The organism is Kitasatospora cystarginea (assembly GCF_039533515.1).
Lineage (GTDB): Bacteria > Actinomycetota > Actinomycetes > Streptomycetales > Streptomycetaceae > Kitasatospora > Kitasatospora cystarginea.
The window spans coordinates 192417-249859 of record NZ_BAAATR010000003.1 but is presented as its reverse complement, the minus strand read 5'-3'; the positions used below and the strand labels follow the sequence as shown (position 1 = coordinate 249859).

Annotated in this window: 50 protein-coding genes and 1 pseudogene (1 of these 51 only partly in view); 27 read left to right on the top strand and 24 right to left on the bottom strand. The window is 72.5% G+C overall.

Annotated elements, in window-relative coordinates; translation table 11 throughout:
- Together ABD369_RS05025 and ABD369_RS05020 are read right to left on the bottom strand one after the other, a co-directional pair.
- Positions 1-1480, bottom strand: the 5' portion of a protein-coding gene (locus ABD369_RS05025; protein WP_425557534.1) for an immune inhibitor A domain-containing protein. The gene continues 881 nt to the left of window position 1, outside the view; only the first 1480 of its 2361 coding nucleotides appear in the window; it begins with the start codon at positions 1478-1480; its stop codon lies beyond the left edge, outside the window.
- Positions 1481-1853: 373 nt separating this feature from the next.
- Positions 1854-4370 carry an ATP-dependent Clp protease ATP-binding subunit gene (locus tag ABD369_RS05020; RefSeq protein WP_344634960.1) on the bottom strand — a complete coding sequence of 839 codons (2517 nt, stop codon included), beginning with the start codon at positions 4368-4370 and terminating at the stop codon, positions 1854-1856.
- A gap of 467 nt (positions 4371-4837) precedes the next feature.
- Here ABD369_RS05020 and ABD369_RS05015 point away from each other — a divergent pair, with 467 nt between their 5' ends.
- Positions 4838-5275 carry a hypothetical protein gene (locus ABD369_RS05015; RefSeq protein WP_344634959.1) on the top strand — a complete coding sequence of 146 codons (438 nt, stop codon included), beginning with the start codon at positions 4838-4840 and terminating at the stop codon, positions 5273-5275.
- Between the two features lie 86 nt (positions 5276-5361).
- On the opposite strand, the gene ABD369_RS05010 is transcribed toward ABD369_RS05015, so the two are convergent.
- The 15 genes and pseudogenes from ABD369_RS05010 to ABD369_RS04940 form a co-directional block, all read right to left on the bottom strand.
- Complete coding sequence (locus tag ABD369_RS05010; protein WP_344634958.1) at positions 5362-5715, bottom strand: histone-like nucleoid-structuring protein Lsr2; 354 nt, start codon at positions 5713-5715, stop codon at positions 5362-5364.
- Positions 5716-5829: 114 nt separating this feature from the next.
- A complete protein-coding gene (locus tag ABD369_RS05005; protein WP_344634957.1) occupies positions 5830-6366 on the bottom strand; it encodes an amino-acid N-acetyltransferase in 537 nt (178 codons plus the stop codon).
- Between the two features lie 9 nt (positions 6367-6375).
- A complete protein-coding gene (locus ABD369_RS05000) occupies positions 6376-6816 on the bottom strand; it encodes a BlaI/MecI/CopY family transcriptional regulator (protein WP_344634956.1) in 441 nt (146 codons plus the stop codon).
- Positions 6817-6917: 101 nt separating this feature from the next.
- Entirely contained in the window at positions 6918-7094 is a 177-nt protein-coding gene (locus ABD369_RS04995) for a hypothetical protein (RefSeq protein WP_344634955.1), read from the bottom strand.
- A gap of 5 nt (positions 7095-7099) precedes the next feature.
- A pseudogene (gene lysX / locus ABD369_RS04990) lies at positions 7100-8665 on the bottom strand (bifunctional lysylphosphatidylglycerol synthetase/lysine--tRNA ligase LysX); the annotation flags it as partial.
- 99 nt (positions 8666-8764) lie between these two features.
- A complete protein-coding gene (locus ABD369_RS04985; RefSeq protein WP_344634953.1) occupies positions 8765-10195 on the bottom strand; it encodes a hypothetical protein in 1431 nt (476 codons plus the stop codon).
- A 217-nt stretch (positions 10196-10412) separates the two neighbouring features.
- The gene (locus tag ABD369_RS04980; protein ID WP_344634952.1) at positions 10413-11198 is read right to left on the bottom strand and encodes a hypothetical protein; all 786 of its coding nucleotides are present in this window, start codon (positions 11196-11198) and stop codon (positions 10413-10415) included.
- 177 nt (positions 11199-11375) lie between these two features.
- Complete coding sequence (locus ABD369_RS04975) at positions 11376-12164, bottom strand: type III pantothenate kinase (protein ID WP_344634951.1); 789 nt, start codon at positions 12162-12164, stop codon at positions 11376-11378.
- Between the two features lie 27 nt (positions 12165-12191).
- Positions 12192-13160, bottom strand: a complete 969-nt coding sequence (gene nadC, locus ABD369_RS04970) for a carboxylating nicotinate-nucleotide diphosphorylase (RefSeq protein ID WP_344634950.1) — start codon at positions 13158-13160, stop codon at positions 12192-12194.
- A gap of 126 nt (positions 13161-13286) precedes the next feature.
- Positions 13287-14963, bottom strand: coding sequence for an L-aspartate oxidase (locus ABD369_RS04965; protein ID WP_344634949.1), 1677 nt, complete (start codon positions 14961-14963; stop codon positions 13287-13289).
- Positions 14964-14980: 17 nt separating this feature from the next.
- On the bottom strand, positions 14981-15454 hold the full coding sequence (panD, locus tag ABD369_RS04960; protein WP_344634948.1) for an aspartate 1-decarboxylase: 474 nt from the start codon (positions 15452-15454) through the stop codon (positions 14981-14983).
- A 94-nt stretch (positions 15455-15548) separates the two neighbouring features.
- A complete protein-coding gene (gene panC / locus ABD369_RS04955) occupies positions 15549-16457 on the bottom strand; it encodes a pantoate--beta-alanine ligase (RefSeq protein ID WP_344634947.1) in 909 nt (302 codons plus the stop codon).
- Positions 16457-17371, bottom strand: coding sequence for a Rossmann-like and DUF2520 domain-containing protein (locus ABD369_RS04950; RefSeq protein WP_344635101.1), 915 nt, complete (start codon positions 17369-17371; stop codon positions 16457-16459). The genes panC and ABD369_RS04950 overlap by 1 nt, the downstream gene beginning before the upstream one ends.
- Before the next feature lie 157 nt (positions 17372-17528).
- On the bottom strand, positions 17529-18218 hold the full coding sequence (locus tag ABD369_RS04945) for a response regulator transcription factor (protein WP_344634946.1): 690 nt from the start codon (positions 18216-18218) through the stop codon (positions 17529-17531).
- 61 nt (positions 18219-18279) lie between these two features.
- Positions 18280-19467, bottom strand: a complete 1188-nt coding sequence (locus tag ABD369_RS04940; protein WP_344634945.1) for a sensor histidine kinase — start codon at positions 19465-19467, stop codon at positions 18280-18282.
- Between the two features lie 105 nt (positions 19468-19572).
- Here ABD369_RS04940 and ABD369_RS04935 point away from each other — a divergent pair, with 105 nt between their 5' ends.
- Positions 19573-20580 (top strand): SAM-dependent methyltransferase, encoded by a 1008-nt coding sequence (locus tag ABD369_RS04935; protein WP_344634944.1) that lies wholly within the window; start codon positions 19573-19575, stop codon positions 20578-20580.
- A gap of 10 nt (positions 20581-20590) precedes the next feature.
- Positions 20591-21754, top strand: coding sequence for an NADH-quinone oxidoreductase subunit D (locus ABD369_RS04930; RefSeq protein ID WP_344634943.1), 1164 nt, complete (start codon positions 20591-20593; stop codon positions 21752-21754).
- Between the two features lie 134 nt (positions 21755-21888).
- Here the strand turns inward: ABD369_RS04930 and ABD369_RS04925 are convergent, their stop codons facing one another.
- Entirely contained in the window at positions 21889-22815 is a 927-nt protein-coding gene (locus ABD369_RS04925) for a DUF3109 family protein (RefSeq protein ID WP_425557533.1), read from the bottom strand.
- A gap of 187 nt (positions 22816-23002) precedes the next feature.
- Here ABD369_RS04925 and ABD369_RS04920 point away from each other — a divergent pair, with 187 nt between their 5' ends.
- The 9 genes from ABD369_RS04920 (at position 23003) to ABD369_RS04880 (ending at position 34990) form a co-directional block, all read left to right on the top strand.
- A complete protein-coding gene (locus ABD369_RS04920) occupies positions 23003-23362 on the top strand; it encodes a WXG100 family type VII secretion target (protein WP_344634942.1) in 360 nt (119 codons plus the stop codon).
- A gap of 146 nt (positions 23363-23508) precedes the next feature.
- A complete protein-coding gene (locus ABD369_RS04915) occupies positions 23509-26598 on the top strand; it encodes a toxin glutamine deamidase domain-containing protein (protein WP_344634941.1) in 3090 nt (1029 codons plus the stop codon).
- Positions 26595-27908 (top strand): SUKH-4 family immunity protein, encoded by a 1314-nt coding sequence (locus ABD369_RS04910; protein WP_344634940.1) that lies wholly within the window; start codon positions 26595-26597, stop codon positions 27906-27908. The genes ABD369_RS04915 and ABD369_RS04910 overlap by 4 nt, the downstream gene beginning before the upstream one ends.
- 290 nt (positions 27909-28198) lie before the next feature.
- The gene (locus ABD369_RS04905) at positions 28199-29155 is read left to right on the top strand and encodes a Ppx/GppA family phosphatase (RefSeq protein WP_344634939.1); all 957 of its coding nucleotides are present in this window, start codon (positions 28199-28201) and stop codon (positions 29153-29155) included.
- 743 nt (positions 29156-29898) lie between these two features.
- Positions 29899-30702, top strand: coding sequence for a sugar phosphate isomerase/epimerase family protein (locus ABD369_RS04900; RefSeq protein ID WP_344635099.1), 804 nt, complete (start codon positions 29899-29901; stop codon positions 30700-30702).
- A gap of 31 nt (positions 30703-30733) precedes the next feature.
- The gene (locus ABD369_RS04895) at positions 30734-31498 is read left to right on the top strand and encodes a class I SAM-dependent methyltransferase (RefSeq protein ID WP_344634938.1); all 765 of its coding nucleotides are present in this window, start codon (positions 30734-30736) and stop codon (positions 31496-31498) included.
- Positions 31495-32277 carry a class I SAM-dependent methyltransferase gene (locus ABD369_RS04890; RefSeq protein ID WP_344634937.1) on the top strand — a complete coding sequence of 261 codons (783 nt, stop codon included), beginning with the start codon at positions 31495-31497 and terminating at the stop codon, positions 32275-32277. Before ABD369_RS04895 ends, ABD369_RS04890 begins: the two co-directional genes overlap by 4 nt.
- A 144-nt stretch (positions 32278-32421) precedes the next feature.
- Positions 32422-34266: a dihydroxy-acid dehydratase gene (gene ilvD / locus ABD369_RS04885; protein WP_344634936.1), complete on the top strand. Its 1845-nt coding sequence runs from the start codon at positions 32422-32424 to the stop codon at positions 34264-34266.
- 178 nt (positions 34267-34444) lie between these two features.
- Positions 34445-34990, top strand: a complete 546-nt coding sequence (locus ABD369_RS04880) for a hypothetical protein (RefSeq protein WP_344634935.1) — start codon at positions 34445-34447, stop codon at positions 34988-34990.
- 29 nt (positions 34991-35019) lie between these two features.
- Here ABD369_RS04880 and ABD369_RS04875 read toward each other — a convergent pair whose 3' ends face one another.
- A complete protein-coding gene (locus ABD369_RS04875; protein WP_344634934.1) occupies positions 35020-35442 on the bottom strand; it encodes an SCO2583/SCO2584 N-terminal domain-containing protein in 423 nt (140 codons plus the stop codon).
- A gap of 152 nt (positions 35443-35594) precedes the next feature.
- Positions 35595-36044 carry a hypothetical protein gene (locus tag ABD369_RS04870; protein ID WP_344634933.1) on the bottom strand — a complete coding sequence of 150 codons (450 nt, stop codon included), beginning with the start codon at positions 36042-36044 and terminating at the stop codon, positions 35595-35597.
- Between the two features lie 283 nt (positions 36045-36327).
- Between ABD369_RS04870 and ABD369_RS04865 the strand changes: the two genes are divergently transcribed.
- Positions 36328-37662 (top strand): IS110 family RNA-guided transposase, encoded by a 1335-nt coding sequence (locus tag ABD369_RS04865; RefSeq protein ID WP_344634932.1) that lies wholly within the window; start codon positions 36328-36330, stop codon positions 37660-37662.
- Positions 37663-37831: 169 nt separating this feature from the next.
- On the opposite strand, the gene ABD369_RS04860 is transcribed toward ABD369_RS04865, so the two are convergent.
- A complete protein-coding gene (locus tag ABD369_RS04860) occupies positions 37832-38218 on the bottom strand; it encodes a VOC family protein (RefSeq protein WP_344634931.1) in 387 nt (128 codons plus the stop codon).
- Between the two features lie 433 nt (positions 38219-38651).
- On the opposite strand from ABD369_RS04860, the gene proC reads away from it, so the two are divergent.
- The 8 genes from proC (at position 38652) to ABD369_RS04820 (ending at position 46220) form a co-directional block, all read left to right on the top strand.
- The gene (proC, locus tag ABD369_RS04855; RefSeq protein ID WP_344634930.1) at positions 38652-39473 is read left to right on the top strand and encodes a pyrroline-5-carboxylate reductase; all 822 of its coding nucleotides are present in this window, start codon (positions 38652-38654) and stop codon (positions 39471-39473) included.
- Between the two features lie 68 nt (positions 39474-39541).
- Positions 39542-40198 carry an HAD family hydrolase gene (locus ABD369_RS04850; protein ID WP_344634929.1) on the top strand — a complete coding sequence of 219 codons (657 nt, stop codon included), beginning with the start codon at positions 39542-39544 and terminating at the stop codon, positions 40196-40198.
- A 155-nt stretch (positions 40199-40353) separates the two neighbouring features.
- Positions 40354-41574, top strand: coding sequence for an MFS transporter (locus tag ABD369_RS04845; protein ID WP_344634928.1), 1221 nt, complete (start codon positions 40354-40356; stop codon positions 41572-41574).
- 70 nt (positions 41575-41644) lie between these two features.
- A complete protein-coding gene (locus tag ABD369_RS04840; RefSeq protein WP_344634927.1) occupies positions 41645-42844 on the top strand; it encodes an acetoin utilization protein AcuC in 1200 nt (399 codons plus the stop codon).
- A 668-nt stretch (positions 42845-43512) separates the two neighbouring features.
- The gene (locus tag ABD369_RS04835; RefSeq protein WP_344634926.1) at positions 43513-43722 is read left to right on the top strand and encodes a helix-turn-helix domain-containing protein; all 210 of its coding nucleotides are present in this window, start codon (positions 43513-43515) and stop codon (positions 43720-43722) included.
- A gap of 102 nt (positions 43723-43824) precedes the next feature.
- A complete protein-coding gene (locus tag ABD369_RS04830) occupies positions 43825-43941 on the top strand; it encodes a 30S ribosomal protein bS22 (RefSeq protein ID WP_425311139.1) in 117 nt (38 codons plus the stop codon).
- A 202-nt stretch (positions 43942-44143) separates the two neighbouring features.
- Positions 44144-45193 carry an NAD-dependent epimerase/dehydratase family protein gene (locus tag ABD369_RS04825; RefSeq protein WP_344634925.1) on the top strand — a complete coding sequence of 350 codons (1050 nt, stop codon included), beginning with the start codon at positions 44144-44146 and terminating at the stop codon, positions 45191-45193.
- A gap of 7 nt (positions 45194-45200) precedes the next feature.
- A complete protein-coding gene (locus ABD369_RS04820; protein WP_344634924.1) occupies positions 45201-46220 on the top strand; it encodes a lysophospholipid acyltransferase family protein in 1020 nt (339 codons plus the stop codon).
- A gap of 114 nt (positions 46221-46334) precedes the next feature.
- On the opposite strand, the gene ABD369_RS04815 is transcribed toward ABD369_RS04820, so the two are convergent.
- From ABD369_RS04815 to ABD369_RS04805, 3 genes are all read right to left on the bottom strand, one after another.
- The gene (locus ABD369_RS04815) at positions 46335-47588 is read right to left on the bottom strand and encodes a DUF5667 domain-containing protein (RefSeq protein WP_344634923.1); all 1254 of its coding nucleotides are present in this window, start codon (positions 47586-47588) and stop codon (positions 46335-46337) included.
- Positions 47589-47838: 250 nt separating this feature from the next.
- Positions 47839-48603, bottom strand: a complete 765-nt coding sequence (locus ABD369_RS04810) for an ECF subfamily RNA polymerase sigma factor, BldN family (RefSeq protein WP_344635098.1) — start codon at positions 48601-48603, stop codon at positions 47839-47841.
- Between the two features lie 747 nt (positions 48604-49350).
- Positions 49351-50304, bottom strand: coding sequence for an HAD family hydrolase (locus ABD369_RS04805; RefSeq protein WP_344634922.1), 954 nt, complete (start codon positions 50302-50304; stop codon positions 49351-49353).
- A 109-nt stretch (positions 50305-50413) separates the two neighbouring features.
- Between ABD369_RS04805 and ABD369_RS04800 the strand changes: the two genes are divergently transcribed.
- The 6 genes from ABD369_RS04800 (at position 50414) to hemB (ending at position 57315) form a co-directional block, all read left to right on the top strand.
- A complete protein-coding gene (locus ABD369_RS04800) occupies positions 50414-50698 on the top strand; it encodes a glutaredoxin family protein (RefSeq protein WP_344634921.1) in 285 nt (94 codons plus the stop codon).
- A gap of 421 nt (positions 50699-51119) precedes the next feature.
- Positions 51120-52007: a redox-sensing transcriptional repressor Rex gene (locus ABD369_RS04795; protein ID WP_344634920.1), complete on the top strand. Its 888-nt coding sequence runs from the start codon at positions 51120-51122 to the stop codon at positions 52005-52007.
- A gap of 64 nt (positions 52008-52071) precedes the next feature.
- Complete coding sequence (locus ABD369_RS04790) at positions 52072-53574, top strand: glutamyl-tRNA reductase (protein WP_344634919.1); 1503 nt, start codon at positions 52072-52074, stop codon at positions 53572-53574.
- Between the two features lie 40 nt (positions 53575-53614).
- Positions 53615-54610, top strand: coding sequence for a hydroxymethylbilane synthase (gene hemC, locus ABD369_RS04785; RefSeq protein ID WP_344634918.1), 996 nt, complete (start codon positions 53615-53617; stop codon positions 54608-54610).
- On the top strand, positions 54610-56256 hold the full coding sequence (locus ABD369_RS04780) for a bifunctional uroporphyrinogen-III C-methyltransferase/uroporphyrinogen-III synthase (protein ID WP_344634917.1): 1647 nt from the start codon (positions 54610-54612) through the stop codon (positions 56254-56256). Before hemC ends, ABD369_RS04780 begins: the two co-directional genes overlap by 1 nt.
- A gap of 78 nt (positions 56257-56334) precedes the next feature.
- The gene (gene hemB, locus ABD369_RS04775) at positions 56335-57315 is read left to right on the top strand and encodes a porphobilinogen synthase (protein WP_344634916.1); all 981 of its coding nucleotides are present in this window, start codon (positions 56335-56337) and stop codon (positions 57313-57315) included.
- Positions 57316-57443: the final 128 nt, after the last annotated feature.

Below are 57443 nucleotides of genomic sequence, written 5' to 3'. Positions count from 1 at the left end.
GGTCGTACCAGCCCTTGGCACTCAGGCTGGCGGAGGTCTTGCCGGTGAGGTCGAGGTCGCGGGCCAGCGTGACGTTGAGGTTGTCGGCGCTGCCGCTCCACCACTCGCCGTTGCCCGCGTACGGGGTGTTGATCTCGGTGGTGACCGTCTTCTTCGGCAGGTTGACGACCACGGCCTGCGGGCGGGCGGTGTTGAACTCCACCGGGCCGAGCAGGTGGACCGAGTCCTGACCGGCCTTGGCCTTGTCGTACTTCAGCCAGCCGAGCTGGAGCTTGCTCCAGACGTCCAGGTCGTCCGGACGGTCACCGATCTCGTTGCGGCCGGTGCCCAGCCACGAGCCGGAGGACATCAGCGACCAGAAGCCGACCGAGTTGTCGTCTCCGGAGCCGGAGGTGTCGTAGAGGTCCGGCAGGCCGAGGTCGTGGCCGTACTCGTGGGCGAAGACACCGAGCCCGCCGTTCTCCGGCTGCATGGTGTAGTCGCCGATCCAGATGCCGCTGTCGCCGATCTGGACGCCGCCGAGCTTGTTGTTGTCCGGGCCGGCCTGGCCGGTCAGGTTGCCGTACACGTAGGAGCGGTGGGCCCAGAGCGCGTCGGTGCCCTGCTTGCCACCGCCGGCGGACTCGTCCTCACCGGCGTGCACGATCTGGAAGTGGTCGATGTACCCGTCGGGCTGGTTGAAGTTCCCGTCGTGGTGGGAACCGTAGCGGTCCCACTTGTCGTACTCGGCCAGGGTGGCCTTGATCTGGGCGTCCGTCTGGCCCTTGGCCTTCTGGTCCTTGTACCAGATGTCGACGGCGTCGCGGATCAGGTCCTGGGCGTTGGAGCAGATGTGCTGGCCGCAGAAGTTGGAGCCGTACCGGGCCTCGTTCCACGGTACCCGGACCCAGTCGGAGACCACGCCGTCGACCGAGTAGCGGCCGGAGGACTGCCGCTCGTAGTAGGTCTTCAGCGAGGGCTTGTCCTTGCCGAAGTAGAGGTCCTGGTAGTGGGCCTGGTTGTAATCGGCCTGCCAGGCGGTCGAGTTGTTGGTCTTCCGGTCCGGCTGCTCGATCTGGTTGTGCTGCGGGCCGGGGGTGCCGCCGTACTTGACCTTGCCGTCCGGCGTTTTGGTGGTGTTGTCCACCTGGTCACCGAAGTCGACCAGGATGGTGAAGATCTTGTCCGTGCGCTGCCGGGCGAGCTCGACGTACTTGTCGCGGCCCAGCTTGATGCTGGTGCTGCTGCCGTGCTGCTCGATCTTGGCGGTGCCGGCCAGCAGCTGTTCGGTGGCGGCCTTCTGCTCGGCCTTGACCTTCTCGGTGAGCGGGCCCGGCAGGTCGTGGACGACCTTGGCGGCCTGGGACAGGGCGGCGTCGGCCGGGTCCCGGGTGATGGAGACCGGTGCGGCCGCGGCCGTTCCGGGCAGCAGCCCGGCGCCGAGCGCAGCGGTGACCGCCACGGCAGCGGCGGCCGCGGCGGTCCTCGTGGATATCTTCAAGTTGTGACGTCCTCCCCATGCCGGCACAGCTGTTGGCCTGCCGGTGTGCCAATGAAAGACAGGTGGAGGACATTTGACCGAAGGATGGGGTAATAAAGATAGTCCTTGACCATGACATGGTCACGGCGCTATCCTCCGCCGACCCTCAGTCAGCTGACCCTCGGTCAAGTTGGCCGCTGTCCAGGGCGGGAGGGCCTCCATCGCATCCGAACTTGTCTGGGAACCCCCCGAACGGCGGGAATCGCCGTGCGGTATGTCACAGGGTGGGTAAAGGCCGCGGACGTACTTCGGCAACACTGCTTCAACAGACCTTAAACACCAAGGGCCGCGGCCCCCGACCCGAAGGTCGGGGGCCGCGGCCCTTGGTGCGTTGTTACTTCGTCAGGTCCGGACCGGTCGAGGCGACCGCCGCCGGGGTGTCCGCCACCGGGGACTTCTCCTCGCCCCGGAAGGTGAACTTGGCTTCCTTGCCCTCGCCCTCGACGCCGACGACCACGATGTGGCCGGCCCGCAGCTCGCCGAAGAGGATCTTCTCCGAGAGGTGGTCCTCGATGTCGCGCTGGATGGTGCGACGCAGCGGACGGGCACCCAGGATCGGGTCGTAACCGCGCTTCGCCAGCAGCTTCTTGGCCTCGACGCTGAGCTCCAGGCCCATGTCGCGGTCCTTGAGGCGGCCGTCCACCTTGTCGATCATCAGGTCGACGATCTCGATGATGTTGTCCTCGGTCAGCTGGTGGAACACCACGATGTCGTCGACACGGTTGAGGAACTCGGGACGGAAGTGCTGCTTGAGCTCCTCACCGACCTTCGCCTTCATCCGCTCGTACCCGGTCTGGGTGTCACCCGTGGCCGCGAAGCCCAGGTTGAAGCCCTTGGAGATGTCCCGGGTGCCGAGGTTGGTCGTCATGATGATGACGGTGTTCTTGAAGTCGACCACGCGGCCCTGGGAGTCGGTCAGGCGACCGTCCTCCAGGATCTGCAGCAGCGAGTTGAAGATGTCCGGGTGGGCCTTCTCCACCTCGTCGAAGAGCACCACGGAGAACGGCTTGCGGCGCACCTTCTCGGTGAGCTGGCCGCCCTCTTCGTAGCCGACGTAGCCGGGGGGCGAGCCGAACAGCCGGGAGACGGTGTGCTTCTCGCTGAACTCCGACATGTCGAGGGAGATCAGGGCGTCCTCGTCGCCGAACAGGAACTCGGCCAGCGTCTTGGACAGCTCGGTCTTACCGACACCGGACGGGCCGGCGAAGATGAACGAACCGCCCGGGCGCTTCGGGTCCTTGAGGCCCGCACGGGTACGGCGGATCGCCTGGGAGAGCGCCTTGATGGCGTCCTCCTGGCCGATGACGCGCTTGTGCAGCTCGTCCTCCATGCGCAGCAGGCGGGAGGACTCCTCCTCGGTGAGCTTGAAGACCGGGATGCCGGTGGCGGTGGCCAGGACCTCGGCGATGAGCTCCTCGTCCACCTCGGCGACGACGTCCATGTCGCCGGCCTTCCACTCCTTCTCACGCTTCGACTTGGCCTGCAGCAGCTGCTTCTCGTCGTCACGCAGGGACGCGGCCTTCTCGAAGTCCTGCGCGTCGATCGCGCTCTCCTTCTCCCGGCGCACCTCGGCGATCTTCTCGTCGAACTCGCGCAGGTCCGGCGGCGCGGTCATCCGGCGGATGCGCATCCGGGAACCGGCCTCGTCGATCAGGTCGATCGCCTTGTCCGGCAGGAAGCGGTCCGAGATGTACCGGTCGGCCAGGGTGGCGGCGGCCACCAGGGCGGCGTCGGTGATCGAGACGCGGTGGTGCGCCTCGTACCGGTCGCGCAGACCCTTGAGGATCTCGATGGTGTGCGGCAGCGAGGGCTCGGCGACCTGGATCGGCTGGAAGCGGCGCTCCAGCGCGGCGTCCTTCTCCAGGTGCTTGCGGTACTCGTCCAGCGTGGTGGCACCGATGGTCTGCAGCTCGCCACGGGCCAGCATCGGCTTCAGGATCGAAGCGGCGTCGATGGCACCCTCGGCGGCGCCCGCGCCGACCAGGGTGTGCAGCTCGTCGATGAACAGGATGATGTCGCCGCGGGTGCGGATCTCCTTGAGCACCTTCTTCAGGCGCTCCTCGAAGTCACCGCGGTAGCGGGAGCCCGCGACCAGGGCGCCGAGGTCCAGGGTGTAGAGCTGCTTGTCCTTCAGCGTCTCGGGGACCTCGCCCTTGACGATCGCCTGGGCCAGGCCCTCGACCACGGCGGTCTTGCCGACGCCGGGCTCACCGATCAGCACGGGGTTGTTCTTGGTGCGGCGGGACAGCACCTGCATGACCCGCTCGATCTCCTTCTCGCGCCCGATGACCGGGTCGAGCTTGGCCTCGCGGGCGGCCTGGGTGAGGTTGCGGCCGAACTGGTCCAGGACCAGCGAGGTGGACGGGGTGCCCTCGGCGGGGCCGCCGGCCGTGGCCGACTCCTTGCCACCGCCCTGGTAACCCGAGAGCAGCTGGATGACCTGCTGCCGCACCCGGTTGAGATCGGCGCCCAGCTTCACCAGGACCTGGGCGGCGACGCCCTCGCCCTCGCGGATCAGGCCGAGCAGGATGTGCTCGGTGCCGATGTAGTTGTGGCCGAGCTGGAGGGCCTCGCGGAGCGACAGCTCCAGCACCTTCTTCGCCCGGGGGGTGAAGGGGATGTGACCGGACGGGGCCTGCTGGCCCTGGCCGATGATTTCCTCGACCTGCTGGCGGACGGCCTCAAGCGAGATCCCGAGGCTCTCCAGGGCCTTAGCGGCGACACCCTCACCCTCGTGGATCAGGCCCAGGAGGATGTGCTCGGTGCCGATGTAGTTGTGGTTGAGCATCCGGGCTTCTTCCTGAGCCAGGACGACAACCCGCCGCGCGCGGTCGGTGAACCTCTCGAACATCGTTTATCGCTCCTCAGAGCGGTCGGGCAGTTCGGGGACTGTCCCCGCCCTGTCCTTCCGCATGCTAGTCCCGCTCAGCGGCGCGGCTCACGGACTGCTCCTACTTGTGTGGGAGCAACTGCTGCGCGACCAGCCGACACCATTCCCAACCCGATGCTGGGAGACGGTGTTCCCACAGGTGGGCCCATTGCACCGGTTATCGCTACGCCATCGGCGAACAGAGCCTGCCGCGGGCGGAGCAACCGGTCTTGACAGATCGCACGGGCGGCACCACATGGCCCCGTCCACCTGCATTCATACCCGGTGTTCCGGCGAGATTCGCGCAGTTTCCGCATCGGCCGTGTTCGCCTCGCGAGAAGTCTGCCGACGGACGCCTCGCTGGGATCCGCCCGAAGTGACGGTGGATCAGCGGCTGCCGTTCAGGTGGCGCGGCGTGACCGCCCGGTACGTCCAGCGTTGCCCGGTCCATGACCGCCGTGCCGCCCCGGACGCCCCCCGCCGGCACCGGTCCGCACCCGCGCCCCGGCCCGGCCGCGGATCTCGCGACGGCGTTGCCGACCGCGGACCGGATCGAGCCGCGTCGACCGGTGGTGCCGGCCGTGCTGCGGCGCCCAGGCCACCTGCGGTGCCCCTGCGGGTCCGTGGTGGCCGTGGGCCACCCGGCGGCCTTCCCACTCGCCCAGGGGGCCGGCGAGGCCGTCCCCGGACCGCTGCACCGGCCCGGCCGGGGCGTCGAGCCGGATCCGGACCTCACCGTGCACGCCGGCGCCCGTGCGGCCGCCGGCGTGCGGCTGTCATGGCAGCGGGGCGCGGAGGTCTCCCCGCGCCCCGAACGGCGGTCGACCCGGCCGCAGGCCGTCCGGCCGCGACGCGGGCAGCACGGCCCGGGGCCGGGCCCGCGCTAGCCCCATCCGCCGTGCCCGCCGGACTGCCTGGCGGACGCCAGCGCCAATGACCCGCAGGGTCCGGCGCCGGCCCGCTGACGGCCCGGTCAGGAGGCGTTGGCCGCCTCGTACGCCTCTCGGACGTTGCTCGGCACCCGGCCGCGGTCGTTGACCTCGTAGCCGTTCTCCTTGGCCCACGCGCGGATCTTCGCGGTGTCCGGAGCGCCGGCCGCCGCCGGGCGGCCCGCGCCGCGGCCGGTGCCGCGACGGGCGGTGGTGAGGCGGCCGCTCTGCTTGCGACCCTTCTCGACGTACGGAGCCAGCAGACCGCGGAGCTTGTCCGCGTTGGTGCTCTTCAGGTCGATCTCGTAGGCAACGCCGTCGAGAGCGAACGTCACGGTCTCGTCCGCCGAACCGCCTTCGAGATCGTCTTCAAGAATGACCTGCACCCTCTGTGCCACGGGCTTCCCTTTCCGCGTAAACGATCCATTGCCTAAGGAAAGGAAACCGCCTTTTCCCGGAAAACACAAACCCTTGCCGGTCGTGTGCTCCACTCCCGTCGCCACAAGCTCCGTTCAGAGGTGCAGCAGCATGCGTGAGTTGCCCAGGGTGTTGGGCTTCACTCGCTCCAGGTCGAGGAACTCGGCGACGCCTTCGTCGTACGAACGCAGAAGTTCCTCATAGACATCCGTAGCGATGGCCGCCGGGTCTGTCGTACCATCGTCGGTTTCGCCAACCTCACCGATCTCGACGAAACCGTGTTTCGCGAAGAACGGCACCTCGAACGTCAAGCAGAAAATCCGACGTACGCCCAGCCAGCGTGCGGTCTGCAGCAGCTTCTCCAGCAACTGGTGGCCGATACCGTGGCCGGTACAGCTCGGATCCACGGCAAGGGTGCGCACCTCGGCCAGGTCTTCCCACATCACGTGCAGCGCGCCGCAGGCCACCACCGCGCCGTTGTCGTCGCGTTCGGCGACCCAGAACTCCTGCACGGATTCGAACAGCGTCACGGTGGGCTTGTCGAGCAGAATGCCGTCGCGCGAGTAGGCGTCGATGAGCCGTCGTACTGCCCGCACGTCAGTGGTCCGCGCCCGGCGGATGGTGACCTCCATGGCGGGACGTTATCGTGCCGAAGGCCCCGGGGTCCCACCGGTATCGGGATGCGGATCGGGAAGTCGGTCCGGTTCGGGTTCCGGACCCGGGAACAGGGCGGCCACCCGCAGTGCGTCGCGCAGTGCCTCGCGTTGCTCGGGCGACATCAGCCCGAAGAAGTGGACCAGGGCCGCAGCCGGATTGTCGCTGGTCGCCCACGCATCGTTCATCAGGGCGGCGGTGTATGCCTCGCGTGAGGAGACGGGTTCATATCGATACGCCCGCCCCACCTGCTCCCGGCGCAGCCAGCCCTTTCTGTAGAGCTTGTCGAGCACCGTCATGACAGTGGTGTACGCGATATCGCGTTCCGACTGCAGATCCTGCAGAACCTCGCGAACGGTGACCGGGCGGTTCCACTGCCAGACCCTGGTCATGATGTCGTTCTCAAGTTCTCCGAGTTGCCGCACCATAGTCCGGCCAGGATAGGAACTGATTCGGACAAAATTCGCGATTAACCAGCAAACCGGCGCGCCGCCACCCGGTGGGGTGACGGCGCGCCGGTCGTCGGGTCCTATTCGGCAGCGGGGGCGGCCGTGGTGGCGGCGGTGGCACGGCCGGCGAGCAGCTCGGCCGCGGCGTCCTCCTTGCCCTTCATGGCGCCGCCCTGGGTGCGGATGATGGCCCGCACCAGGAAGCCGAAGGCGATCGCCATGACCAGCGGCGGCACGATAGCTGCGACGTAATCCATTCAGATCACTCCTCGGTGTCCGACTCGGTTTCGCTCTCGGTCCCCGCTTCGGCCTTGGCGGTCTTCGCCTCGGGCTTCACCAGCGGGAAGAGCACGGTCTCGCGGATGTTCTTGCCGGTCAGCAGCATGATCAGGCGGTCCACGCCCAGACCCAGGCCACCGGTCGGCGGCATCGCGTACTCCAGGGCGCGCAGGAAGTCCTCGTCCACCTGCATCGCCTCGACGTCACCGCCGGCCGCCAGCAGCGACTGGGCGGTGAGGCGGGCGCGCTGCTCGACCGGGTCGATCAGCTCGGAGTAGGCGGTGCCGATCTCGGTGCCGAAGATCACCAGGTCCCACTTCTCCGCGACGCCCGGGACGGAGCGGTGCTGGCGGGTCAGCGGCGAGACCTCGGTCGGGTAGTCCTTGATGAAGGTCGGCTTGATCGCGTGGTGCTCCAGCAGCCGCTCGACCATCTCCAGGACGATCTGGCCGTGGCCCCACTCCTTCTCGTAGGGGATGCCGGCCCCGTCGGCGAGGCGGCGCAGCTCCTCGACGCCGGTCTCCGGGGTGATTTCGGTGCCCAGGTGCTCGGAGATGCCCGGGTAGACCGAGACCTCCGCCCACGGCTCGGCCAGGTCGATCTCGTGCTCCTCGCCGTCCGGGCCGATGCCCCTGACGACGGTGGTGCCGAGGGCGTCCCGGGCGGCGTTGACGATGGTCGCGCGGATCAGCTCGGCCTGGGTGTCGTAGTCGCCGTACGCCTCGTACGACTCCAGCGAGGTGAACTCGGGGTTGTGGGTCGAGTCCGCGCCCTCGTTGCGGAAGTTGCGGTTGATCTCGAAGACCTTCTCCGCGCCGCCGACCACCAGCCGCTTGAGGTACAGCTCGGGGGCGATCCGCAGGTAGAGGTCGATGTCGTAGGCGTTGATGTGGGTGGTGAACGGGCGGGCGTTGGCGCCGCCGTGCACCGGCTGCAGCATCGGGGTCTCGACCTCGAGGTAGCCGCGCTCCTCGTAGGTGCGGCGGATCGAGCGGACCACCTTGCTGCGCAGCTGCAGGATCTCCCGCGCCTCGGGGTTCACGATCAGGTCGACATACCGCTGACGGACCCGGGCCTCCGGGTCGGTCAGGCCCTTGTGCTTGTCCGGCAGCGGGCGCAGGCACTTGGCGGTGAGCTCCCAGCGGTCCACCATCACGGACAGCTCGCCGCGCCGGGAGGTGATCACCTCGCCCTCGACGCCCACCTGGTCGCCGAGGTCGATGTCGGACTTCCAGGCGGCCAGCCGCTCCTCGCCCAGCTTGTCCAGGGAGAGCATCACCTGGAGGTCGCCGGAGCCGTCGCGCAGGGTGGCGAAGCAGAGCTTGCCGCCGGTGCGGGCCAGGATGACCCGGCCGGTGATGCCGGCGCGCTCGCCGGTCGCGGTGTCCGGCTCCAGGTCGGGGTGCTTGGCACGCAGGTCGGCGATGGTGGAAGTACGGGGGAAGCCGACCGGGTACGGGTCGACGCCGGCCGCCCGAAGCCGGTCCAGCTTCTCGCGCCGGACGCGCATCTGCTCAGGAAGGTCGTCGGTCGCGGGAATGGCGGGGATCTGATCGCTCACCCCACCAGAGTAGCCACCGCTCACACCTTCCCCGCGCCCGGCTGGTCGGCTCCGGGCGGGCGCGGGGAAGGCGGGCGGCCCCGGGTGCTACGAGCCGATGGTGACCGTGGTCAGGTTGTCGCGCGGGTTCGGGTCGAAGGGCTTGACGGCGAAGGGCTTCTTCTCGATGTAGCTCCCCTGGTCCTGGAGCGAGACCGGAACCGGGACCTTGCCGGTGCCCGGGTCGAGTGCCAGCCCGAAGTCGAAGAGGTGCCTGCTCCCGGAGGCCAGCCACAGGCCGGTGCCGCAGCTGTAGTGGTTCGATGCCTTGACCAGCTGCTGGCAGCCTGCCGGGACCTTGGTGACGGTGACGCCCTTGGGCAGGGCCACGTCCACGAAGGTCTCGCCCTCGCCACCGCTGCGGAAGTCATTGAAGGAGGCGGGCCCGCGGTTGGACAGGCCGACCTGGAGGGTGCCGGCCTTCTTGGTGGCATCGGCCTTCCAGTGGGCCACCGCCTGGAAGTCGGCGGTGTTGGCGGTGTGGGCGTCCAGGCTCACGTAGGCGTCGGAGGGGTTGACGTCGGTGACCGGCCCGGCGGCGGGAGCGGGGTGCCCGGGCCCGCCTTCGACGGTGAGCAGCGGCCCCTTCCCCCGGACCAGCCGGTAGTCCTGGCGGATGCGCTTCACCGCGTCGCTCTCGCCGGGGGCGACCTGGATGTCCATGGAGTCCGCCAGCGCGGTGCGCCCGGCAGTGAAGGTGACGGGGTCAAGGTGCGCGCTCTGGCCGGGGGCGAGCGCGGTGTCGACGGTGCAGACCGCGGCGTGGAAGGTGGCCGGACCGCGGTCGGCCTCGATCCGGTCGCCGTACTCGCAGTTGCCGTACTTCGGGAACAGCAGACCGGTGGTCGCGGTGAAGACCACCACCAGGCGGGGTGCGGTGAGCTGGCCCTGGTTGGCGACCCGCAGGTCGCGGGTGAAGGTCCCGTTGACCTTCAGGTCGGGCTGCCCCTCGACCGGCTGGAGCTTCAGGTCGGTGCCGCCGATGACGACACGGGTGAGGGCCGCGGAACTGGTGCCGTCCGCGGTGGTCTCGGTGACCGCGAGCGAGCCCGAGGTTCCGATGGGGGCGCCCTTGGCGGTGGTGAGGTTCACGGTGAGGCCGAGCCCGCCGCCGGGACCCCACCAGGGGAGGCTTTCGACGTCGCAGGTGAAGACCCGGCCGGTGGCGGTGCAGGACGACGGTCCGGCGTCGAGCGAGGCGAAGTCGGCGACGCCGGCCAGCTGGGTCGTGTCGATGGTCAGCCGGGTCCGGTCGGGAGCGGCGGCGCCGGTCCTGGTGAGGGTGAGCTGCAGTCGCACCTGGGGCGCGGAGTCGTCGTCCGCCGCCACCGGGCGGAGCGCCAGCGAGGAGGGTGCGCCGAGCTTCAGCGTCGGCGTCGGCGTGGTCGCCGCGCCGGCCGGCCCGGCCGAGGTGGTGAGCGCGGCGATCGCCGCCGCCGTGGCCAGAGTTCCCGAGCGCAGTACACGAGTGGTCCGCACGATGGCCCTTCGATGGTCCGGGTGTCGAGATTTCGTGCAGAACATAGGGCGGTGCCGGAGGCGGTGCCGGGAAATCAATCGGACAGTTCGGGACAGGTGCGTCGGTTATGGCGACGGAATTTGCCAAGACTTGATCAGGTGTTCCTGATTCACCATCAGGGAGTCGACAAGTCGATGGGGGAGGCCGACCGGAGCGGCCTCCCCCCTGGCGGACGGATCAACCGGTGCCGGTGGCGAGTTCGACGTCCTCGTCGGCGGGGAGCGGGGGCTGCGGCTGGGTCTGCGGCCGGGGCCGGCGGCCGAACAGCTCGGCGGGGGTGGGCATCCGGCGATCCTGGTGGGCCTGCGTCTTCTGTGTTTTCTGCGCTTTCTGCGGCTGGTGGGCCTTCTGTGGCTGGTGGGCGCGGTCGGTGGCGGGGGAGGCCTTCGGGGTGGGGGCACCGGCGGCGTTGCTCATCGGGATCCGTCCTCCAACTGGGATGGGGGTCACTGACACGGCGGGGGTTGGCTCGGCGGCCGGGCTCGGCACGGCCATGAGGTGGCGCTGGCCGGAGCCGAGTGCGAGGCGCTCGCGGACCTCGGCCTCGGCGATGGCGTGGCAGCGGCCGGAGAGCCGGGAGCGGCGAGAGCGTTCGGCGCTGCCGCAGGGCAGCCGGGAGAGCGAGCGCAGGGCGGTCAGGTCCTCGGGAGTCGGGAGGTAGCCGTCGCAGACGGCCCCCTCCAGGCGTTCCAGGTAGCCGGAGGCACTGCCGGGGAGTGCGGCGCGGTAGCGGGCCAGATCGGCCAGCAGGAAGGCGCGTAGCCTGCCGCCCTCCCTGACCGCCTCGTCGACCGCTTCGGCGAGGCGCAGTGCCTCCTGGACGTCCTCGGCCCACAGTTCCCCGAGCGGGGTCGGGTGCGGCGAGTGGGCCGGGTGGAGGGCTTGGGCGAGGGCGCGGCGCAGCACGCGGACTTCATCGGCGCTGAAGGCCATGCCGCCGCGCGACCCGTGTGGCGTAGGCATGGCTTGACATTACGTGGCGTACGTCTGATTTATGACGATTGATGTCGTGTCTGTACCGATTGGCCTATCTGGTGCTCATCTGACACGTGATCGGCACGCCGGCCTGCCGGTGCGGGGTCGCACCGCGGCGCCGCCGGACCGGCGGGCCGAGGTCGTGCCGTCGCGCCAACTCGGCGGTCAGCTGGGCCGGTTGCGGTCGTAGACCAGGCGCAGGCCGATCAGGGTGAGCCAGGGCTCGTGCACGTCGATCGCGGTGGCCTCGCCGAGGACCAGCGGGGCGAGCCCGCCGGTGGCGATCACCTGGACGTCCTCGGGGTCCTTGGCGAGCTCCTTGGCCATCCGCTCGACCAGGCCGTCCACCTGGCCCGCGAAGCCGTACAGGATGCCGGACTGCATGCCCTCGACGGTGTTCTTGCCGATCACGTTGCGGGGGCGGGCCAGCTCGATCTTGCGCAGCTGGGCGCCCCGGACACCGAGGGCCTCCACCGAGATCTCGATGCCGGGGGCGATCGCGCCGCCGACGTAGTCGCCGCGCTCGTTGATGGCGTCGAAGGTGGTGGCGGTGCCGAAGTCCACCACGATGCACGGCCCGCCGTACAGGTGGTTGGCGGCCAGCGCGTTGACGATCCGGTCGGCGCCGACCTCCTTGGGGTTGTCCATCAGGACGTGCACCCCGGTCTTCACCCCCGGCTCCACGATCACCGCGGGGACGTCGCCGTAGTAGCGGCGGGTCACCTCGCGGAGCTCGTGGAGCACGGCGGGCACCGAGGAGCAGATCGCCAGGCCCTCCACCCGGTCAGCGGCCTCGACGATGGGGTGCGAGCCCATCAGGCCCTGCATCAGCACGGCCAGTTCGTCCGCCGTGCGGCGCGGATCGGTGGAGATCCGCCAGTGCTCGACGATCTCCTCACCGTCGAACAGGCCGAGCGTGGTCTGGGTGTTGCCGACGTCGATGGTGAGGAGCATGAGGCGCTTTCTGTGAGGAAAGGGGGATCAGGCGCGGAGGTCCAGGCCGATGTCCAGGATCGGCGAGGAGTGCGTCAGAGCCCCGACGGCGAGGTAGTCGACACCAGTTTCGGCGACCTCGCGCGCGGTGGCCAGAGTCAGGCCGCCGGAAGCCTCCAGCCTGGCCCGTCCCGCCACCAGTGCGACGGCCTCCTTCAGCTGGTCGACCGAGAAGTTGTCCAGCAGGATCAGGTCCGCCCCGGCCTCCAGCACCGGCGGGATCTGCTCCAGGGTGTCCACCTCGACCTCGACCGGCAGCTCGGGGTACGCCGCGCGCACCGCGCGGAACGCCTCGGCCACTCCGCCCGCGGCCACCACGTGGTTGTCCTTCACCAGCGCGGCGTCCGAGAGCGCCATCCGGTGGTTGGCGCCGCCGCCGCAGCGGACCGCGAACTTCTCCAGCGAGCGCAGGCCCGGCGTGGTCTTACGGGTGTCCCGGACGGTGGCGCCGGTGCCCGCGAGGGCGTCCGCCCAGGCGCGGGTCGCGGTGGCGATACCGGACAGGTGGCAGAGCAGGTTGAGCGCGCTGCGCTCGGCGGTCAGCAGGTCGCGGGTACGGCTGCGGACCGAGAGGAGCACCTGGCCGGCCTCGACCCGGGCGCCGTCCTCGACGTGCCGCTCGACCTCGAACTCCTCCTCGCAGACCAGCGAGAGCACGGCCTCGGCGACCCGAAGACCCGCCACCACACCAGCCTGGCGGGCGGTGAAGTCGGCGGTGGCGACGGCGTCCGCCGGGACGGTCGCGACCGAGGTCACGTCCTCGCCGCCGGCCAGGTCCTCGGCCAGGGCCAGGGTGGCGATGTCCTCGATCTCGACCGGGTCCAGGCCGGCCGCCTCGAGCAGCTCGGCCAGCGCCGGGTCGAGCCCGGTCTCGTACGCCTCGCCGTCCCCGCAGGCGCAGCCGTCGCCGCAGCCGCCGGAGGAGGCCAGCGGGAGTTCCTCGTGGGAGTGGGTCATCAGTTGCTCCTTGCGTACCCCGGCGGCGCCGGGAGTCTCGGGCTGGACGTTCCAACCGGACGTGCTGGGTTGCGCTTCGGCCGGTGCCGCCGGGCCCGGTCGCTCGAGCGGCCGGGCCCGGCGCGGTTACCGGTCGGCCGAAGCGGCGACGGGGGTTCCGGTTTCGGGGGTGAGGGTGGTGACCAGGTGGCGCTGCCAGGCGGCGTCGTCGCGCTCGGGGAAGTCCTCGCGCCAGTGGCAGCCCCTGGTCTCCTCGCGCCGTGCGGCGGCCGCCACCAGCGCCGAGGCCACCAGGTGCAGGTTGGCGGCCTCCCAGGTCTCCACCCGGGGGTCGGCCGGCTTGTCCTCGGCGACGTGCGCCCGTGCCTGCTCGGCGAGCCCGGCCAGTCCGGTGGCGGCCTTGGCCATCGACTCGGCCGAGCGCAGCACGCCCGCGCCGCGCGACATCAGCCGCTGGATCTCGGCTCGCGCCTCGGGCGCCGGCAGCGGTACGGCGTGCGCCGCCCGGGCGGCTGCCACGTCCACCGTCCGCTCGGGCAGTTCGCCCGCGCGGTGCAGCTCGTCGAGGTCGGCGGCGATCCGCTCGGCGAAGACCAGGCCTTCGAGCAGCGAGTTGGAGGCCAGCCGGTTGGCGCCGTGCACCCCGGTGCAGGCGACCTCGCCGCAGGCGTACAGGCCGGGCACGGTGGTCCGGCCGCGCAGGTCGGTGCGGACGCCGCCGGAGGCGTAGTGGGCGGCCGGGGCGACCGGGATCAGCTCGGTCACCGGGTCGATGCCGTGCGTGCGGCAGGAGGCCAGGATGGTCGGGAAACGGGTCTCCCACATCTCGGCGCCGAAGTGCCGCCCGTCCAGGTACATGTGCTCGGTGCCCTTGAGCTGCATCTGCCGGGTGATCGCCTTGGCGACGATGTCCCGCGGCGCGAGCTCGTTCAGCTCGTGCTGCCCGACCATGAAGCGGTTGCCGTCCGCGTCCACCAGGTACGCGCCCTCGCCCCGGACCGCCTCGGAGACCAGCGGCTGCTGGCCCTCGGCCTCCGGGCCGAGCCAGAGCACGGTCGGGTGGAACTGGACGAACTCCAGGTCGGTCACCTCGGCCCCGGCGCGCAGCGCCAGCGCGACGCCGTCGCCGGTGGAGACCGCCGGGTTGGTGGTGGCCGAGAAGACCTGGCCCATGCCGCCGGTGGCCAGCACCACCGCGCGGGCCTTGATCGCACCGACGCCGTCCAGCCGGCCCTCGCCCATCACGTGCAGGGTCAGCCCGGCCGCGCGGCCCTCGGAGTCGGTGAGCAGGTCGAGCACCAGCGCGTGCTGGATCAGCTCGATGCCCGGGTCGTCACGCACGGCCGCCACCAGCGCACGGGAGATCTCCGCGCCGGTGGCGTCGCCGCCCGCGTGCGCGATCCGGCGGCGGTGGTGGCCGCCCTCGCGGGTCAGCAGGATCCCGCCCTCGGCGTCCAGGTCGAATGCCGCGCCGACCCCGATCAGCCGGCGGACCGCGTCCGGGCCCTCGGTGACCAGGGTGCGCACGGCCTCGGTGTCGCAGAGCCCGGCACCGGCGACCAGGGTGTCGTCCAGGTGCTGCTCGGGGGTGTCGCCCTCGCCCAGGGCGGCGGCTATGCCGCCCTGGGCCCAGCGCGTGGATCCGTCGTCCAGCATCGCCTTGGTGACCACCGTGGCCCGCAGGCCGGCCTTCCGGACGTTGAGCGCGACGGTCAGCCCGGCCACGCCCGAGCCGACCACGACGACGTCGGTGGTCGAGGTCCAGCCGGGAGCGGGGGCGGTCAGACGATGAGAGACGGGCATGGCGAACAGTTGCTCCTTCAGTGCGCGGCGGCCGCGCGGTCGGCCCCACCGTACGCGCCCTCGGCCCTGGCGGCCGGGGGTGCCCCCAGGTCGCCGCGGACCAGGCCGGAGCCCTCCGGGGCCTCGGCGGCGTCCGAGCCGAAACCGGTGATCTTGTTGTCGCCGTCCACGAAGACGACCTTGGGCTGGTAGGCCTTGGCCTCGGCGGTCTCCATCTGCCCGTAGGCGATCAGGATCACCAGGTCGCCCGGGTGGACCAGGCGGGCCGCGGCGCCGTTGATGCCGATCACGCCCGAGCCGCGCGGGCCCGCGATGGTGTACGTCTCCAGGCGGGCGCCGTTGTTGATGTCCACGATGTGGACCAGCTCGCCGGGGAGCAGGTCGGCGGCGTCGAGCAGGTCCTCGTCGACCGTCACCGAACCGACGTAGTGCAGGTCGGCCTGGGTGACGGTGGCGCGGTGGATCTTCGACTTGAGCATGGTGCGGAGCATGGGGTCACGCCTCCAGAGGTGAGTGCATGCCAGTGGTTGCTTCGATAACCGGGCAGTCCGTTACCGGACGGTTCCGTGCCGGCAGCCCATCCGCCTAGCGGCAGATGAGGTGGACGTTGTCGATCAGGCGGGTCGAGCCCACCTTCGCGGCGACGGCCAGCACAGCCTCGCCCTGAAAGTCGTCCGGGGCCTCGGTGAAGGCGTCCGGGTCGATCAGGGCGAGGTAGTCAAGGGTGACGCCGTCGGCGCCGTCGAGGACGGCGGCCGCCGCCTCGCGCACCGCCTTCGGGCCCTTCGCGGCCGCGTCACGGCCGGCGAACAGCGCCCGGGAGAGGGCGAGCGCCTGGGTGCGCTCGGTCTCGGAGAGGTAGCGGTTGCGGGAGGACATGGCCAGGCCGTCCTCCTCGCGCAGGGTCGGCACGCCGATGACCTCGACGTCGAAGTCCAGGTCGGCGACCATCCGCCGGACGATCGCCAGCTGCTGGGCGTCCTTCTCGCCGAAGAAGGCGAAGTCCGGGTCGGTGATGTGCAGCAGCTTGGCCACCACGGTCAGCACACCGTCGAAGTGCCCGGGGCGGGAGGTGCCCTCGAAGCCCTCGCCCATCGGACCCGCGCTCAGGCGCACCTGCGGCTCGCCGTTCGGGTAGACCTCCTCCATCGACGGGGCGAAGACCACGTCGGCGCCGTTGGCCTCGGCCAGCTTCACGTCCTCGGCCAGCGTGCGCGGGTAGCGGTCCAGGTCCTCGCCCGCGCCGAACTGCAGCGGGTTCACGAAGACCGTCACCGCGACCCGGCCGTCGTGGCCGACCTGCTTGCGGGCCGCCCGGATCAGCGAGGCGTGGCCCTCGTGGAGCGCGCCCATGGTCATCACCACGGCGTTGTCCACCGGCTGCTCGTCCGGCCAGAACGCGGCCTCGAAGTCGGCCACCGTGTGGGTCAGCTCCACCTTGCGGGCCTTCGGGGCCTTGGCCTGCTGCTTGCCTCGCTGGTACTTGCCCGCCATCAGTGTGTCTCCTCGTTCAGTACGTCCAGCAGCGCCGCCGCCGCTTCTTCCTTGAGTGAACCGTTGCGGACCGCCCGCTGCGCCGTGGCCCGGGCCATCGCGCGGTACGCCTGCTCGATGTCCGGGGCGGCGGTGCGGAGCTGGCCCAGGTGCCGGTTCACCGTGCCCGTGTCGCCCCGGGCGACCGGGCCGGTGAGGGCCGCGTCGCCGGAGCGCAGTGCGTTGTCGAGTGCCGCGCCCAGCAGCGGGCCCAGCATCTGCCCGGGAGCGGCGACACCCGCCGTGTGCAGCAGCTCCAGGGCCTGCGCGACCAGGGTGACCAGGTGGTTCGCCCCGTGTGCCAGTGCCGTGTGGTAGAGCGGGCGGACCTCCTCGGGGATCCAGGACGGCTCGCCACCCATCTCCACCACCAGGGCCTCCGCCACCGGCCGCAGCTCCTCGGGCGCGGTCACCCCGAACGGGCAGCCGGCCAGGCGGTCCAGGTCGACGGAGGTGCCGGTGAAGGTCATCGCCGGGTGCAGCGCCAGGGGCAGCGCGCCGGCTCTGGTCGCGGGCTCCAGCACCGCGACACCGTGCGCCCCCGAGGTGTGGACGACTATCTGCCCGGGACGTACCGCGCCGGTCGCGGCCAGGCCGGCCACCAGCTCGGCCAGTGCGTCGTCAGGGACGGTCAGCAGCACCAGGTCGGCGGCGGCCATCACCTGAGGGGGGCTCACCAGCCGTACGCCGGGCAGCATGGCCTCGGCGCGCCGCCTGGACGCCGTCGACACCCCCGAGGCCGCCACCACCCGGTGGCCGGCCAGCTGCAGGGCGGCCCCCAGGGCCGGGCCCACGCGGCCGGTGCCGACCACGCCGACGGCCAGCCGCGCAGGGCGGTTGCCGGGGTCGGAAGGGTCGCCGAAGGGGTCGGTCAGAACACCGAAGTCTGCGTGGTCGGACGTGCTCACGGCTCGGCCTTCGTCCTAACTCTCCGTTCCGGTCCTCCGTGGGTACCAGACGTACCGACCCATTCTACGGGCGGCTCCCGGGGAACCCTTCAGGGACGGCGGCCCCGGCCCCGGGGCCGCCCGGTCAGTCGGTGGAGCCCGCGCGGATGAGGCCGGCCTCGTAGGCGAGGACGACGGCCTGGACGCGGTCGCGGAGGCTGAGCTTGGCGAGGATGCGGCCGACGTGGGTCTTGACGGTGGCCTCGGAGAGGATCAGCCTGGCGGCGATCTCGCCGTTGGACAGGCCCTGGGCGACCAGCAGGAAGACCTCGCGTTCGCGGTCGGTGAGCGGGGCCAGCACGGTCGCGCCGGGTGCGGTCCGCGGGTTGGGCAGGACCTCCGCGAAACGGTCGATCATGCGGCGGGTGGTGGTCGGCGCGACGACCGCGTCCCCGCCGTACACCGCCCGGATCGCCGCGACCAGCTCGGTCGGCGGCACGTCCTTGAGCAGGAACCCGCTCGCCCCGGCCTTGAGCGCGGCGAAGGCGTACTCGTCCAGGTCGAAGGTGGTCAGGATGAGCACGTGCGGCGCACCCGGCAGCGGGGTGCCGTCGGCGTCGAGGCAGATCCGGCGGGTGGCCTGGACGCCGTCCAGCCGGGGCATCCGGACGTCCATCAGGATCACGTCGACCGGTGTGGTCTCCAGGATCGCCAGGGCCTGCTGGCCGTCGCCCGCCTCGGCGGCGATCTCGATGTCGCCCTGGGACTGCAGGATCATCCGGAAGCCCGTGCGGAGCAGCTCCTGGTCGTCCACCAGCATCACCCGGATGGTCAATGTCACTCCTGTTGTCGCCGTGGTCGGGGGTCCAGCGGGCCGGGGGTCCGGTGCGAGGACGTTACTTGGCGGTCCTGAGCGGGAGTACCGCCCGGATCCGGAAGCCGCCGCCGGGGCGGGGGCCGATGTCGAGACTGCCGCTGACCATGCCGACCCGTTCGCGCATGCCGATCAGACCGTGGCCCTGTCCGTCGGCTCCGCCGGCGGCCAGCTGCTCGGCGGTGGTGCCGCGGCCGTCGTCCTCGATCAGCACCTCCAGGTCGTGGTCGCGGAAGTCCATCGCGACCTTGGCCCGGGCGTCGGGGCCGCCGTGCTTGCGGACGTTGGTCAGCGCCTCCTGGACGATCCGGTAGACCGTGAGCTCGACGCCGCGCGGCAGGTCGGTGGGCTCGCCGGTGCGGGTGTACTCGACCGGCAGACCGGCGGTGCGCACCTGCTCCAGCAGCTCCGGCAGCTCCTCCACGCCGGGCTGCGGCACGTACTCCTCCGCCGTGTCGGAGGTGCGCAGCACGCCGAGCAGGCGGCGCATCTCGACCAGGGCCTGCCGTCCGGTGCTGGCGATGGTGCCCAGCGCCTCCTTGGCCTGCTCCGGCGAGTGGTCCAGGACGTACGCGGCGCCGTCGGCCTGGACGATCATCACCGAGACGTTGTGGGCGACCACGTCGTGCAGCTCGCGGGCGATCCGGGCGCGTTCGGCGGCGACCGCGACCTTGGCCTGGGCGTCCCGCTCGCGCTCCAGCCGGGCGGCCCGGTCCTCCAGCTCGATCAGGTAGGCGCGCCGGACCCTGGTCAGCCGGCCCCAGGCCCAGCAGAGGATGAAGGGGGTGGCCATCAGCCCGGCGAGGAAGATCACCCGAAGCCAGTTGAGGACCTCGTGCGGGCCCTGGTCGAACCGCCAGAGCGTCAGCGGCCCGGCCAGCACCCCGCCGGTCAGCGCCAGGCGCGAGATCCACTCGGTGCCGAAGGCCGCGCCGGTGTAGGCGAAGACCAGGTACGCGACGCTGGAGGCGTTCGGCGGGATGTCGAGCGCGACCTGGATCAGCCCGAGGGCGACGGCGGTGACGGTGGTGAGGTTCGGACGGCTCCGCCGGAAGACCATCAGCAGCGGGAGCAGCACGGCCATCAGCACGCCGCCCGCCGTCCGAGCCTGCTCGACGGCCGAGAGCAGGCCGATGAGGAAGACCGGCAGCGCCCAGACGGAGTCCACCGCCATCGGGTGTCGTCGGAGCCAGGCGTTGAGTCGATGCACGTCTCCAGCCTAGGCAGCGGGTCCACCTGCTCAGGTCAGCCGTAGGAGCGATCCTGTCTACTCCGCAGGGTGGAGATGCCCCCTACCGGCGGTAACGTCCCCCACATGAGTTGGATGCGGTGGCGGCCCGCCATGGACCGGGCCCTCTACGGCGAGAGCGGCGGCTTCTACCGCAGGCCGGAGGGCCCGGCCGGGCACTTCAGGACCTCCGTGCACGCATCGCCTCGGTATGCCGGGGCGGTCGCCCGCCTTCTCCAGGAGGTGGACGAGGCCCTCCGCCGTCCGGCGGAGCTGGCCCTGATCGACGTCGGGGCCGGGCGCGGCGAACTGCTCACCGGAGTGCTCGCGGCCGTCGAACCGGCGCTGGCCGGACGGCTGCGTCCGTACGCGGTGGAGCTCGCCGACCGGCCCGCCGGGCTGCCCGGGTCGGTGGTGTGGACGGACCGGGTGCCGCAGGGCGTCAGCGGCCTGCTGTTCGCCAACGAGTGGCTGGACAACGTGCCGCTGGACGTCGCCGAGGTGGACGAGCACGGGGTGCTGCGCTACGTCGAGGTCGCGCCGGACGGCGAGGAGCGCCTGGGCGGGGAGCTGGACGAGGCCGACGCCCGTTGGGCGGCCGACTGGTGGCCGGCCGGGGAGCCCGGCGAGCGGGTGGAGCTGGGCACCGGCCGGGACGCGGCCTGGGCAGCGGCGGTCGGCGCGCTGTCGAGCGGGCTCGCGGTCGCCGTGGACTACGCGCACGCCCGGGCCGGGCGGCCGCCGTTCGGTACGCTGACCGGCTTCCGGGCGGGCCGCGAGGTGCCGCCGGTGCCCGACGGCTCCTGCGACATCACCGCGCACGTGGCCCTGGACTCGGCTGCGGTGCCCGGTCTCCACAGCCTGTGGACGACGCAGCGGGATGCCTTGCGGGCCCTCGGTGTCAGCGGCACCCGCCCGCCGCTCTCGCTCGCCGCGAGCGACCCGGCGGAGTACCTGCGCGCCCTGGGCCGCGCGGGGGAGGCCGCCGAACTCACCGACCCCGCCGGCCTGGGCGGCTTCGGCTGGCTGGTCCAGGCCGTCCGGATGCCGGAACCGTCGGGCCTGGCGGGCCTGGGTACCTGGCGGACTAGGTAGCCTCTGTGCCATGAGGGAGACCACGGTCGGCATCGGCGCAGGCGCGCAAGAGCTCACGGGCGAGCTGGGCACCAGCGACATGGTGCTCAACATCGGCCCGCAGCACCCGTCCACCCACGGTGTGCTGCGCCTGAAGCTGGTGCTGGACGGTGAGCGGATCGTCTCCGCCGAGCCGATCATCGGCTACATGCACCGGGGCGCGGAGAAGCTCTTCGAGGCCCGGGACTACCGGCAGATCATCATGCTGGCCAACCGGCACGACTGGCTCTCCGCCTTCTCCAACGAGCTGGGTGTGGTGCTCGCCGTCGAGCGGATGCTCGGCATGGAGGTCCCAGAGCGGGCGGTGTGGATCCGCACCCTGCTCGCCGAGCTCAACCGGGTCCTCAACCACCTGATGTTCCTCGGCTCGTACCCGCTGGAACTCGGCGGCATCACCCCGATCTTCCACGCCTTCCACGGCCGCGAGGAGCTCCAGCACGTGCTGGAGGAGGCCAGCGGCGGCCGGATGCACTACATGTTCAACCGGGTCGGCGGCCTGAAGGAGGACCTGCCGGCCGGGTGGCTGGGGCGGGTGCGCGCGGCGGTCGCGACGGTCCGCTCGCAGCTGACGGTCTTCGAGGACCTGGTGCTCGGCAACGAGATCTTCCGCGGCCGTACCGCCGGGGTCGGCGCGCTCTCGCGCGAGCACGTCCACGCGTACGGGGTCAGCGGACCGATCGCGCGGGCCAGCGGGGTCGACTTCGACCTGCGGCGGGACGAGCCCTACCTCGCGTACGGCGAGCTGCAGGACGTGCTCACCGTGGTCACCCGGGAGGAGGGCGACTGCCTGGCGCGCTTCGAGTGCCTGCTGGAGCAGACCGCCAACTCGCTGGAGCTCGCCGAGGCCTGCCTCGACCGGCTCGCGCAGTTCGCCCCGGGGCCGGTCAACCTGCGACTGCCCAAGGTGCTCAAGGCGCCGGAGGGGACCACGTACGCGTGGACCGAGAACCCGCTCGGGATCAACGGGTACTACCTGGTGTCGCGCGGCGAGAAGACGCCCTGGCGGCTCAAGCTGCGGTCGGCCTCCTACAACAACATCCAGGCGCTCACCGAGCTGCTGCCGGGGACGCTGGTGGCGGACATGGTGGCGATCCTGGGCTCGATGTTCTTCGTGGTCGGCGACATCGACAAGTAGCGGCTCGAATCCGCTCACGGCCCCGGCCGCCAGCCCGTACCGGGCGGGCGGCCGGGGCCGTGCCGTGGGCAGCCGGAATCCACCCCGGGACGCCGGCTTTCGCGGTCCGACGCAGGCGGAAGTCCCTTGAGGAGCTACCCCCGCTTGCCCTTGGGCCGCGGGTCCGCCGGGTGGGGCGCGAACTTCCGGTGGCCCTTGGCGGCGATGCGCTGTTCGCAGAGGTCGGCGAGGACCGCGTAGCCGGCCGGGCCCATCAGCTCGGTGAGCTCGGGGCGGTAGCTGATGTAGACCGGGTCGGCGCCGGTGTGGGCGTCGGGGCTGCTGGTGCACCACCAGTGCAGGTCGTGGCCGCCCGGGCCCCAGCCACGGCGGTCGTACTCGCCGATGGTGACCTGGAGGTAGCGGGTGTCGTCCGGGCGGTCGATCCAGTCGTAGGTGCGGCGGACGGGCAGCTGCCAGCAGACGTCCGGCTTGGTCTCCAGCGGCTCCTTGCCCTCCTGCAGGGCGAGGGTGTGCAGGGCGCAGCCGTGGCCGCCGGGGAAGCCCGGGCGGTTGAGGAAGATGCAGGCGCCGTCCACCCGGCGGGTCTGGCGGTCGCCGTCCTCGTCGAGCATGGTGATGCCGCCGTCGAGCTTGATCCGGCCCTTGGCGTCGGTGCCGTGCTCGTACAGCTGCCAGGTCTCGGGCGTGAGCCGGGCCGCGTGTTCGGCGATCCGCTTCTCGTCGTCCTCGTCCGAGTAGTGGGCGCCGAGCGTGCAGCAGCCGTCGGACTCGCCCCGGCCCTCGCGGATGCCCTGGCAGCCCTTGCCGAAGATGCAGGTCCAGCGGGAGGTCAGCCAGGTCAGGTCGCAGCGGAAGACCTGCTCGTCGTCGGCCGGGTCGGCGAACTCGACCCAGGCGCGCGGGAAGTCGAGCCCGACCTCGAGCGCCGGGCCCACGGTCGGCATCGGGAGGTCGACCGGCGTCGCGGACCTGGCGAGCTTGGCGTCCTTGGTCTTGGCCTCGCCGCCGCCGGCGGGGTGCTTGGTCTTCTTGGTGCTCTTGGGAGTTTCTGCTGCCACTCAGCAAGGGTATGGCCTCCGCCCGGCAAGGGGCGTGGCCCGTGCGGGGGTGTGAAGTTGAGGTGAGAAACGTCCAGAGGCGCTGCGGAGGGTTCCGATCCGGGCCCTAGGATGGCGGCGCCGCTGGGCATGTACGGGGCGGTCGGCGCGACGGTTTCGGTGGACCTGGCAGGACGGGGGAACGGCGATGGCAGCGGGTGGATCGGACCAGTTCCGGATCAAACCGTGGGAAGTGCACGGCGAGGGGCGGGAGTTCGAGCAGCTCTCCAACGATTTCGCCCGGGCCGCGCTGGCGCTGGAGCAGGGCATGGCAGGGCTCGGCAGTCCTTGGGGCAAGGACGACCCGGGCTCGGGCTTCGGCCAGGAGTACGACGAGGCGCAGCACGGAGTGCTGGCCGGTCTGAACGGCCTGGCCGACCGGCTGGCCGGGATCGGCGCCGGACTGCACACCATGGCGGACCAGGCGAGCCAGACCGAGCAGGACATCGCGGCCGACTTCAACCGGCAGCACCCCGGCGGAACCGCTGCGGGGCGGCAGGTGGTCTGAGTCCCCGAGGGGGGCATCCGCCGGTGGGCGGACCGAGCTTCATGCCGTACCGGCCGCCGGGCGCGGCCCCGTCCCGGGCGGGCGGACCGCCCGCGGCGTCGGAACCGCGACGGCGTTCAATCCGTAGAGCGCGAAGGGGGGACCGCGTGTCCCGGAAGTTGCCCGAGGAACTGGTTCCGGTCCTGGCCAAGGTCGGCCACCACTGGCCCGAGGCCGACGAGGACGGCCTGCGCCGCGCCGCCTCGCTGTGGCGGGAGTTCGGCACCGAGGCCGAGCAGCTGAGCCGCCGGGGCCGGGAGTCCGCGCAGCGGGTCACCGAGGAGAACTCGGGGCCCGCGATGGAGGCCTTCGGCCGGCACTGGACCGACTTCTCGGGCGGCGGCCGCGGTTATCTGGACGATGCGACCGGCGCCGCCGAACTGGTCGCCAAGGCCTTCGACGGCGCCGCCGAGGCCACCGACACCTGCAAGTCGGCGATGGTCGCCGAACTCACCGAACTGGCCGAGAAGCTCAAGGCGGCCGAGGCCGCCGAGGCCAAGGCGAAGGCGGAGCACGGCGGCGGACTGGCCGGCGCCGTCACCAAGGCGGTCGACACCGTCGTCGCCGAGGCCGGCGAGGCGGTCGACCTCGTGGCCGCCAAGATCAAGATCGGCGAGTTGCTGGAGGAACTGGGCCGCGCCATGAAGCACGGCCTGCAGACCGCGCTGCAGGAGCCCGCGGTGATCGCGCTGGAGCGCCTGGCCGGCGCGAACGGCAAGGCGCGCGGCGGCTCGGACGATGCGATCGCGCTGAGCGCCAGGGCCGGGATCGGCGGGCAGTCGACCGGCCCGTTGGCGGGCGCGGCCGCCGGGTCGGCGGCGGTCGGCGGCGTCCGTGCGCTGAGCGCCGCCGTGGACTCGCACGGCCGGCTGATCACGGACGACGAGGGACACCCGCTGCTCCGCGACCAGAACGGCAAGCTGGTGGCCGGGGTCGACGGCGTCACCGTCCCGGTCGGCCCGGACGGCAAGCCGGTGGTCGACGCCGACGGCAAGGTCGAGGTCCTCGGTACGGACGGCAAGCCGCTGGTCGGCGTGGCCGTCGGGGTGGACGGCAAGCCGCTCACCGATGCCCGGGGCAACCCTGTCACGGTCGGCGTCGACGGCCGGCTCGGTGACAGCAAGCTGTCGGTGGCGCTCGACGAGAACGGCGCGCCGCTGGTCGGCACGGACGGCCGTCCGGTGGTGCTCGGCCCGGAGGGGCAGCAGTTGCCGGGGCCGGACCAGAAGCTCGGGCTGCGGGCCGGCGTGCAGACGGCGGGGCTGCCGACCGATCTCTCGGCCGACGCCGACGCCGACGTGAGCGAGCGGTCGACGGCGGCCGGCACCGGACTGCGAACCGCACCGGCCGGTACAGGAGTTCAGGTCGGGCTCGGCGACGGGGACGGCTACGGCTCGGGAGCGGGCGACGGCTCCGACGGCTACGGGGGCGGTTCCTCCTACGCGGGCTCGTCGGGGCACTCCGGTACGGGCGGCGGCGGGTACCGGCACCGGCAGGACCCGTTCGAGGACGGCGGCGGCCAGGGCGGCTACGACTCCGCGGACTACTCCGACTACGGCAACCCGCCGGTCACGCACCACACTTCGCTGCGGACCGGGCCGGTTTCGCTGCAGACCGACTCCGTTTTCGTCGAGCCGCCGCAGACGGGCTCGGACTACGGCTCCTCGGGCGGGTCCGGCCCGGGCTCGGGATCCGGGTCCGGCTACGGCTCGGGCTACGGCTCCGGTGGCGGCGACGTGCCGTCGGCGGGCAGCGGCTCCTCCGGCGGCGGCTGGCGTCCCGACCCGTCGGGCGGATCCGTGCCGTCGATACCGGCCACCGGCGGCTACGGGCCGGTCGGCGGAGCTCCGGTCGGCGGCTCGACCGGCGTACCGGTGGTCACCGGTCCGGTGGGCGGCGGTCCGGCGGCCAGCGGCCCGGTGGGCGGCCCGGTCGGCGGGTCGATCGGCGGGTCGATCGGCGGTGGCCCGGTCGTCACCGGCCCGGTCGGCGGTACCCCCGGGGTGTCCGGCACCCCCGGCACCCCCGGCACCCCCGGCATCCCCGGCGCGCCCGGAGGTCCGGTGGGCGGTCCGATCGGCGCGGGCGCGCCGGGTGCGGCCGGCCAGCCGGTCGGCGGTGCGATCGGCGTCGGCGTGGGCATCACTCCGCAGGACGGCCGATCCGGCGCGGCGGTGCCCCGGATGCCCGTCGGCACCCCCCTGCCGGCCGCGGGCCTCGGCGCGAACCCGGGCGTACCCGCGCCACTGCGGTCGTCCCTCGGCCCGGTCGCCGACTTCCGCGTCCGTCCCGACCAGCTGCTGCCCACCGACGCACACGGGACGTCCGCCTGGAGCGCCGTACCCGCCGGCGAGCTCGGCGCCGCCTTCCTGCTGGTCCGGGCCGGACGCCGCCAGGGTGTGCCGCCGCAGGGCGAGCTCGAGCAGGTGCGCACCATCGCCGACAGCCGCCCGTACGGCGTCCCCGGCGGTCTCGGCCCGGTCGACCCCGCGCACCAGGCCGAGGCCGAACTCCGGTTCCCCGTAACGCCGGAGGGCTTCGCCGTACCGCATTCCGACCCGCGTCGCGGGACCTGGACCGAGGTGCTCAACGGCGGCGGCTACCGCGAGCAGGGCCGGGCCAACAACTGCGTCGAGCTCTCACTCTCCGGCCTGGACAGCTACGCCGGGCACCCCACCTGCGGCGCCCCGCGGCTGCCGGACGGCCCGGCCGGGGAGCGCGGCGGCCGTGACCGGGCCGAACGCGAACTCGGCACCCAGTTCCGCGACCTGGGCGACGGCGAGCAGGCGCACCGGCGGCTGGCCGAGGTGCTGCTTCGCACCGGGCACGGCGCGCAGGCGGTGCTGCTCACCATGGACGAGTTCGGCCGGTCGCACACCTGGAACGCCGCCGTGTGCGAGGGCACGCTCAGCTACCTGGACCACCAGACCGGCCGCCGGTCGGCCGCCCCGCTCTACGGCGCGGAGCACGGCCTGTGGGCGATCGCGGTGGACGGCGACTGCCGCCCGCTCGACCTGTCGGACATCCAGCTCGCGGCCCCGGAACCGAAGCCGGAACCCGAGGCCGCACCGGATCCCGTGCCCGCCCCGCAGGCCGAGCAGGAGCCCGCCGTCCCGGAGCAGCCCGCGCCGCCGCGCTCGCGGCTGACCATCCACCGAGCCCCCGCAGGCACCAGCGCGAGGAGCGCCAAGCGATGACCACCCGCGAACAGGCGATCGACGCCGCCCACCGCTGGATCAACGGCGATCTGCCGCAGGAGGCGGCCCGCCCGGTCCAGTCCTTCGAGTTCGACCTCGGCTGGGTGCTCTGGCCCGCGCCCGCCCCCGTGCAGGTGGATCCGCTGACCGGTGCGCGCCGGGCACCCGAGGAGATCGGCGCGGCCTGCGCGGTGGTGGACCGCGCGACGGGCGAGCTGAGCGTCTGGCCGTCCGTCCCGGTCACCGAGGTGATCCGGCTCTACCGCGACAAGCTGGGCGCCGGCCAGTACGAGCCCGCGCTGCCGCCCGTCACCGGCCCCGGGGTGCGCGCCGAGGTGACCTGGCGCGACGAGCACGGCGAGTCGCAGACCCTGGTCATGCACTCGGTCGCGGGCCGTCCACACCCCGCGCTGCGCGCCTGGCGGCAGCTTGAGCAACAGGGCGTCCGCGCGGAGGACGTGGTGTCGGTCCACACCGATCTGAGCCTCGCCATGCTGCCCGGCGGGTACGTCGCGCAGGCGCTCGCCGAGGAGCTGCCGTCCGCGCGGTTCAGCCACGAGCTGCGCTACGGGCCGCACTTCGACCACCGGGCGGAGGCGGTACGGGAGTCGGCCGCCCGGATCCCGGCCGACGGGCCCGACGGGCGGCCGGCCGCGCCCAGGCCCAACCGGATGCCCTTCCCGGCCGCCGTGCCGCCCGCGCTCCCGGAGAGCGCGCAGGCGCTCGCCGCCAGGCTCGTGGAGCGGTTCGGAGCCGAGGGGGTCCAGCGCTTCGAGGCCGAGGAGGTGCTGGCGGCCGATCTGCCGGACTCGACGGCCGTGCCGCTGATCGACATCGGCCTGCCGGTGGCGGTCGAGGGCTTCTTCACCCTGCTCCGCCCGGTGGCCGACGGCGTCCTGGACGGCACCCGGACCCAGACGGCGCTGCCCGATGCGGCCGACCACCTGGCCGAGCTCGGACGCGGCCTGCGGGCCGCCGAGGCCGCCCGGCGGAACCTGCTCGGGCAGCGCGTCGTCGGCACCGACGGCTGGGCGCTGATGACCGTGGACTCCGCCCAGGGCCGGGTCCGCGCGATCGACCCCGACAGTGCGAGCGCGCGCCACTGCAACACCGACCTCACCGCCTTCATCCGCTCCCTCGCCCTCCTCGCCGACTTCCTGCCCCGGCTGAGCGGCCTCCCGCCCTACGCGGCGGGCCCGGTGGTCGCCGAACTCCAGTGGGGCCTGGCCGCCATGGACCGCACGGTGTTCACCGACCCGGAGAACTGGTGGTCGGTTGTGGTGGAACAGCTCTGGCACGGAGTCCTGTGACGGTGACGGCGGTCGGCGGTCGCCGGGCGGCGGTCAGAGCCCGACCGCCGTGGTGCGACCGCCGCCGAGCACGGTGACGTTCTCCGCTCCGGTCGGGCTTTGAGGAAAGTGCCTCTCCCGAGCGCTGGACTAGCCTTGCAGGATTCGCAGTTGCGGAGGATCGACCCGGGGTCCGTCGATCACGCCGCTCCTGCCGGGCATCGTCCTGACTGTCGGTCAGGCCCTGCTCCCGGTCGTCGGCCGGGCATGCGTGCCAGGCCGCGGGCGGGTATCGCGTAGCGTTGAGGGCTATGCGACTCGGTGTGCTCGACGTAGGTTCCAACACCGTCCACTTCCTCGTGGTGGACGCCCACCCCGGTGCTGCCCCGCTACCCGCGTACTCCCACAAGGCCGAGCTCCGCCTCGCCGAACTGCTCGACACGGAGGGTGCGATCACCAAGGCCGGCGTGGACAAGCTGGTCGGCATGGTGGCCTCCTCGATAAGGGTGGCCGAGGACAAGGGCGTGGTGGACATGCTGCCCTTCGCCACCTCCGCCGTCCGGGAGGCCGCCAACGGCGAGGACGTGCTGCGCCGGGTCGCCGAGGAGACCGGGGTGGAACTGCGGGTCCTGTCCGGCCAGGACGAGGCCCGGCTCACCTTCCTCGCGGTTCGCCGCTGGTTCGGCTGGTCCTCGGGGCGCCTGCTCAACTTCGACATCGGCGGCGGTTCGCTGGAGATCGCCTGCGGCCTGGACGAGCAGCCCGACGTCGCCTGCTCCCTCCCGCTCGGCGCCGGTCGGCTGACCGCCCAGCTCCCCGGGGACATCGCCGACCCGGACGACGTACGGGAGCTGCGGCGCCAGATCCGGGCCGAGATCGCCCAGGCGGTCGGCGAGTTCGCCCGGCTGGGCACCCCGGACCACGCGGTCGCCACCTCCAAGACCTTCAAGCAGCTGGCTCGGATGACCGGTGCCGCCCCCGCCGACAACGGGCCGCTGGTGCAGCGAAGGCTCACCAGATCCGGTCTGTCCGCCTGGGTGCCCCGGCTGGCCGGGATGACCGTCGCCGAGCGCGCCCGGATCCCCGGCGTCTCGGAGGGGCGGGCGCGGCAGCTGCTGGCCGGTGCGCTGGTCGCCGACGCGGCCATGGACCTCTTCGGCCTGGACGGGCTCGACATCTGCCCCTGGGCCCTGCGCGAGGGCATCATCCTGCGCCGCCTGGACGCGATGGACAGCCCGGTCGACCGCCGCCCCGCCCTCACGCAGTGAACCCTTCGGCGCAAGGCGGAGCGGAGCGGGACGTGCCCGGCAGCCCGGCGGAGCTTCCCGCCGCCGCCCTGCCTCGTGCCGCCTTCGGGCGGAGCGGTACGAGGTGAGCACGCCCACACCCGGGCGGGACCGGGCCCCATTCGGTTGCCGGGCCGCTTACGCTGTCTCCCGTGGCGGAACCAGCGGACGAGGACGGTACGCAGGCGGGCCGCGCTGCTGGTGAGGACGCCGGGCAGCCGCGGCCGGGCAGGCCGCGCCGGGCCAGGGCGAGCGCCGCGCCCAAGCGGACACCGGCGCCCGGGCAGGGCGAACCGGACAGCGACTCCCGGGCGGACCGGCCCGCGGAGGCAGCCGGGAGCCCGGAGTCGAGGAGTGCGAAGGCCGCCAAGGCTGCGAAGGCCGCCAAAGTTGCCAAGGTCGCCCAGGCGGTCAAGGCGGTCAAGGCGGTGAAGTCGGCGACCGCCGCGAAGGCCGCCAAGTCCACCCGGCAGCGGAAGGCCACGACCATCGAGCCCGGCAAGGCCGCCGAGCCTGCCACAGCCGCCAAACGCGGTACGGCCGCCAAGCCCGGCACAGCTGCCAAGCCCCCCGCAGGCGCCAAGACCGGCGCGGCCGCCAAGACCGGCGCGCCCGCCAAGACCGCCAAACGGGCCAAGGCCGTGAAGCCCTCCCGCCGCAAGGCGCCCGAGCCCGCCCCCCTGCTGCGCACCACCGACCGCCTGGTGCTCCCGCCGCACCCCGAGCTGCACGTCCCGGACACCAAGGTGGTGCTCTCCACCGCCTCGGTCTACCCCGCGACCACCGCCACCGCCTTCGAGCTGGCCGCCAAGCTCGGCTACGACGGCATCGAGGTGATGGTCTGGAACGACCCGGTCAGCCAGGACATCGAGGCCCTGCGCAGGCTCTCCGACCAGCACCGGATGCCGATCCTGGCGGTGCACGCCCCCTGCCTGCTGATCACCCAGCGGGTGTGGACGACCGACCCGTGGACCAAGCTGGTCCGGGCCCGCGCCGCCGCCGAGAAGCTGGGCGCGGACACCGTGGTGGTGCACCCGCCGTTCCGCTGGCAGCGCCAGTACGCCCGGGAGTTCGTCGAGGGCATCGGCCGGATGGCGGGCGAGACCGACGTCCGGTTCGCGGTGGAGAACATGTACCCGTGGCGCTACCGGGACCGTGAGGTGCTGGCCTACTCGCCCGGCTGGGACGTCACCGACGAGGAGTACCGGCACTTCACCATCGACCTCTCGCACGCCGCCACCTCGCGGATCGACACCTTCGCGTTGGTCGACCGGATGGGTGACCGGCTGGCCCACGTCCACCTGGCCGACGGTTCCGGGTCGGGCAAGGACGAGCACCTGATCCCGGGCCGCGGCAAGCAGCCCTGCGCCGAGCTGCTGGAGCGCCTCGCCCGGACCGGCTTCGGCGGCCACGTGGTGCTGGAGGTCAACACCCGCCGCGCCACGTCCCCCGCCGAACGCGAGGCCGACCTCGCCGAGGCGCTGGCGTTCACCCGTCTGCACCTGGCCACCCCGGCGCGCGTACGCTGACCGCAGGCACACGCGAGACCGGGGGCGGGACGTGACGGATCTTCAGCATCGCGAGCACGCGGAGTCCTTCGGTGCGGTCGCGGGGCACTACGACGTGGCTCGGCCGTCGTATCCGGATGCGCTGTTCGACGAGGTGGAGCGGTTGTCCGGGCGGGGGTTGCGGGGTGCGGTGGTGCTGGACGTGGGTGCGGGTACGGGGATCGCGACGCGGTTGCTGGCGGGTCGGGGTGCGCGGGTGACCGCGGTCGAGCCGAGTGCGGGGATGGCGGCCCGGCTGCACGAGGTGAGTCCCGAGGTCCCGTTGGTGAAGGCGGGCGGTGACGAGCTGCCGTTCCACGACTCAACGGTGGACCTGGTCACCTATGCGCAGGCGTTCCACTGGACCGACCCGCACCGCTCCGTCCCGGAGGCGATCCGCGTCCTGCGCCCCGGCGGCGCACTGGCCCTGTGGTGGAACCTCAAGGACCGCGCGGCCCCCTGGGTCGCGGCCCAGGAGGACCGGCTGAAGGCCGCCCTGCCCACCTACCGCTACTCCGGCGCGGTGAACGTGGTCACCGAACCGCTGAACGCCTACGACCTGCGCCTGGGCACCGCCCGCCTGCGCTGGGAACGCCGGATCGACGTCGACACGGTGATCACCGACATGCGCTCCAAGTCGTACTTCGCCGTACTGCCGGCCGAGCAGCGGGAGCCGGTGCTGACCGCCGAGCGGGCCGCGCTGCTGGCCGAGTTCCCGGACGGCACGGTCACCGAGCCCTACGTCCTGGAGCTCGTCGTCGCGGCGACCCCGGCATGACGGCCCCGGACTGGCAGCAGCGGGCCGCCTCCTTCGGTGCGGTCGCGGGGCACTACGACGCGGCTCGGCCGTCGTATCCGGATGCGCTGTTCGACGAGGTGGAGCGGTTGTCCGGGCGGGGGTTGCGGGGTGCGGTGGTGCTGGACGTGGGTGCGGGTACGGGGATCGCGACGCGGTTGCTGGCGGGTCGGGGTGCGCGGGTGACCGCGGTCGAGCCGAGTGCGGGGATGGCGGCCCGGCTGCACGAGGTGAGTCCCGAGGTCCCGTTGGTGAAGGCGGGCGGTGACGAGCTGCCGTTCCACGACTCGACGGTGGACCTGGTCACCTATGCGCAGGCGTTCCACTGGACCGACCCGCACCGCTCCGTCCCGGAGGCGATCCGCGTCCTGCGCCCCGGCGGCGCACTGGCGGTGTGGCGCAACGACCGGGACAACCGGACCCCCTGGATCGCCGCCCAGCTGGGGCGGCTGCTGGCCGGGGTCTCCTCACTGAGCGTGCTGCCCACGGGCGCCGAGCGGGTCGACATCGCGGAGGTCGGCGAGCTGCTGGCCGAGTACGGCCTGCGGGCGGGCAGTGCGGAGATCACCTGGCAGCGCGAGGTGCCGGTGGAGACAGTGCTCGACGACCTGCGCTCCAAGTCCTTCATCGCGGTGCTGTCCGAGCGGGAACGGGAGGCCGTGCTGGCTGCCGAACGGGCCGCGCTGCTGGCCGAGTTCCCGGCCGGGCTGCTCTCCGAGCCCTTCACGGTCCGACTGGCGGTGGGCGTCAAGGCCGCCTGACGGCACGGCACCCGCCAGCTGACCGCATTCCGGACGAGCCGTGCGTCCGCCCGGACCGACGGCGTACGCTCGGTAACTAAAGCGGCCCCGCACCCTCTCAACCGAAGCAGCGGGCCGCGCGCAGCCGCCGAAGGAGTGGAGCGAATGCCCGAGCTGAGGTCCCGTACGGTCACCAACGGTCGCAACATGGCGGGCGCCCGGGCGCTTCTGCGGGCCGCCGGCGTAGCCCGTGAGGACTTCGGCAAGCCGATCATCGCGGTGGCCAACTCCTTCACCGAGTTCGTGCCGGGCCACACCCACCTCCAGCCGGTCGGCCGGATCGTCTCCGAGGCGATCAAGGAGGCGGGCGGCATCCCGCGCGAGTTCAACACCATCGCGGTGGACGACGGCATCGCCATGGGCCACAGCGGCATGCTCTACTCGCTGCCCTCCCGCGACCTGATCGCCGACTCGGTCGAGTACATGGTCAACGCGCACTGTGCGGACGCGCTGATCTGCATCTCCAACTGCGACAAGATCACCCCGGGCATGCTGATGGCCGCGCTGCGCCTCGACATCCCGACCGTCTTCGTCTCCGGCGGCCCGATGGAGGCCGGCAAGGCCACCCTGGTCGACGGCACGGTCCGCAAGCTCGACCTGGTCGACGCGATCTCGCAGGCGGTGAACGAGAACGTCTCCGACGAGGACATCGCGATCATCGAGGAGAACGCCTGCCCGACCTGCGGGTCCTGTTCGGGCATGTTCACCGCCAACTCGATGAACTGCCTCACCGAGGCGATCGGCCTCTCGCTGCCCGGCAACGGCTCGGTGCTGGCCACCCACACCGCCCGCAGGGCCCTGTACGAGCGGGCCGGCCGCACCGTGGTCGAGCTGGCCCAGCGGTACTACGGTGGGGACGACGCCTCCGTCCTGCCGCGCAACATCGCCACCCGGGCCGCCTTCGAGAACGCCATGGCCCTGGACATCGCCATGGGCGGCTCCACCAACACCATCCTCCATCTGCTCGCCGCCGCTCAGGAGGCCGAGCTGGACTTCGACATGCGCGACATCGACGCAGTCTCGCGCAAGGTGCCCTGCCTCTCCAAGGTCGCTCCCAACGGCAGCTACTACATGGAGGACGTCCACCGGGCCGGCGGCATCCCGGCCATCCTGGGCGAGCTCTACCGCGGCGGGCTCCTCAACGAGGACGTCCACACCGTCCACTCCTACTCGCTCGCCGAGTGGCTCAAGACCTGGGACGTGCGCGGCGGTTCGCCCTCCGCCGAGGCCGTCGAGCTGTGGCACGCCGCCCCCGGCTGCGTCCGCTCCGCCACCGCCTTCTCGCAGTCCGAGCGCTGGGAGACGCTGGACACCAACGCGGCGCGCGGCTGCATCCGGGACATCGAGCACGCCTACTCCGTCGAGGGCGGCCTGGCGGTCCTGTACGGCAACATCGCCGAGGCCGGCTGCGTGGTGAAGACCGCGGGCGTGGATGAGTCCATCTGGACCTTCAAGGGCCCGGCCGTGGTCGTGGAGTCCCAGGACGACGCGGTCGAGGCGATCCTCGCCAAGCGGGTGAAGGAGGGCGACGTCGTCGTCATCCGCTACGAGGGCCCCAAGGGCGGCCCGGGCATGCAGGAGATGCTCTACCCGACCTCCTTCCTCAAGGGCCGCGGCCTCGGCAAGGCCTGCGCCCTGATCACCGACGGCCGGTTCTCCGGCGGCACCTCGGGCCTGTCGATCGGCCACATCTCGCCCGAGGCGGCCTCCGGCGGCGCCATCGCGCTGATCGAGGACGGCGACATCGTCTCGATCGACATCCCGAACCGGAGGATCGACCTGGAGCTCTCCGCCGAGGAACTGCAGGAGCGGCGGCGCAGGCTGGAGGCCGACGGCGGCTACCGGCCCAAGTCCCGCCAGCGGCAGGTCAGCGCCGCACTGCGGGCGTACGCGGCGATGGCCACCTCGGCTGACAAGGGCGCGGTCCGGGACGTGAGCAAGCTCGGCTGACGCCTTCGGGCAGGTTCCGGGCGAGGGGACCGCTTCCGGCGCACGGGCGGTCCCCTCCGCCGTTCCGCCTCGCGGCTCCGGGGGGGGGGCGGGCCCGGCGGCCTTCCCGGGGCGGTGGGGGATGCCGGCCGGAGAGGCCCGCCGCACTTCCCCGGAGGGAGGAGTCACAATCGGACTCGTGACCAAGCAGCAGCGCACCTCCCCCAGCACGCCCCAGTCCCGGGCCCCCGAGCCGGAGCCCATCCGCTTCTTCGGTACCAGCTGGGTCGACCGTGGCACCGGCTACTGGGCGCGCCGGGTCGTGGTCCCGATCGGTGCGCTGCTCTGCGCCGCCGCCGGTGCGCTGGTGCTGCGCTTCGCCGTCGGTGGCGTCCGGCTGTCCGACTCCGGCGGGTTCGTCAACGGTCTGCTGATCGCGGCCATCGCCGTCTGCTCCTGCCTCGCCGCCGTACGCAACTGGAAGCTGCTGACCGAGGGCCGGGAGTCGCTCGCCGGCTGGATGGCCGAGGACAGGTCGCTCGGCGCGGTCTGGCTGATCGGGGCGGTGGGCGCGCTCGTCGCGTACTTCGTCCGCAGCCTGGTCGAGGCGCCCGGCGAAGGCGTCAAGCGGGCCGGCTACGACCAGGCGCGGATGCACTACGAGCGCCGCGGTGCGGTCAAGCGCAAGCGGGAGAACACCAAGGGCGCGGGCCGCCCGTCGCGAAGCCCTCGCTCCGCGTCCTGAAGACCACCGCGGGGGAAAGCGCCGCCGGGTCACCCCGTCCAGCGGATCGGGTGGGCCACCGGGCTGCTCGGGGCCGGGCTCGCGCTCGGCGGGGCCTTGGTCCGGGTCTGCTCGATGACCGGAGGGGGTGGCGTGGGGCGGTCGCCCGTCGCGAGCCGGAAACTGAGCGCTGCCAGGCCGATCACCACCGCGATGATCAGCCAGGACTGCCACCGCCTGCCGATCCGGGCCCGCAGCCGGCTGCGGCGGCCCGGCAGCCGTCCTACCCGGGCGCCGGGCGGGTCGGGCTCCGGCGGCTCGCGCTTCCACTTGGCGGCGAGCATCCGGGCCCGTCCGGACTGCTCCTGCACGGTCGCGGCCCGGATGAACTCCTCGTCCAGGACCAGGTTTTCGAAGGGATCGCGCTGCGGCTGGTCCCCGGGGCGCGGCTGGGGGTCTTCGGCTGTCGGCACACGGTCAGTATGTCGACCCGGGAGGGTGAACATGCGGCCGGGGCGGCCGGTTGTGCAGGAATCGTGACCGCCCCGGTGGGGTCAGTGCGTCTGTTGCGTCCGCCGTGCCCGCGCGCGGCTGGCGCGGAAGGACGGCACCGAACGCCGGGCCGCTAGGCGCCGCGCCTGGCGCGCTTCACCGAGCCGACCACCCCGGCGACCACCAGCAGAATGCCTGCCGGCAGCAGCGAGGTGAAGAGCGCGCCGAACAGCCCCCAGCTACCCAGCAGGGTGAGCGCCAGCGTGTTCAGCACCAGCAGTGCGCCCGCCGCGGGCAGCGCCGACCGCCACGGGTGCTCGTCGGCCCAGCGGGCCAGCCGCCGGTCGGCGGTGTCCCGGCGGAGCTTGCCGCCCACCGTGCCGACCAGGAAGAAGAAGAACAGGGCCAGGCCGACCGGTCCGGCCAGGATGTCCATGGACCAGTGACCGGTGACGACGTCGATCCCCAGCGCTGCCCCGCCGGCCAGCGCACCGACGGCCGCGGCCGTCCGCCAGGGCCCGAGCGTCGCCGACGCGACGGCGAGCTGTCTGGTCTCACTTCGCGACAAATCTGCGTGTCCCATGACTCAACGGTGCGCCGCGCCGGCCCGGGACGCCAGAGCGGCCGACCCTGAGTTTTCCCGTAAGTCATCTTGTCCTTCCAGCGACGCCCTGCGTGCGTGAAAATCGGTGCGGCGGCCGCCCGCTGACGTCGATCAACCCTTGGGCCAGTGAGCCCGCGTGTAAGTCTGATGCCGGAGCCGGCCTGAGGGGCCATGCACTGTTGCCACGAGCACGCCGTTCAGACTCCCGCTCTCCCCTCCCGCTCCCGGGCGGCCGCCACCTGCCGAGGCCTGCCGTGAAGGGGTGGATGTGGAGACAGAGGAGATCGAGGCGATCGAGGGGCTCGTCGAGCGGGTGGCCGCCATCGACGTGGCGAAGGCGTCAGGGATGGTGTGCATGCGCTTGCCGCACCTGGCTCGGGAGGGCCGCCGCGTCCAGGAAGTCTGGAACGTCGCCGCGACCACGACTGCCGTCCTCGAACTGGGAGACCGGCTGCTGTGCCAAGGCGTGACCCGGGTGGTGATGGAGGCCACCGGGTCGTACTGGAAGGTGTTCTTCTTCCTCCTGGAGGCCCGGGGCCTGGAGTGCTGGCTGGTCAACGCCCGCGAGGTCAAGAACGTCCCGGGCCGGCCCAAGACGGACAAGCTCGACGCCGTCTGGCTCGCCAAACTCGCCGAACGCGGGATGCTGCGACCCTCGTTCGTACCGCCGAAGCCGGTCCGCCAGCTACGGGACCTCACCCGAACCCGCACCGTGCTGACCGAGGAACGGTCCAGGCACAAGCAGCGCGTCGAGAAGATCCTGGAGGACGCCCAGGTCAAGCTGTCGACGGTCGCCACCGACATCTTCGGCGTCTCCGGACGGGCCATGATGGAGGCGATGATCGCTGGCGAACGCAACCCGAGCGTGCTGGCCCAGATGGCCAAGGGCCGGATGGCCGCCAAGAAGGATGCTCTCGCACTGGCGCTGACCGGGCAGTTCGAAGAACACCACGCGTTCCTCTGCCGCACTCTGCTCGACAGCATCGACCACCTGACCGCCCAGATCGACAAGCTCTCCGAGCGTATTACCCGCGCCATCGAGGAGCTGACCGCGCACGACGCCGGCGCCGCAGGCCACAACCGGACCGCAGCCGGCGATCGCAACCGGTCGAGCCTGGTCGATAGGCTCGATGCCATCCCCGGCGTCGGTCCGACCACCGCCCAGATCCTGCTGGCCGAACTCGGCCCGGACATGAGTGTCTTCCCCACCCCGGACCACCTGGCGTCATGGGCGAAGCTGTGTCCACGGACCATCCAGTCCGGCACCAAGACCGCCACCGGCCGCACCGGCAAGGGCAACCCCTGGCTCAAGGGCGTTCTCGGTGAAGCCGCGATGGCCGCCTCACGCACCGACACCTTTCTCGGCGCCCGCTACCGACGCATCGTCAAACGCCGAGGTCACAAGAAAGCCCTGGTCGCGGTCGCCCGCACGATCCTGGTCATCGTCTGGCACCTCATCAACAACCCCGACACCCAGTACACCGACCTCGGCCCTGACTACCACCAGCGCCTGATCGACCCGACCCGCCGAACACGTGACCTGGTCCGCCAACTGGCAGCCCTCGGACACCAAGTCACCCTCACTCCCGCAGCCTGACCCCAGCTCTGGCAACCTCCCGGCGGCCAGCACCGCCCGGGCGACGACGCATGCCCCGCTTACCGTGAATTTTCCGTTCAGGGAGGCGGCTCCTCGGGGTTGGTCGCCCCGGCGTCGGGGGAAGCCGGGCAGCACGGATCAACTGCCCAGGATCACGGGTGACTTGGGGTTACCGGAAGCCGCCGTACGGAACCGTGAGGATCTCCATGCCGTGGCCGGCCGGATCCATGAAGTACAGGCCGCGCCCGCCGTCGTTGCGGTTGATCTCGCCCGGCTGCTTCTGGTGCGGATCGGCGTAGTAGGTGATCCCCGCCTGCTTGATCCGCTCGAAGGCGGCGTCGAACTCCTGCTCGGAGATCAGGAAGGCGTAGTGCTGCGGGGTGATCGACTCGGCGGGGATGGTGGCGAAGTCCAGGGTGACCCCGTTGTCGGTGGCGACCGGTATGAACGGGCCCCACTCCGCTCCGACCTCGAGGCCCAGGACGCCCGCCAGGAATTCGGCGGAACTCCGGTTGTCCCGGGAGTGGATGATGGTGTGGTTCAGTTCGACTGACATGATCGAATGCCTCCAGAAGGCATCTGCGGCTACCTCCATGCCTCACCCGGCCGGTGACCGACACGCGATGCCGCACTGGCGATCCTAAGCAGCCCCGCCGCTCACCGTCGAGGGCTCATGTCCGCCAGGCCATCCGTCAGGTGGGCGCGGTCGTTGAAGGAGAGCAGCCGCCAGACGCCCTTGCTCTCGTCGAAGTCCCAGTCGGTGGCGGAGGTGAAGTCCGGGTCGGCCCGGGACAGCCGTGCTCACCCGCGACCAGGCCGAGCCCGGAGTGGACGGACTCGCCGTGACGGACCATCACAAGCCGCATGGCTGTTGACGGTAGGCGCTCCGGTCGGCCCGCGCGGCGGAGCCGGTCCCGAAAGCCGGACAGGGCCCCGCAGGGGCCGCCCGAAGTGCGAGGATGGCCGGACACGGTACGTAAGGAGCGGCCATGAGCAGCGCACACGGACAGAAGATCGCCTTCCTCGGCACCGGCAAGATCGGGGAGGCCCTGCTCTCCGGCCTGCTGCGGGCGGGCAAGGACCCGGCGGACGTCCTGATCACCGCCCGCCGCCCGGAGCGCGCGGCCGAACTCGCCGCCCGCTACGGGGTCACCGCGGTCTCCAACACCGAGGCGGCCAAGGTCGCCGACACCCTGATCCTGGCGGTGAAGCCGCAGGACATGGGCACCCTGCTGGACGAACTCGCCCCGCACATCGCCGCCGACAGGCTGGTGGTCTCGGCCGCCGCCGGCATTCCGACCGCCTGGTTCGAGGCGCGGCTGGCGGCGGGCACGCCGGTGGTCCGGGTGATGCCCAACACGCCCGTGCTGGTGGACGAGGGCATGAGCGTGATCTCCGGCGGCTCGCACGCCCAGGAGGAGCACTTGGAGTGGGCGGAGGAGATCTTCCGTTCGGTCGGCAAGGTGCTGCGACTGCCGGAGTCCCAGCAGGACGCGGCCACCGCGCTGTCCGGTTCGGGCCCGGCCTACTTCTACTTCCTGGTGGAGGCGATGACCGACGCGGGCATCCTCCTCGGCCTGCCCCGGCAGGTGGCGCACGACCTGATCGTGCAGTCGGCGGTCGGCGCCTCGGTGATGCTGCGCGACTCCGGAGAGCACCCGGTCAAGCTGCGCGAGGCGGTCACCTCGCCGGCCGGGACCACCATCGCGGCCATCCGCGAGCTGGAGAACCACGGGGTCCGGGCCGCGCTGCTGGGCGCGCTGGAGGCGGCCCGTGACCGGTCCCGCGAGCTGGCGGGTGGCGGCAAGTGAGCGTCCGGTGGGCGGGCCGGGGCAGGTGAGCGGCCGCCGCCCGACGGGCGGCCAGTAGCCTGGGGCCGGTGAGTTACGACCTGGTGATCTTCGACAATGACGGTGTGCTCGTGGACAGCGAGCCGATATCCAACCGGGTGCTGGCCGAGTACCTGACCGAACTCGGCTACCCCACCGCCGTCGAGGACTCCTACCGGGACTTCATGGGCTGCGCCGCGCACACCGTGCACGACGTCATCGGCGAGCGGTACGGGGCGCGGCTGCCCGAGGGCTTCGACCGGCTCTTCCACGACCGGGTGTTCGCCGCCTTCCGGGCCGAGCTCACCGCCGTGCGCGGCGCCGGGCAGGTGCTGGAGACCCTCCGGCGGTCCCGGGTCCCGTACTGCCTGGCGTCCTCCGCGCACCACGAGTGGATCCGCACCGCACTCGACCTCGCCGGCCTTCGCGGCTATCACGCGGAGGAACGGATCTTCAGCGCCCAGGACGTCGGCATCGGCAAGCCCGCGCCCGACCTCTTCCTGCACGCGGCCCGCACCCTCGGCGTGGACCCCGCGCGCTGCCTGGTGGTCGAGGACAGCCGCAACGGCGTGCTGGCCGCCCGCGCCGCCGGAATGGACGTGTACGGCTACGCGGCCCTCACCGACCCGGCCAAGCTCACCGGTGCCGGGGCGACCGGCCTGATCACCGAACTCCCGCAGCTGCTCGACCTGGTGGCCGCTGCCTGAGGGCTGCCGAGCGGCCCTGACCCGTACCCGGCGCCCGGAGCGGCTTCGCGGAAGAGAGTCCGGTCCAACCCCTCCCGCAACCGCCCCGCAGCACCTACGCTCGCGGCCAACATCTTTCGTACCGGCCGGTAGTGCCGGGGGGATCGGGGGCGGCCATGCGGCAAGCCGTGGACGCGGGACTGCGCCGGTCGCGGGCGGCGCTGGCGGTCGGCTTCCTGCTGCAGGGCACCGCCTTCGCGCTGCTGGTGACCTGCATACCCGAGATCCAGCGCCGGTACGGGCTGAGCGACGCGATGCTGCCGGTGTTCCTGGCGGCGGTGCCGGTCCTGGCCGGCGTCGGGTCGATCGGCTCCGAGCAACTGGTGAAGCGCAGCAGCGCACGCGGTGTGCTGCGGACCGTCCAGCCCGCCGTCTGCCTCACCCTCGCCGCGGTCGGGCTGGGCGAGAGGCTCTGGCAACTGGCCGTCGCGCTGGGTCTGTTCGGCCTGCTGGTCGGTGCGCTGGACGCGAGTATGAACATGCTCGGGGTGGGCCTCCAGCGCCGCTACGGGCGCAGCATCATGCTCGGCTTCCACGCCGCGTTCAGCCTGGGCGGCATTCTCGGCGGCTCGATCGCCTGGCTCGGTGCGCACGACGACTCGGGACTGCCCACCCTGTTCGGGGCCACCGCGGCGGTGCTCACACCGCTGGCGCTGCTGGCCGGAACCCGCTTCCCCGGGCGGGCCGAACTCGGCGACGCGGTACGGGAAGCGGCCGAGGCGGCGGCCAGGTCCATCCCCTGGCGGCCGCTGCTGCCGCTCTGCACGGCGATGGCCGCCGCCTACATCGCGGACGCCTCGGTCTCCAACTACAGCGTCAAGTACCTCACCGACGGGCTGCACAGCGCCGGTGACGTGGCCAAGTTCTCCTACCTCGGCTACATGGTCGCCATGCTGCTGGGCCGCGCCCTCGGTGACCGGGCGGTGCAGCGGTGGGGCGCGGTGGCCGTGGTCCGGACGGGGGCCGCGCTGGCCGCACTCGGTTTCGCCCTCGCGGCGGCGGCGCCCGGCCCGGCGGTCGGCATCGCCGGGTTCACCCTGCTCGGCTTCGGCATCTGCGCGATCATCCCGCAGGTCTTCGCGGCGGGCGGACGGCTCTTCCCGGAGGACTCCGATGCCGCGGTCGCCCGGCTCAACCTCTTCAACTACGTGGGTTTCCTTCTGGGTTCGCCCCTGGTCGGTGCCCTCGCGGACGCCGCCTCCTACCGCATCGCCCTGCTCGCCCCGCTCGTCCTGATCCTCCTGATCGCCCCGCTGGCCGGCCACTTCGCCCCCGGCCGCCCCGGCGACCGGGAGCACGGGGAGCGGCGCGTACAGCCCACCGCACCGGGGCACTGAGCCGCCGGCCACCGGCCCCGCCGCGCCCTTCGGCTCGGGTCGGGCCGAGCCGGTGCACTACCTTGGGATCATGCCCGAAGCCGAGCGTGACACCTCCTGTGGCCTGCACCTCTACTGGGACGAGGCCGTCACCGCCTACGACTTCGGTCCCGGCCACCCGATGGACCCGACCCGGCTGGCGCTGACCATGCGACTGGTCGAGGCCTTCGGCCTGACCACCGCGCCCGGCGTGACCGTGCGGTCCGCCCCGCCCGCCGGCGACTCCACCCTGGGCCTGGTGCACAGCGCCGAGTACATCGAGGCGGTCAGACGCGTCGCCGCGGACCCGACCACCACCGATCTGCGGCACGGCCTGGGCACCGCGGACAACTGGGCGTTCGCCGCCCAGCACACCGCCTCGGCGCTGATCGCCGGTCAGTCGGTGGCCGCCGCCGAGGCGGTGTGGAACGGCGAGACCCCGCACGCCGTCAACTTCGCCGGCGGGCTGCACCACGCGATGCCGGCCGGTGCCTCGGGCTTCTGCGTCTACAACGACCCGGCGCTGGCCATCGCCCGCCTGCTGGAGCTGGGCGCCGAACGCGTCGCGTACGTGGACGTGGACGTGCACCACGGGGACGGTGTGCAGCAGGCGTTCTGGGACGACCCCAGGGTGCTGACCGTCTCGATCCACGAGCACCCGTCCACGCTCTTCCCGGAGACCGGCTGGTCCACCGAGACCGGCGGCCCCGACGCGCCGGGATCGGCGGCCAACCTCCCGCTGCACGCGGGCACCGGCGACAGCGGCTGGCTGCGTGCCTTCCACGCCCTGGTCCCCGAACTGCTCGCCGCCTTCCGCCCCCAGGTGCTGGTCAGCCAGCACGGCGCCGACACCCACGTCGAGGACCCGCTCGCGCACCTGGCCGTGACGGTGGACGCCCAGCGCATGATCGCCGAGTCGATGCACGAACTCGCCCACCGGTACGCGGAAGGCCGCTGGATCGCGACCGGCGGGGGCGGCTACGCGGTGGTGGACGTGGTCCCGCGCGCCTGGACTCATCTGGTCGCCACCGCGGCGGGTCACCCGATCGACCCCGCCGCCGAAACCCCGGAGAGCTGGCGCGCGGAGGTGTACCGCCGTACCAGGCAGCAGGCCCCGCTGCGGATGACCGACGGCGCGGGGCCCCACTGGCGGGACTTCCAGGAAAGCGGCTACGACCCCGCCGACCGCCTCGACCAGGCGATCCTGGCGGCCAGGCGGGCGGTCTACCCGCACCACGGCCTGCTGCCGTGACCGACGCCGGGGTGGGGTCCGAGGCCCACCTGCCATGCCACCGCAGGCCGCCGGGCCGCCACGGGGCGCTCGCCGGGGTACTGGAGGCATTCGGGTGCGCCCGTGTTCACCCCAGCGCGGGGTGCGCGCTTCCGTGAGCCCGCTCCCGGCCGGAGCCGCACCTGCGAACTCGACCACCCCGGACCAGTGGCCGTGGTCAGATCTCTTGACGGTGCGCCCGACCGAAGCGGAAGAATCACTGCCAGTACCGGCGGCAGGCTGCCGTGCACCACTCCGCGCAGCCGGTACGGCCGGCGCCGAGCGCCCTTGCCGCAGCCGGTCAAGCGCCGCCTGACCTGGGGCGGCGGCCACGGCCGGCCCCGCGGTCCCGGCCGGCCGGGCATCGCAGCCGACGGGCTTCGCGGACCTTGACGACCCGGCGCCGTTCGCCGGGAAGGCCGGGGCAGTGGTTGCGGCGGCGCACCGGTGGACGGCGGTGCGCACCCGGACTGCTACAGAGCGCGGAGCGACTACGTACTGCAACGATGGGATCTCGCACCGTACGGAGACTGGGCTTCCCCCTCTTCCCACTGGTACCACCCATAACTACTCTGGGGATACACGTGTGCCGGTGGAGTCACCGGAGGGGAAGCCGGTGCCTAGCACACGGGTAAGGGTCGGGTGAGGTCATGAGTGCTGGCGAACGCCCCCTGCAGGAGGTCGTCTTCCTGACCGTGGCGGAAGTCGCCGCGGTGATGCGGGTGTCGAAGATGACGGTCTACCGCCTCGTGCACAGCGGAGAGCTTCCGGCCATCCGGGTCGGCCGCTCCTTCCGGGTGCCCGAACAGGCGGTCCACGAGTACTTGAAGGAGTCCTACGTGCGCCTTGAGAGCGCGTAGGCACGACACCGACGGACGCCGATTACGGTGCTGGGCGTGCGGACGGTAGGCTAGGCCGTCCGTCAGTCGTATGGACTCCGTCTCTCACGGGCGAGAGTCTGAGTGAGCGAGGGTTGTTCCGTGGGCTCTGTCATCAAGAAGCGTCGCAAGCGTATGGCCAAGAAGAAGCACCGCAAGCTTCTGAAGAGGACTCGCGTTCAGCGTCGCAACAAGAAGTAACACCACACGGCTGCGCGCTTTCCTCGCCTCGGCGAGGGTCAGCCGACCTCCGGGACGCCCCGCGCACCAGGTGTGCCCACCGCCCGCCCAGACGAATTTCCGTCCGGGCGGGTGGTGGCGTTTTCGGCGCGGAAACAGCCGCACGGTACGGTGCAGTCAGGGGTTGGAGCCCCGCGTGCGACGGCGAGGAGGACACGAGGCTGTGGGCAGGGTCGTGCTCGTCACCGGCGTGGCACGCCATCTCGGTGCCCGCTTCGCGGCGGAGGTCAGCCGCGATCCCGACGTGGACCTGGTGGTGGGCGTGGACGTCCGCCCGCCGCAGCGCGAGCTGCCGGACGACTGCCGGTTCGTCCAGGTCGACCTGCGCCGCCCGTCCGTCGCGCGGGTGATGGCGGAACACGACGTCGACACGGTGGTCCACCTCACCGTCAGCGCCACCGGCCCGGGCGGCCGCGCCGTGGTCAAGGAGACCAACGTCATCGGCACGATGCAGCTGCTCGGCGCCTGCCAGAAGGCCCCGGGCCTGCAGCGCCTGGTGGTGAAGTCCACCACCGGCGTGTACGGCTCCGCACCCCGCGACCCCGCCGTCTTCGGCGAGCGGATGCAGCCCAAGGACCTGCCGCGCGGCGGCTTCGCCAAGGACGCCGCCGAAGTCGAGGGATACGTACGCGGGTTCGCCCGCCGCCGCCCCGACGTCGCGGTCACCGTGCTGCGCTTCGCCAACATCGTCGGCCCGGCCGGGGACACCCCGCTCACCGAGTACTTCGCACTGCCCGTCCTGCCGACCGCGCTCGGGCACGACCCCCGGCTGCAGTTCATCCACGAGGACGACGCCGTCGAGGTACTGCGGCTGGCCGCGGGCCCGGCCCGGCCCGGGACCACCAACACCGGCACCTTCAACGTGGCCGGCGAGGGCGTGCTGCTGCTCTCCCAGTGCGCCCGCCGCCTCGGCCGGCCGACCGTGCCGCTGCTGCTGCCCGCCCTCGGCCTGGTCGCGGGCATCGTCCGGCAGACCCGGCTCGCCGACATCTCGCCCGAACAGATCCGGCTACTCACCCACGGCCGGGTGGTGGACACCACGCAGCTGCGCGAAACCTTCGGGTACGTACCGAAGTTCACCACTCCGGAGGCCTTCGCCGACTTCGCCGCCGCGCAGTCGCCCGGACTCCTGCCGCCCGAACGGCTCGCCGCAGTCACCGACCGGCTGGCCGGGCTGCTCGGCACCGACCACCCCGACGCCCCGAGGAGCTGAGGCCACCATGACCGCCGCGAGAGAGTACGCCGGCACCGAGGCCAAGGTCATCCCGATCGAGTCCGCGCCCAGCTGGCACGGCGACCGCAGCAGCGCGGCGACGGAGCGGTTCGCGGACCGCGTCGCCGAGGCCGTCGGCGGCGCCCTCGCCGGAAAGCTCGGCACCGCCGCCGCCCGGGTCCTCGGCAAGGGCTGGGAGCAGCGCGCCGCGGGCGGCCTCGCCTTCCTGCGCCGGCGGGTCACCGGCGACTACGAGGTGGACGAGTTCGGCTTCGACCGCGAACTCACCGAGGAGGTCTTCCTCTCGGCGCTGCGCCCGCTCGCCGAGAAGTACTTCCGGGTCGAGGTGCGGGGCATCGAGAACATCCCGAGCGAGGGCGGCGCACTGATCGTCGCCAACCACTCGGGCACCGTCCCGCTGGACGCCCTGATGACCCAGGTCGCCATCCACGACCACCACCCCAGGCAGCGGCACCTGCGGATGCTCGCCGCCGACCTGGTCTTCGTGCTTCCGGTGGTGAACGAACTCGCCCGGAAGGCCGGGCACACCCTCGCCTGCAACGAGGACGCCCAGGCGCTGCTGGAGCGCGGCGAGGTGGTCGGCGTCTGGCCCGAGGGCTTCAAGGGGATCGGCAAGCCGTTCGCGGACCGGTACAAGCTGCAGCGGTTCGGGCGCGGCGGGTTCGTAGCCTCGGCGCTGCGGGCGCAGGTGCCGATCGTGCCGTGCTCGATCGTCGGGGCCGAGGAGACCTACCCGATGATCGGCAACGCCAAGACGCTCGCCCGGCTGCTCGGGCTGCCGTATCTGCCGATCACGCCGACCTTCCCCTGGCTCGGGCCGCTGGGGGCGGTGCCGCTGCCCACCAAGTGGACCATCCAGTTCGGCGAACCGATCCCGACCGACAGCCACCCGCCGGAGGCGGCGGACGACCCGATGCTGGTCTTCAACCTGACCGACCAGGTCCGCGAGACCATCCAGCACACCCTGTACAAGCTCCTGGTCCAGCGGCGTTCGGTCTTCTTCTGACCCCTGGCCGGGGGAAGGGCCGACGCCGAGGGCTCGGGCGGCCCGGCGGCTCTGAAACGGCGGCGGGTGGCCGTGAGTGCGCCAACTCACGGCCACCCGCCGAGGGTTCCGGCCTCAGCCCAGCTTCAGGCCCGGCAGGAGGTTGGGCAGGAGCGGAGGGATGTCGAGGCCTTGACCGTCGGAACCGCCGTCCGTCGTCGACTGCGACGGCGTGGGCGTACCGGCCGGCCTGGTGGGCTGACCGGCGGCCGGGGCGGTGGGCGAGGACCCGTGTCCGGTGAGGCCGCTGGTCAGGTTGTCGACCAGACCGCCGACCGTGCCGGGAGCCGGGCTCGGCTTCGACGCGGCCGCCCCCGTGCCCGAACCGCTCGGCCGGCCGGCCGGACCCTGTCCGACGCCGCCCTGAGCCGGGTCGGCGGGCGAACCGCCGGGGGAGTGCAGCCCCGTGCCACTGGTGGTGGCGCCGGTGCCGGTGGAGTGGCTGACGGCCGGCTGCTCCAGGTGGAGCGGGGCGACGTCCTCGCTCATCTCGTCGAAGAGCGAATCCACCTTGCTCGCCTGGGTGGTGAGCTGCTGCGGGAGCCGGCTCTGCAGGGCGGCCCAACGCTCGTCCTCGTCGTCCGCGAAGGAGGCCAGCGTGCGCATCGGGGTCAGCGAACCGTTGCTGCGGTACACCGCGCGCAGCAACTCCCTTCCGCGGATGGCCTCGGCGTGCATGTCGTCCAGCGCCCGGCGGAGCTGTTCGACCGTGCCGGTGCTCAGCCCGGACGTCGGACCCGCCCGACCGAGCAGACCCTGCGCCTCCGCCAAGCGGGTCGACGCCTGGTCCAGCAGCAGCGAGCCGCGCTCGGTGTCCGAGTCGGCCCAGTCCAGCCGGATGCCCTCCAGGCCGCGCTTCATCCCGTACAGCGCGTCTCCCGGAAGGGCGTTGGAACTCGCGGCGGCGGCGCCGGCGAGGCTGCCGACCGCAACTCCCGCGACCAGTCCGCCGATCACCAGCCGCCGTCCCCAGCGGCTGCCCCGCAGCGCCCTGACCGCCCGGTGTCGCCGCTGCTGCGGCACCCGGGCCGCGAGTCCGTCCTGCGCCGCGCCGCCGGCCCACTCCCGCTCGAACGCGGCCATCAGCTGGGCGCGTTGGAGCGATCTGGCCTCACCGCTCAGCTCGGGCGCGGGCAGCGAGCCGAGCGCCCCCGCCAGGTCGAGCAGCTCTGCCATCGCGGTGGAACCGCGTTCGGGGCTGCTGTCCGGCGCACCGCTGCTCAGCGGGCCACCGGCTGCGCCGCTGCTGGGTCTGGCCTCCGCTCGGTGGGCCTCCAGCGCCTCGGCGAAGGCCCTCGCCCGTCGGTGCTCCAGCACGTTTGCCGTCACGGGCCACACCTCCCTTCGTCGTTGTCGACACCCCGGCCTGCCGGACGGTTGCCACGGCGAGCCAATAACACTCCATCGGGTGACGAGGCCTGAACTTGCTTGACCGTGGGCCCGGTGGGGGTTTGCACGCTGGCCAACGAGCAGTGCCGGGGGTCGGTTACGCGCGGCTGATCATGTGACGACCCATTCACCCGGACGTGTCCGGGGTGCCACGCGATTGCTGACGGTCCGCCCGGGGCGGCGGACGGGCTCACCGTGCGTCGGGGGGAAGCAGCCTGGCGAGGGTGCGTACCGCGCGGTACTGGAGGGTCTTGATCGCGCCCTCGTTCTTGCCCATGATGCGGGCCGTCTCCGCGACCGAGAGCCCCTGCAGGAAGCGGAGCGTGACGCACTCCTGCTGCTGCGGGTTGAGCCGCCGGACGGCGTCCAGCAGCGCGGCGTTGGAGAGCGACTCCAGCACCGAGTCCTCGGGGCTGCGCTCGCACTCGTTGGAGTCGAGCATCTCGCCCGTGGTGACCTCCAGCCGAAACCGGCTGGACTTGAAGTGGTCGGCCACCAGGTTGCGGGCGATGGTCACCAGCCAGGCGCCGAAGTCCCGGCCCTGCCAGGTGAAGGTGCCGATCCGGCGCAGCGCTCGCAGGAAGGTCTCGCTGGTGAGGTCCTCGGCGGTGGCCCGGCTGCCGACCCGGTAGTAGATGTACCGGTAGACGGTGTCCGCGTAGTGGTCGTACAGCCGGCCGAACGCCTCGCTCTCGCCGTTCTGGGCCCGTTCGACCAGGTCCATGATCGGGTTGTGCTCGGTCTCGACGCCGGTGCTGGGCGCGGTCCTTGCGCGGCTGCGGCCGGTGCCGCCGAGGGCAGTGCGGCTGCGGGTGCCGGGCCCGCTGGTGGCGGCGGAGCGGAGCAGTGTGCCGGGTCGACGGGCGGCGGCCCCGGCGACGACCGGGGCGGGGTGGGGCGCCAACGCGGCGCCGGCGAGCGCCGGCCCAGGCAGGTGGAGCTCGAACTCGCGGATCGCGCCCCAGAGTCGGTCGAGCTGCCTGCTGGGCCAGCCGTGCGTACTGGAGCCGGAACCGGGGCGCAGGTTGGCGGACGACGGGCGGGAGGTGGCAGGCGCGTCGTTCCGGACGGGTGGGTACACGGGACTCCCAGAGGCAGAACTGTGGACGGATCACCTCCGCCTGCGCGGAGCGCACATCTCCCTGGGCAGCCGTCACACGGGACGCATGGGTGGTGTGCATCCAGGAGAGAATAACGCTTTGTGCAATGACAGCTACACCCTGTGGCCGAAGTGGTCGTTTGGGATCCGCTTCTCGCGCATATTCAGCTGGAACTGACCGAACGTCCCGCCGGTCGCCCGGCTCAATGTGACCAGCCGTGCACACGAAGTGACCAATTCATGGACGGGGGGCGGGGTTTCCCGGCTCCAGGCCGCGGCAACCCCAGACTTTCCCGAGATGCCGAACGATCGGATCCGGTCACGGTCGAACCGGTTCGGAGGCTGCGCACAGTGACCGCGGTTAACCCGGGAGCGTGATCGGCTCGCCGCGCCAACTCGCAGGATGACGCCTGCGGGTGACACCCCGGCGGTGGTGTGCGCACCGGCGAGATGACGCAGCGTCAGCCGTGCGTGCGGGAGATGGCGTCCGGCGCGGGCTCGCGGCGGGGCGGCGGGCAGCACCGGCCGCGGGCGCGGGAGGCGGTGCGCGGCAGGGCTGCGGGGTGTGTCGGCCGCGGGGCCGGGAGGTGCGGGGCGGCGGGGTCAGGCGTGCTGCCTGCGGCGGGCCGCGACGGCGCCCGCCGCCGCTCCCGCCAGTACGCCCAGTACGACCGCGGCCGGCAGGCCGACCCTCGCGGCCTTGCGCCCCGTCCTGAAGTCCCGGACCCGCCAGCCGTTCGCGCGGGCGTGCCGCAGCAGCGCGGCGTCCGGGTTCACCACGTACGGATGGCCGACCAGGGTCAGCATCGGGATGTCGTTGGCCGAGTCGCTGAACGCCGCGCAGCGGGACAGGTCGAGCCCCTCGCGACGGGCCAGCGCGCCGACCGCCGCGGCCTTGGCCGGGCCGTGCAGCAGTCCGCCCACCAGGCGGCCGGTGTAGACGCCGTCCACCGTCTCGGCGACGGTGCCCAGTGCGCCGGTCATCCCGAGCCGACGGGCGATGATCCGGGCCACCTCCTGCGGAGCGGCGGTGACCAGCCAGACCTGCTGGCCGGCATCCTGGTGCAGTCGCACCAGCGCCCGGGTGCCCGGCCAGATCTTCTCCGCGATGACCGGTTCGAAGATCTCCTCGCAGATCTGCTCCAGGTCGGCGGTGCGCATCCCGGAGACCAGGGCGAGGGCGGTGTCCTGGGCGTCCGAGATGTGACCGGGGTCCTCGGCGCCGTACAGCCGGAACCACGCCTGCTGCCAGGCGAAGCGGGCCACGTCGCGGTGGGTGAAGAACCTGCGCCGGTACAGGCCCAGGCCCAGGTAGAAGATCGCCGCGCCGCGCAGGATGGTGTTGTCACAGTCGAAGAAGGCGGCGGCCTGCAGGTCGCCCGGGGTCGGGGTGTGGTCCTCGACGGGGGCCTTCGGGGGCTTGGCGCGCTTCGGTTCGGCGGGCTTGGTGGCCCGCTCGAGGTCGGCGGCGGCAGCGTCGGCGGCGGCCTCGCCCGCCAGGGCGGTCCGCTCGGTGGGGGTACGCCCTGCCTGGTGGAGCCTTCGTAGCGCGGCCATGGCACCGAGCATAGTCAGCCGGGCCGTCTCTTCCCGTGACGGTGGTGTGCAGGGCGGGTTAACGCCGCTCGTCCGCCCCATTGCCCGGCCGGTGCGACGGGGGAGCACAATGGGCCGGGTGAGCCCACTGCTGCGACGTGCCCCCAAGAATCCGGCCGACCGTACCGTCACCCTGATCGGCAAGCCGGGCTGCCATCTGTGTGACGACGCCCGCGAGACGATCCTGCGGGTGGCCGGCGAGTTGGGGGCGTCCTTCGAGGAGCAGGACATCACCCAGGACGCCGAGCTCCACCGCAAGTACGCCGAGCAGATCCCGGTCACCCTGATCGACGGCCGCCAGCACGACTTCTGGCGCGTGGACGAACGCCGCCTGCGCACCGCGCTCGGCGCCTGAGTCCGAGTCGTCGCCGCCTTCCCCGGCTGCGGTCCGTCCGGTCGGCCCGGGCGCGGGCCGGCGGCGTCCGGAGGGTGAACCCGTCCGTACCGGCCCGCCGCGACGCCGCGTCCGGGTGTTCTCGCGCGGGCCCGCTGCGGGAGCCGGCCGCGAGGTCGCGTCCGGGGCGGAAACGGGTGCCGCCGCGCCGCCGTTCGGAGCAGTCGCCGCCGGTGCCCGGGGAAGTCCGGTCCGGGCCGTGATCGCCGGGCGCGTCGTGGCCGGAGCCGGTCCGCACCGGGTCGGGCGGCGAGTGGTGCAGGCCGCCGCGCACGACGTGATGCGCATCACTGTGCGGGGACAAATCGGACACCATCTTTGTGCACACGTTCACAAACGCATAGCCTGGCTGCCAAAGCCCAGCTTCACCTACAGGAGCACCGTGGCAATCGGCCGATCCAACCAGAGCAGTTCGCAGACGCCCGACCAGGGCGCCGCGCGACGACCCTCGCGCGCCCGGGGCATCCCGGAGGCGACGGTCGCCCGACTCCCGCTGTACCTGCGTGCGCTGACCGCCCTCTCCGAGCGTTCGGTTCCTACCGTCTCATCCGAGGAGCTCGCCGCCGCGGCCGGGGTCAACTCCGCGAAGCTGCGCAAGGACTTCTCCTACCTCGGCTCCTACGGCACCCGCGGGGTCGGCTACGACGTGGAGTACCTCGTCTACCAGATCTCCCGGGAGCTGGGCCTCACCCAGGACTGGCCGGTCGTCATCGTCGGCATCGGAAACCTGGGGCACGCGCTGGCCAACTACGGCGGCTTCGCCTCCCGTGGCTTCAGGGTGGCGGCCCTGCTGGACGCCGACCCCGCCGTGGTGGGAAGCACCGCCGCCGGACTGCCGGTGCGGCACATGGACGAACTCGAATCCATCGTGGAGAGCCAGCAGGTCTCCATCGGTGTGATCACCACCCCGCCGGGCGCCGCGCAGCAGGTCTGCGACCGGCTGGTCGAGGCGGGCGTCACCAGCATCCTGAACTTCGCGCCGACCGTGCTGACCGTTCCGGACGGTGTGGACGTGCGCAAGGTGGACCTCTCCATAGAGCTGCAGATCCTGGCCTTCCACGAGCAGCGCAAGGCCGGCGACGAACCCTCGCCTGGCGACTCGATGCTGGACCGGGCCCCCGGTCCGGTGCGTGCCGCCGCCGCCAAGCTCCGCCGCGCCGCCGGCGGTTCCGGCAAGGCCGAGCGCGCGGACCGGTCCGAGGCGGCGAACGGCGGCAAGTCCGCGCCCAAGGGCGCCGACGGCGATCTCTCCGCGGTGATGCCGGCATGAGCGGCATCGACACCCGCGGCAGCGGCACCAGCAGCTGTGGCATCCGGACGCGCAAGGGGCGGGCATGAGTCTTCTCGTCGTTGGGCTGAGCCATCGGACGGCGCCGGTGCAGGTGCTGGAGCGCGCCGCGCTCACCGGTGACGTCCCCACCCGTCTGCTGCACGACGCCGCCGCGTCGGCGATGGTCGGTGAGGCCGCCCTGGTCAACACCTGCAACCGGATCGAGCTCTACGCGGACGTGGACAAGTTCCACGCGGGCGTGGCCGAACTCTCCCAGCTGCTCGCCCAGCACAGCGGGGTGGACCTGGAGGAGCTGACCGCCCACCTGTACGTCCACTACGAGGACCGCGCCGTCCACCACCTCTTCTCGGTGGCCTGCGGCCTGGACTCGATGGTGGTCGGCGAGGGCCAGATCCTCGGCCAGCTGCGCGACGCGCTGGCCAAGGCGCAGGAGGAGCACACCGCCGGACGCGGGCTCAACGAGCTGTTCCAGCAGGCCCTGCGAGTCGGCAAGCGCGCCCACAGCGAGACCGGGATCGACCGGGCCGGGCAGTCGCTGGTCACCTTCGGCCTGGAGCAGGTCGCCGCGGTGATCGGGGAGATCGCGGGCAAGCGGGCGCTGGTGGTCGGCGCGGGCTCGATGAGCTCGCTGGCCGCCGCCACCCTGGTCCGCGCCGGCGTCGCCGACCTCCTGATCGCCAACCGCACGCCCGAGCGCGCCGAGCGGCTGGCCGCCAACCTGGGCGCCCGTACGGTGGACTTCGCCAAGGTGCCCGAGGCGCTGGCCGACGTCGATCTGGTGATCTCCTGCACCGGCGCCGCCGGGGTGGTCATCCCGGCCGCCGTGGTCGAGGCCGCCGTCGCCGCCCGCGAAAGCGCCGGAGCTGGCGAGCGAGCCGAAGGGCGCGCCGGAGCGGGGGGCACCTCCCAACCGCCAAGGCTGGGGGAGAGCGTCGACGCCGGGTACGAGCGCCCGGAAGCGAGCCGAGCCCTGAAGAGGAGAGCCCCGCTCGCCTTCCTCGACCTGGCCATGCCGCGCGACGTGGACCACGCGGTGCACGAGCTGCCCGGCGCCCTGCTGGTCGACCTGGAGAGCCTCTCCCACGCCCACGCCGCCACTCCCGGCGCCGGGGACGTGGACGCCGTCACCGGTATCGTCTCCGACGAGGTGACCGCGTTCGGCGCCGCCCAGCGCGCCGCCCGGATCGCCCCGACCGTGGTCGCCCTGCGGGCCATGGCCTCCGACGTGGTGAGCAGCGAACTCGCCCGCCTGGAGGCCAGGCTGCCCGACCTGGACGACCGGTCCCGGGCGGAGATCACCCAGACCGTCCGCCGTGTGGTCGACAAGCTGCTGCACGCGCCGACCGTCCGGGTCAAGCAACTCGCCGCCGAGCCCGGCGGAGCCGGCTACGCCGACGCCCTGCGCGAACTGTTCGACCTGGACCCGGCGGCGGTGCACGCTGTCTCCGGCACCCCGATCGGGACGCAGGCCGGTGCCAGCGTTCCCGCCGGAGGCATCCCCGCGGCACAGGCCGGTGCCGCTCCGACCACCGGAGCGGCTCGATGAACCCCCACCATCCCATCAGCACGACCGGGACGATCACCTCATGAATGGTCAACTGAGCACCACTCAGGACGAGTCGGCACAACCCCTGCGCCTCGGCACCCGCCGCAGCGCGCTCGCCATGGCCCAGTCCGGCATGGTGGCCCGCGAGGTGACCCGGGTCACCGGGCGCCCTGTGGAGCTGGTCGAGATCACCACCTACGGCGACGTGTCGCGAGAGTCGCTGGCCCAGATCGGCGGCACCGGCGTCTTCGTCTCCGCCCTGCGCGACGCGCTCCTGGAAGGCCGGATCGACCTCGCCGTGCACTCGCTCAAGGACCTGCCCACCGCAGCCCCCGAGGGCCTGCTGCTGGCGGCCGTCCCCGAGCGCGAGGACGTCCGCGACGCACTGGTCGCCCGCGACGGCCTCGCCTTGTCCGAGCTGGTCGAGAAGCTCGCCGGCACCGGGCGCCCGGCCCGGATCGGCACCGGCTCCCCGCGCCGGATGGCCCAGCTGAACGCCTGGGCCGCGGCCCGCGGCGCCGCCCTGGAGACCGTCGCCATCCGCGGCAACGTGGACACCCGGATCGGCTACGTCGAGAAGGGCGAGCTGGACGCCGTGGTCCTGGCCACCGCCGGCCTCAACCGCCTCGGCCGCGCCGACGAGATCACCGAGCACCTCGACCCCGAGCTGATGCTCCCGGCCCCCGGGCAGGGCGCCCTCGCCGTCGAGTGCGTGGACGCCGGCCTCGCCGCCGAGCTGCGCGCCCTGGACCACGCCCCCACCCGGGCCGCCGTGGTCGCCGAGCGCGCACTGCTGGCCACCCTGGAGGCCGGCTGCTCCGCCCCGGTCGCGGCACTCGCGACCTGGGACGGCCAGGAACTGACGCTGGAAGGCGTGGTCGGCACCGTCGACGGCGCCACCCTGCTGAGAATGACCGCCAACGGTCCGCTCGTCCTCGACGAGACCGCCGAGCAGCAGACGACGGCCCTCGGTCGCGCCCTCGCCGCCCGGCTGCTCGACGCGGGAGCGGCCAACCTGATGGGGGAGCGAGCCTGATGAGCCCCGCCACTAGTCCGTCCGCCGCTGCCGTCCCGGCCGCCCCGACCGGGCGCTGCACCTTCCTGGGGGCGGGCCCCGGCGACCCCGGGCTGCTCACCCTGCGCGCGGTCGACGAGCTGTCCTCCGCCGACATCCTGATCGCCGACCCGCTCACCGCGGCCGCCGTGCGCACCCACTGCCCGCAGGGCGTCCAGGTGTACAACCCGGCCGAGGAGAGCGACCTCGACGTGGCCAAGTTGGTCGCCGAGGCCGTGCGGGCGGGCAAGCACGTGGTCCGTACCGTCGACGGCGACCCCGGCCTGGACGGCTGCGCCGCCGAGGAGATGCTGCGCTGCGCCAAGTCGGAGGTCCCGTTCGAGGTGATCCCGGGCGTCGCCCAGTCGGTCGGCGTCCCGGCGTACGCGGGTGTCCCGCTGCGCGGCCGCCAGGGGGCGGACGTCCGCTTCGTGGACGGCCCGTCCCTGCTGGCCGGCGGCCCGGTGGACCTCGGCGCCCCCGAGACCACGCTGGTGGTCCGCACCACCCTGGGCCAGCTTCCCGCCACCGCCAGCGCCCTGGTGGCAGGCGGCCGCAAGCCCGACGCGGCGCTCTCCGCGACGCTGTCCGGCACCACCACCCGCCAGCGCACCTTCACCTCCACCCTGGCCACCATCGCGGCCGAGCTGAAGGCGGCCCGGGTGCTGCCGTCCCCGGTGTCGGCCCCGGTCGACCCGGCGACCTCGGTCATAGCCGTGGTGGGCGAGCAGGTCGCGCACCGCTCCTCGCACTCCTGGTTCGAGACCAAGCCGCTGTTCGGCTGGAACGTCCTGGTCCCGCGCACCAAGGAGCAGGCGCACGGCCTCTCCGAGCAGCTGCGCTCGTACGGCGCGGTGCCGCAGGAGGTGCCCACCATCGCGGTGGAGCCGCCGCGCACCCCGCAGCAGATGGAGCGTGCGATCAAGGGCCTGGTGACGGGCCGCTACGAGTGGATCGCCTTCACCTCGGTCAACGCAGTCAAGGCGGTCCGGGAGAAGTTCGAGGAGTACGGCCTGGACGCCCGCGCCTTCGCCGGGATCAAGGTCGCCGCGGTCGGCGAGACCACCGCCCAGGCGCTGGTGGACTTCGGGGTGAAGCCCGACCTGGTGCCGTCCGGCGAGCAGTCCGCCGCCGGCCTGCTGGAGGACTGGCCGCCCTACGACCCGGTCTTCGACCCGATCGACCGGGTGCTGCTGCCGCGGGCCGACATCGCCACCGAGACCCTGGTGGCCGGCCTGGTCGAACTCGGCTGGGAGGTGGACGACGTGACGGCGTACCGGACCGTGCGCGCCTCGCCGCCGCCGGCCGAGACCCGCGAGGCGATCAAGGGCGGCGGGTTCGACGCGGTGCTCTTCACCTCGTCCTCGACCGTGCGCAACCTGGTCGGTATCGCGGGCAAGCCGCACAATGTGACGATCATCGCCTGTATCGGTCCGGCCACCGCCAAGACCGCCGAGGAGCACGGCCTGCGGGTCGACGTGATGGCGCCCGCGCCGTCCGCCTCCGCGCTGGCCCAGGCCCTGGCCGACTTCGGCGCCGCCCGCCGGGACACCGCCCTCGCGGCCGGTGAACCGGTGTACCGTCCCAGCGAGCGCCGTCCCGGCTCGCGCCGCAAGGCCGCCCGCTAGGACTGCCGGGCGGCCCAACCCCCGCCCGGGAGGTCGTCGTCGCCCTCCCGGGCTTCCGCACCCGTTCGGAGATGTCCCGTGTCCGCTGAATTCCCGTACGTACGCCCGCGCCGGCTGCGTTCGACCCCGGCGATGCGCCGACTGGTCGCCGAGACCCGTCTGCACCCGGCCGAGCTGATCCTGCCCGCCTTCGTCCGCGAGGGCATCGCCGAGCCGAGGCCGATCACCTCGATGCCCGGCGTGGTCCAGCACACCAGGGACACCCTGCGGAAGGCCGCCGTCGAGGCGGCGGAGGCGGGCCTCGGCGGCATCATGCTGTTCGGTGTGCCCGAGGTGCAGGACGCCGTCGGCAGCGAGGGCACCAAGGCGGACGGCATCCTGCAGCAGGCGATCCGGGACGTGGTCTCGGAGGTCGGCGACGCCCTGGTGGTGATGTCCGACCTGTGCCTGGACGAGTACACCGACCACGGCCATTGCGGAGTACTCGCCGAGGACGGCAGCGTCGACAACGACGCCACCCTGGAACGCTACCGGGAGATGGCCCTGGTCCAGGCCGAGGCGGGGGTCCACCTGGTCGGCCCGTCCGGCATGATGGACGGCCAGATCGGCGTGATCCGCCGGGCGCTGGACGAGGCGGGCCACCAGGACGTCGGCATCCTCGCCTACACCGCCAAGTACGCCTCCGGCTTCTACGGCCCGTTCCGCGAGGCGGTCGGCTCCTCGCTCCGGGGCGACCGCAAGACCTACCAGCAGGACCCGGCCAATGCCCGCGAGGCGCTGCGCGAGCTGGAGCTGGACCTCGCCGAGGGCGCCGACATGGTGATGGTCAAGCCCGCCATGGCCTACCTCGACATCCTGCGGCAGGTCGCCGACGCCTCCCCGGTGCCGGTCTCCGCGTACCAGGTGTCCGGCGAGTACGCGATGGTCGAGGCCGCCGCCGCCAACGGCTGGGTGGACCGCGAGCGCCTGATCATGGAGACGCTGACCTCGATCCGCCGTGCGGGCGCCGAGTCGATCCTCACCTACTGGGCCGTCGAGGCCGCCCGGATGCTCAAGTAGCCGGCGCCCGCTCGGGCAGCCGGACGGCGCGAGGCCGGGCCGCGGAACACTCCGTGGCCCGGCCTACCGCCGGTGCGTCGACACATACCTGGGCCCGTGGAAGCTGTTGGGGCTGCCGCTGCTCGGCA

What these genes read in the sequence shown, in the direction of transcription:
- ABD369_RS05020 (WP_344634960.1), bottom strand. Translation starts at nt 4,370, where the DNA reads ATGTTCGAGAGGTTCACCGACCGCGCGCGGCGGGTTGTCGTCCTGGCT.
- ABD369_RS05015 (WP_344634959.1), top strand. Translation starts at nt 4,838, where the DNA reads ATGACCGCCGTGCCGCCCCGGACGCCCCCCGCCGGCACCGGTCCGCAC.
- ABD369_RS05005 (WP_344634957.1), bottom strand. Translation starts at nt 6,366, where the DNA reads ATGGAGGTCACCATCCGCCGGGCGCGGACCACTGACGTGCGGGCAGTA.
- ABD369_RS05000 (WP_344634956.1), bottom strand. Translation starts at nt 6,816, where the DNA reads ATGGTGCGGCAACTCGGAGAACTTGAGAACGACATCATGACCAGGGTC.
- ABD369_RS04995 (WP_344634955.1), bottom strand. Translation starts at nt 7,094, where the DNA reads ATGGATTACGTCGCAGCTATCGTGCCGCCGCTGGTCATGGCGATCGCC.
- ABD369_RS04980 (WP_344634952.1), bottom strand. Translation starts at nt 11,198, where the DNA reads ATGCCTACGCCACACGGGTCGCGCGGCGGCATGGCCTTCAGCGCCGAT.
- ABD369_RS04975 (WP_344634951.1), bottom strand. Translation starts at nt 12,164, where the DNA reads ATGCTCCTCACCATCGACGTCGGCAACACCCAGACCACGCTCGGCCTG.
- nadC (WP_344634950.1), bottom strand. Translation starts at nt 13,160, where the DNA reads ATGACCCACTCCCACGAGGAACTCCCGCTGGCCTCCTCCGGCGGCTGC.
- ABD369_RS04965 (WP_344634949.1), bottom strand. Translation starts at nt 14,963, where the DNA reads ATGCCCGTCTCTCATCGTCTGACCGCCCCCGCTCCCGGCTGGACCTCG.
- panD (WP_344634948.1), bottom strand. Translation starts at nt 15,454, where the DNA reads ATGCTCCGCACCATGCTCAAGTCGAAGATCCACCGCGCCACCGTCACC.
- panC (WP_344634947.1), bottom strand. Translation starts at nt 16,457, where the DNA reads ATGGCGGGCAAGTACCAGCGAGGCAAGCAGCAGGCCAAGGCCCCGAAG.
- ABD369_RS04935 (WP_344634944.1), top strand. Translation starts at nt 19,573, where the DNA reads ATGAGTTGGATGCGGTGGCGGCCCGCCATGGACCGGGCCCTCTACGGC.
- ABD369_RS04930 (WP_344634943.1), top strand. Translation starts at nt 20,591, where the DNA reads ATGAGGGAGACCACGGTCGGCATCGGCGCAGGCGCGCAAGAGCTCACG.
- ABD369_RS04920 (WP_344634942.1), top strand. Translation starts at nt 23,003, where the DNA reads ATGGCAGCGGGTGGATCGGACCAGTTCCGGATCAAACCGTGGGAAGTG.
- ABD369_RS04910 (WP_344634940.1), top strand. Translation starts at nt 26,595, where the DNA reads ATGACCACCCGCGAACAGGCGATCGACGCCGCCCACCGCTGGATCAAC.
- ABD369_RS04905 (WP_344634939.1), top strand. Translation starts at nt 28,199, where the DNA reads ATGCGACTCGGTGTGCTCGACGTAGGTTCCAACACCGTCCACTTCCTC.
- ABD369_RS04890 (WP_344634937.1), top strand. Translation starts at nt 31,495, where the DNA reads ATGACGGCCCCGGACTGGCAGCAGCGGGCCGCCTCCTTCGGTGCGGTC.
- ilvD (WP_344634936.1), top strand. Translation starts at nt 32,422, where the DNA reads ATGCCCGAGCTGAGGTCCCGTACGGTCACCAACGGTCGCAACATGGCG.
- ABD369_RS04870 (WP_344634933.1), bottom strand. Translation starts at nt 36,044, where the DNA reads ATGGGACACGCAGATTTGTCGCGAAGTGAGACCAGACAGCTCGCCGTC.
- ABD369_RS04860 (WP_344634931.1), bottom strand. Translation starts at nt 38,218, where the DNA reads ATGTCAGTCGAACTGAACCACACCATCATCCACTCCCGGGACAACCGG.
- proC (WP_344634930.1), top strand. Translation starts at nt 38,652, where the DNA reads ATGAGCAGCGCACACGGACAGAAGATCGCCTTCCTCGGCACCGGCAAG.
- ABD369_RS04845 (WP_344634928.1), top strand. Translation starts at nt 40,354, where the DNA reads ATGCGGCAAGCCGTGGACGCGGGACTGCGCCGGTCGCGGGCGGCGCTG.
- ABD369_RS04840 (WP_344634927.1), top strand. Translation starts at nt 41,645, where the DNA reads ATGCCCGAAGCCGAGCGTGACACCTCCTGTGGCCTGCACCTCTACTGG.
- ABD369_RS04835 (WP_344634926.1), top strand. Translation starts at nt 43,513, where the DNA reads ATGAGTGCTGGCGAACGCCCCCTGCAGGAGGTCGTCTTCCTGACCGTG.
- ABD369_RS04820 (WP_344634924.1), top strand. Translation starts at nt 45,201, where the DNA reads ATGACCGCCGCGAGAGAGTACGCCGGCACCGAGGCCAAGGTCATCCCG.
- ABD369_RS04805 (WP_344634922.1), bottom strand. Translation starts at nt 50,304, where the DNA reads ATGGCCGCGCTACGAAGGCTCCACCAGGCAGGGCGTACCCCCACCGAG.
- ABD369_RS04800 (WP_344634921.1), top strand. Translation starts at nt 50,414, where the DNA reads ATGGGCCGGGTGAGCCCACTGCTGCGACGTGCCCCCAAGAATCCGGCC.
- ABD369_RS04790 (WP_344634919.1), top strand. Translation starts at nt 52,072, where the DNA reads ATGAGTCTTCTCGTCGTTGGGCTGAGCCATCGGACGGCGCCGGTGCAG.
- hemC (WP_344634918.1), top strand. Translation starts at nt 53,615, where the DNA reads ATGAATGGTCAACTGAGCACCACTCAGGACGAGTCGGCACAACCCCTG.
- ABD369_RS04780 (WP_344634917.1), top strand. Translation starts at nt 54,610, where the DNA reads ATGAGCCCCGCCACTAGTCCGTCCGCCGCTGCCGTCCCGGCCGCCCCG.